Source organism: Oceanospirillum linum (genome assembly GCF_001995095.2).
Lineage (GTDB): Bacteria > Pseudomonadota > Gammaproteobacteria > Pseudomonadales > Halomonadaceae > Oceanospirillum > Oceanospirillum linum.
This window is the reverse complement of sequence record NZ_MTSD02000009.1, coordinates 57,248-114,918: the sequence shown is the minus strand read 5'-3', so window position 1 is coordinate 114,918 and position 57,671 is coordinate 57,248. Positions and strand designations below refer to the sequence as shown.

The 57,671-nt window shown below is 50.4% G+C and carries 48 protein-coding genes (2 of these 48 running past the window's edge); 17 read left to right on the top strand and 31 right to left on the bottom strand.

What is annotated here, in order from left to right:
- The 6 genes from BTA35_RS15415 to BTA35_RS15390 all read right to left on the bottom strand — a co-directional run.
- Positions 1-333 carry the 5' portion of a gamma-butyrobetaine hydroxylase family protein gene (locus tag BTA35_RS15415; protein ID WP_078320706.1) on the bottom strand. It extends 60 nt beyond the left edge of the window, so only the first 333 of its 393 coding nucleotides appear in the window; its start codon is at positions 331-333; the stop codon falls past the left edge of the window.
- Positions 334-446: 113 nt separating this feature from the next.
- Complete coding sequence (hslU, locus tag BTA35_RS15410; RefSeq protein WP_078320705.1) at positions 447-1,772, bottom strand: ATP-dependent protease ATPase subunit HslU; 1,326 nt, start codon at positions 1,770-1,772, stop codon at positions 447-449.
- A 102-nt stretch (positions 1,773-1,874) separates the two neighbouring features.
- The gene (gene hslV, locus BTA35_RS15405) at positions 1,875-2,399 is read right to left on the bottom strand and encodes an ATP-dependent protease subunit HslV (RefSeq protein WP_078320704.1); all 525 of its coding nucleotides are present in this window, start codon (positions 2,397-2,399) and stop codon (positions 1,875-1,877) included.
- 298 nt (positions 2,400-2,697) lie between these two features.
- Positions 2,698-3,279: an SPOR domain-containing protein gene (locus BTA35_RS15400; RefSeq protein ID WP_078320703.1), complete on the bottom strand. Its 582-nt coding sequence runs from the start codon at positions 3,277-3,279 to the stop codon at positions 2,698-2,700.
- A gap of 5 nt (positions 3,280-3,284) precedes the next feature.
- Positions 3,285-5,045: an arginine--tRNA ligase gene (gene argS / locus BTA35_RS15395; protein WP_078320702.1), complete on the bottom strand. Its 1,761-nt coding sequence runs from the start codon at positions 5,043-5,045 to the stop codon at positions 3,285-3,287.
- Positions 5,046-5,219: 174 nt separating this feature from the next.
- Positions 5,220-7,466 carry a primosomal protein N' gene (locus BTA35_RS15390; RefSeq protein ID WP_078320701.1) on the bottom strand — a complete coding sequence of 749 codons (2,247 nt, stop codon included), beginning with the start codon at positions 7,464-7,466 and terminating at the stop codon, positions 5,220-5,222.
- Between the two features lie 215 nt (positions 7,467-7,681).
- On the opposite strand from BTA35_RS15390, the gene rpmE reads away from it, so the two are divergent.
- Both rpmE and BTA35_RS15380 read left to right on the top strand, forming a co-directional pair.
- Positions 7,682-7,897: a 50S ribosomal protein L31 gene (gene rpmE, locus BTA35_RS15385; RefSeq protein ID WP_078320700.1), complete on the top strand. Its 216-nt coding sequence runs from the start codon at positions 7,682-7,684 to the stop codon at positions 7,895-7,897.
- A gap of 423 nt (positions 7,898-8,320) precedes the next feature.
- Complete coding sequence (locus tag BTA35_RS15380; protein WP_078320699.1) at positions 8,321-9,565, top strand: malic enzyme-like NAD(P)-binding protein; 1,245 nt, start codon at positions 8,321-8,323, stop codon at positions 9,563-9,565.
- 146 nt (positions 9,566-9,711) lie between these two features.
- Here BTA35_RS15380 and BTA35_RS15375 read toward each other — a convergent pair whose 3' ends face one another.
- The 3 genes from BTA35_RS15375 to BTA35_RS15365 form a co-directional block, all read right to left on the bottom strand.
- The gene (locus BTA35_RS15375) at positions 9,712-10,614 is read right to left on the bottom strand and encodes a hypothetical protein (RefSeq protein ID WP_078320698.1); all 903 of its coding nucleotides are present in this window, start codon (positions 10,612-10,614) and stop codon (positions 9,712-9,714) included.
- Positions 10,615-11,072: 458 nt separating this feature from the next.
- A complete protein-coding gene (locus tag BTA35_RS15370) occupies positions 11,073-11,795 on the bottom strand; it encodes a PDZ domain-containing protein (RefSeq protein WP_078320697.1) in 723 nt (240 codons plus the stop codon).
- A 322-nt stretch (positions 11,796-12,117) separates the two neighbouring features.
- Positions 12,118-14,661, bottom strand: coding sequence for a penicillin-binding protein 1A (locus tag BTA35_RS15365; RefSeq protein ID WP_078320696.1), 2,544 nt, complete (start codon positions 14,659-14,661; stop codon positions 12,118-12,120).
- 265 nt (positions 14,662-14,926) lie between these two features.
- Between BTA35_RS15365 and pilM the strand changes: the two genes are divergently transcribed.
- The 10 genes from pilM to BTA35_RS15315 all read left to right on the top strand — a co-directional run bounded on the left by pilM (position 14,927) and on the right by BTA35_RS15315 (position 30,092).
- Complete coding sequence (gene pilM, locus BTA35_RS15360) at positions 14,927-16,003, top strand: type IV pilus assembly protein PilM (protein ID WP_160055276.1); 1,077 nt, start codon at positions 14,927-14,929, stop codon at positions 16,001-16,003.
- On the top strand, positions 15,990-17,219 hold the full coding sequence (gene pilO, locus BTA35_RS15355; protein ID WP_078320694.1) for a type 4a pilus biogenesis protein PilO: 1,230 nt from the start codon (positions 15,990-15,992) through the stop codon (positions 17,217-17,219). Before pilM ends, pilO begins: the two co-directional genes overlap by 14 nt.
- Entirely contained in the window at positions 17,212-17,763 is a 552-nt protein-coding gene (locus tag BTA35_RS15350) for a pilus assembly protein PilP (RefSeq protein WP_078320693.1), read from the top strand. The genes pilO and BTA35_RS15350 overlap by 8 nt, the downstream gene beginning before the upstream one ends.
- Complete coding sequence (locus BTA35_RS15345; RefSeq protein WP_078320692.1) at positions 17,756-19,441, top strand: type IV pilus secretin PilQ; 1,686 nt, start codon at positions 17,756-17,758, stop codon at positions 19,439-19,441. Before BTA35_RS15350 ends, BTA35_RS15345 begins: the two co-directional genes overlap by 8 nt.
- A gap of 25 nt (positions 19,442-19,466) precedes the next feature.
- A complete protein-coding gene (gene aroK, locus BTA35_RS15340; RefSeq protein ID WP_078320691.1) occupies positions 19,467-19,988 on the top strand; it encodes a shikimate kinase AroK in 522 nt (173 codons plus the stop codon).
- Between the two features lie 11 nt (positions 19,989-19,999).
- Positions 20,000-21,094 carry a 3-dehydroquinate synthase gene (aroB, locus tag BTA35_RS15335; RefSeq protein ID WP_078320726.1) on the top strand — a complete coding sequence of 365 codons (1,095 nt, stop codon included), beginning with the start codon at positions 20,000-20,002 and terminating at the stop codon, positions 21,092-21,094.
- A 157-nt stretch (positions 21,095-21,251) separates the two neighbouring features.
- Positions 21,252-22,928 carry an AAA family ATPase gene (locus BTA35_RS15330; RefSeq protein WP_160055273.1) on the top strand — a complete coding sequence of 559 codons (1,677 nt, stop codon included), beginning with the start codon at positions 21,252-21,254 and terminating at the stop codon, positions 22,926-22,928.
- Between the two features lie 318 nt (positions 22,929-23,246).
- Positions 23,247-27,701 carry a glutamate synthase large subunit gene (gltB, locus tag BTA35_RS15325; protein WP_078320689.1) on the top strand — a complete coding sequence of 1,485 codons (4,455 nt, stop codon included), beginning with the start codon at positions 23,247-23,249 and terminating at the stop codon, positions 27,699-27,701.
- A 64-nt stretch (positions 27,702-27,765) separates the two neighbouring features.
- Positions 27,766-29,187 carry an FAD-dependent oxidoreductase gene (locus tag BTA35_RS15320; RefSeq protein ID WP_078320688.1) on the top strand — a complete coding sequence of 474 codons (1,422 nt, stop codon included), beginning with the start codon at positions 27,766-27,768 and terminating at the stop codon, positions 29,185-29,187.
- Between the two features lie 242 nt (positions 29,188-29,429).
- Entirely contained in the window at positions 29,430-30,092 is a 663-nt protein-coding gene (locus BTA35_RS15315) for a TetR/AcrR family transcriptional regulator (RefSeq protein WP_078320687.1), read from the top strand.
- A gap of 102 nt (positions 30,093-30,194) precedes the next feature.
- Here the strand turns inward: BTA35_RS15315 and BTA35_RS15310 are convergent, their stop codons facing one another.
- The 4 genes from BTA35_RS15310 to nfo all read right to left on the bottom strand — a co-directional run bounded on the left by BTA35_RS15310 (position 30,195) and on the right by nfo (position 33,458).
- Positions 30,195-30,899: a tRNA-uridine aminocarboxypropyltransferase gene (locus tag BTA35_RS15310; RefSeq protein ID WP_078320686.1), complete on the bottom strand. Its 705-nt coding sequence runs from the start codon at positions 30,897-30,899 to the stop codon at positions 30,195-30,197.
- Positions 30,900-31,024: 125 nt separating this feature from the next.
- Positions 31,025-31,753, bottom strand: coding sequence for an SIR2 family NAD-dependent protein deacylase (locus BTA35_RS15305; protein ID WP_078320725.1), 729 nt, complete (start codon positions 31,751-31,753; stop codon positions 31,025-31,027).
- 141 nt (positions 31,754-31,894) lie between these two features.
- Positions 31,895-32,569 (bottom strand): class I SAM-dependent methyltransferase, encoded by a 675-nt coding sequence (locus BTA35_RS15300; protein WP_238377613.1) that lies wholly within the window; start codon positions 32,567-32,569, stop codon positions 31,895-31,897.
- A gap of 31 nt (positions 32,570-32,600) precedes the next feature.
- Positions 32,601-33,458: a deoxyribonuclease IV gene (nfo, locus tag BTA35_RS15295; protein WP_078320685.1), complete on the bottom strand. Its 858-nt coding sequence runs from the start codon at positions 33,456-33,458 to the stop codon at positions 32,601-32,603.
- Between the two features lie 361 nt (positions 33,459-33,819).
- Between nfo and BTA35_RS15290 the strand changes: the two genes are divergently transcribed.
- Entirely contained in the window at positions 33,820-34,674 is an 855-nt protein-coding gene (locus BTA35_RS15290; protein ID WP_078320684.1) for a sulfurtransferase, read from the top strand.
- 99 nt (positions 34,675-34,773) lie between these two features.
- Here BTA35_RS15290 and BTA35_RS15285 read toward each other — a convergent pair whose 3' ends face one another.
- The 4 genes from BTA35_RS15285 to BTA35_RS15270 all read right to left on the bottom strand — a co-directional run bounded on the left by BTA35_RS15285 (position 34,774) and on the right by BTA35_RS15270 (position 38,751).
- Positions 34,774-36,078 carry a TRAP transporter large permease gene (locus BTA35_RS15285; protein ID WP_078320683.1) on the bottom strand — a complete coding sequence of 435 codons (1,305 nt, stop codon included), beginning with the start codon at positions 36,076-36,078 and terminating at the stop codon, positions 34,774-34,776.
- The gene (locus tag BTA35_RS15280; RefSeq protein WP_078320682.1) at positions 36,068-36,559 is read right to left on the bottom strand and encodes a TRAP transporter small permease; all 492 of its coding nucleotides are present in this window, start codon (positions 36,557-36,559) and stop codon (positions 36,068-36,070) included. The genes BTA35_RS15285 and BTA35_RS15280 overlap by 11 nt, the downstream gene beginning before the upstream one ends.
- Positions 36,560-36,685: 126 nt before the next feature.
- Positions 36,686-37,693 carry a DctP family TRAP transporter solute-binding subunit gene (locus BTA35_RS15275; protein ID WP_078320681.1) on the bottom strand — a complete coding sequence of 336 codons (1,008 nt, stop codon included), beginning with the start codon at positions 37,691-37,693 and terminating at the stop codon, positions 36,686-36,688.
- Positions 37,694-37,983: 290 nt separating this feature from the next.
- Positions 37,984-38,751 (bottom strand): ParA family protein, encoded by a 768-nt coding sequence (locus BTA35_RS15270; protein ID WP_078320680.1) that lies wholly within the window; start codon positions 38,749-38,751, stop codon positions 37,984-37,986.
- A gap of 441 nt (positions 38,752-39,192) precedes the next feature.
- Here BTA35_RS15270 and BTA35_RS15265 point away from each other — a divergent pair, with 441 nt between their 5' ends.
- On the top strand, positions 39,193-41,106 hold the full coding sequence (locus BTA35_RS15265) for a beta-ketoacyl synthase (protein WP_078320679.1): 1,914 nt from the start codon (positions 39,193-39,195) through the stop codon (positions 41,104-41,106).
- Positions 41,107-41,205: 99 nt separating this feature from the next.
- Here the strand turns inward: BTA35_RS15265 and BTA35_RS15260 are convergent, their stop codons facing one another.
- The 4 genes from BTA35_RS15260 to BTA35_RS15245 form a co-directional block, all read right to left on the bottom strand.
- On the bottom strand, positions 41,206-42,276 hold the full coding sequence (locus BTA35_RS15260; protein WP_160055270.1) for an LPP20 family lipoprotein: 1,071 nt from the start codon (positions 42,274-42,276) through the stop codon (positions 41,206-41,208).
- Positions 42,277-42,312: 36 nt separating this feature from the next.
- Positions 42,313-42,912, bottom strand: coding sequence for a penicillin-binding protein activator LpoB (locus BTA35_RS15255; RefSeq protein WP_103989748.1), 600 nt, complete (start codon positions 42,910-42,912; stop codon positions 42,313-42,315).
- A gap of 116 nt (positions 42,913-43,028) precedes the next feature.
- On the bottom strand, positions 43,029-44,777 hold the full coding sequence (locus BTA35_RS15250; protein ID WP_078320677.1) for a COG3014 family protein: 1,749 nt from the start codon (positions 44,775-44,777) through the stop codon (positions 43,029-43,031).
- Between the two features lie 90 nt (positions 44,778-44,867).
- On the bottom strand, positions 44,868-45,848 hold the full coding sequence (locus BTA35_RS15245; RefSeq protein WP_078320676.1) for an alpha/beta hydrolase: 981 nt from the start codon (positions 45,846-45,848) through the stop codon (positions 44,868-44,870).
- 463 nt (positions 45,849-46,311) lie between these two features.
- Between BTA35_RS15245 and BTA35_RS15240 the strand changes: the two genes are divergently transcribed.
- Positions 46,312-48,483 carry a malate synthase G gene (locus BTA35_RS15240; protein ID WP_078320675.1) on the top strand — a complete coding sequence of 724 codons (2,172 nt, stop codon included), beginning with the start codon at positions 46,312-46,314 and terminating at the stop codon, positions 48,481-48,483.
- A gap of 257 nt (positions 48,484-48,740) precedes the next feature.
- Here the strand turns inward: BTA35_RS15240 and BTA35_RS15235 are convergent, their stop codons facing one another.
- Positions 48,741-49,274, bottom strand: coding sequence for a methylated-DNA--[protein]-cysteine S-methyltransferase (locus BTA35_RS15235; protein ID WP_078320674.1), 534 nt, complete (start codon positions 49,272-49,274; stop codon positions 48,741-48,743).
- 33 nt (positions 49,275-49,307) lie between these two features.
- Positions 49,308-50,099 (bottom strand): GGDEF domain-containing protein, encoded by a 792-nt coding sequence (locus BTA35_RS15230; protein WP_078320673.1) that lies wholly within the window; start codon positions 50,097-50,099, stop codon positions 49,308-49,310.
- A gap of 400 nt (positions 50,100-50,499) precedes the next feature.
- On the opposite strand from BTA35_RS15230, the gene BTA35_RS15225 reads away from it, so the two are divergent.
- On the top strand, positions 50,500-51,189 hold the full coding sequence (locus BTA35_RS15225; protein WP_078320672.1) for a 2OG-Fe(II) oxygenase: 690 nt from the start codon (positions 50,500-50,502) through the stop codon (positions 51,187-51,189).
- 99 nt (positions 51,190-51,288) lie between these two features.
- On the opposite strand, the gene BTA35_RS15220 is transcribed toward BTA35_RS15225, so the two are convergent.
- The 4 genes from BTA35_RS15220 to BTA35_RS15205 form a co-directional block, all read right to left on the bottom strand.
- Positions 51,289-51,699: a group II truncated hemoglobin gene (locus tag BTA35_RS15220; protein WP_078320671.1), complete on the bottom strand. Its 411-nt coding sequence runs from the start codon at positions 51,697-51,699 to the stop codon at positions 51,289-51,291.
- 119 nt (positions 51,700-51,818) lie between these two features.
- Positions 51,819-52,112, bottom strand: coding sequence for a GIY-YIG nuclease family protein (locus BTA35_RS15215; protein WP_078320670.1), 294 nt, complete (start codon positions 52,110-52,112; stop codon positions 51,819-51,821).
- A complete protein-coding gene (locus BTA35_RS15210; protein WP_103989747.1) occupies positions 52,105-52,467 on the bottom strand; it encodes a translation initiation factor Sui1 in 363 nt (120 codons plus the stop codon). Before BTA35_RS15210 ends, BTA35_RS15215 begins: the two co-directional genes overlap by 8 nt.
- Positions 52,468-52,528: 61 nt before the next feature.
- Entirely contained in the window at positions 52,529-53,389 is an 861-nt protein-coding gene (locus BTA35_RS15205) for a LysR family transcriptional regulator (protein ID WP_078320669.1), read from the bottom strand.
- Positions 53,390-53,652: 263 nt separating this feature from the next.
- Here BTA35_RS15205 and BTA35_RS15200 point away from each other — a divergent pair, with 263 nt between their 5' ends.
- The gene (locus BTA35_RS15200) at positions 53,653-54,306 is read left to right on the top strand and encodes a glutathione S-transferase family protein (protein ID WP_078320668.1); all 654 of its coding nucleotides are present in this window, start codon (positions 53,653-53,655) and stop codon (positions 54,304-54,306) included.
- 70 nt (positions 54,307-54,376) lie between these two features.
- Here BTA35_RS15200 and BTA35_RS17965 read toward each other — a convergent pair whose 3' ends face one another.
- The 4 genes from BTA35_RS17965 to BTA35_RS15185 all read right to left on the bottom strand — a co-directional run.
- Entirely contained in the window at positions 54,377-54,520 is a 144-nt protein-coding gene (locus BTA35_RS17965; RefSeq protein WP_160055267.1) for a hypothetical protein, read from the bottom strand.
- A 132-nt stretch (positions 54,521-54,652) separates the two neighbouring features.
- Complete coding sequence (gene fba, locus BTA35_RS15195) at positions 54,653-55,717, bottom strand: class II fructose-bisphosphate aldolase (RefSeq protein ID WP_078320667.1); 1,065 nt, start codon at positions 55,715-55,717, stop codon at positions 54,653-54,655.
- Between the two features lie 211 nt (positions 55,718-55,928).
- The gene (locus BTA35_RS15190; protein ID WP_078320666.1) at positions 55,929-57,137 is read right to left on the bottom strand and encodes a phosphoglycerate kinase; all 1,209 of its coding nucleotides are present in this window, start codon (positions 57,135-57,137) and stop codon (positions 55,929-55,931) included.
- Between the two features lie 134 nt (positions 57,138-57,271).
- Positions 57,272-57,671, bottom strand: the 3' end of a protein-coding gene (locus BTA35_RS15185; RefSeq protein WP_238377612.1) for a type I glyceraldehyde-3-phosphate dehydrogenase. The gene runs 620 nt beyond the window's last position; only the last 400 of its 1,020 coding nucleotides appear in the window; the start codon falls outside the window, past its right edge; the stop codon is at positions 57,272-57,274.

Sequence of the window (57,671 nt, the reverse complement as noted above, 5' to 3'; positions counted from 1 at the left end):
TCGCAGATAATCTTTCCAGAACGCCTCTTTATGCAAGCCCAGCTCATAGAGGTACTCCCAGGCATAAAGGCCGGAATCATGACCATCATCAAAGCAGACTTTGATGGCGTAACTGCCGGATGGCTGAATATCCAGAATACGCACATCTTTTTTACCTGTCTGCAGGGTTTCCTGACCTGCACCATGTCCGCGCACTTCGGCTGATGGCGAGTAAACCCGCAAAAGCTCAGCCTCCAGCTCAAGTTTAGTACCATCGGCATAACTGAGCTCAAGAACGTTTGTCGATTTGCGATAGTTAATGTTGCTAGGTACAGATGTCGCTTTACTACTCATCGTTATATCCTCAATCGGTTAGCCTATGATTGATCAGATCAAAACGAAAAATCTCAGACTACAAACAAAAAAGCCGGCTGAAAACAACCGGCTTAACCATCAGGGTTCGGGGCTTACAGAATAAAACGACTCAAGTCTTCATCCGTTGCCAGGTCGTTCAGCTGTTTGTTCACATAGTCCTTATCGATAACAACTTTTTCCTGAATATCAGCAGCTTCATAAGAGATGCTTTCCAGCAGACGCTCCATCACAGTGTGTAAGCGGCGGGCACCAATATTCTCCGTTCCTTCATTCACCTGGTAAGCGATCTCGGCGATACGGCTGATCCCATCTTCGGTAAATTCAATCTCAAGGCCTTCCGTTTTCATCAGTTCCTGATATTGAACAGTCAGTGCCGCGCTGGGTTCAGTCAGAATGCGTTTAAAATCATCCGGCGTCAGGGCGCTTAACTCAACCCGGATCGGCAAACGGCCCTGTAACTCAGGGATCAGATCAGAGGGCTTACTCAGATGGAATGCGCCGGATGCGATAAACAGGATATGGTCTGTCTTCACCATACCGTGTTTAGTAGAAACTGTACTGCCCTCAATCATCGGCAGCAGGTCACGCTGAACCCCCTCCCGGGATACATCTGCACCACCTGACTCGCCACGCTTGGCAACTTTATCAATCTCATCAATAAAAACGATACCGTTCTGTTCAACTGCATCAATAACCTGAGACTTGAGTTCATCTTCATTGACCAGTTTGGCAGCTTCCTCATCTGTCGCCTGCCGCAAGGCATCTTTCACCTTTAGTTTGCGGGTTTTAGTGCGCTCATTAGACAGATTAGAGAACATACTCTGAAGCTGGCTGGTCATCTCCTCCATACCCGGAGGTGCCATGATCTCAACACCCACCTGAGGCGCGGCAACATCGATCTCGATCTCTTTGTCGTCCAGATCACCTTCCCGTAGCTTCTTGCGGAACACCTGACGAGTCGAACTATCCCGTGCAGGCTCCTCTTCACCAAACCCAGCACGTGCAGGTGGCAGCAAGGCGTCAAGAATACGCTCTTCGGCAGCCTCTTCAGCGCGAAAACGAACACGCTTAACCTCTTGCTCCCGCAACATCTTCATCGCCATATCCGTCAGGTCACGGATGATGGTTTCCACATCGCGTCCGACATAACCGACTTCTGTAAACTTGGTCGCTTCAACCTTGATAAAAGGTGCATTCGCCAGCTTAGCCAGACGACGGGCGATCTCGGTTTTACCAACACCGGTAGGACCGATCATCAGAATATTTTTTGGCGTCACTTCACCACGCAGCTCAGGGTCCAGCTGCATACGACGCCAGCGGTTACGCAGGGCGATTGCCACAGCACGCTTGGCATCAGCCTGACCAACGATAAAACGGTCAAGTTCGGAAACAATTTCACGAGGTGTCATCTGAGACATAACAGCTACTCTTTTAAATTTTGAAGTTCAGTTTCTGATGCCCTGTTGCCGATATCACTGGCTACCATCAGGGCGAGTTCATCACAATATTCTGTCAACAACCTACCAGGACAGCTCTTCGATCGTTGGTGAGTGATTGGTAAAGACACAGATATCACCCGCCATTTGCAGGCTCTTCTCGACAATCTCCTGAGCACTCAGCTCAGTATTTTCGTGTAACGCGCGGCCAGCGGCCAATGCAAAGTTGCCGCCAGAGCCAATAGAAACCACACCATGCTCAGGCTCAACCACATCACCGGTGCCGGAGATAATCAGCGTCGCTGTATGATCAGCCACAATCAACATCGCCTCCAGGCGTCGCAAAGCGCGGTCGGTGCGCCAGTCTTTCGCCATCTCAACCGCAGCACGGGTCAGCTGTCCGGAGTGTTTCTCCAGCTGTGCTTCAAAGCGCTCGAAAAGAGTGAACGCATCCGCCGTGCCTCCGGCAAATCCCGCCAGCACCTGGTTACGGTACAGACGACGTACTTTGCGCGCATTACCTTTCATTACGGTATTACCCAGAGAAACCTGACCGTCACCGCCCAGTACTACCTGATTATCACGTCGCACAGCTACAATCGTTGTCATCTGTTACTCCAAATTGAGTTGAAAAGGCTTAACACCTCATCAAAAAATACTCGCTGGCCTGCCTTTCCTAACAAAAGGAGATATCGCAAAAAAAAACAGACCCGCCTGAAAACTATTGAAAAGGTGCACCACCTTAATGAACCATTTTAGATGGTGGTAACGCGGAATAATTTCAAGTTTAAAACCAGGCCAACTGAGAATAAAGTAAGGCGATATCAATGAAAAAAGCTGTCAATCCACTCAGACAGAGCAATTAACAGCCTTATTTTATGCCGCAGTTTTTATAAGATAATTATAACTACTGGGGTGGTAAGCGAATCAATAGTGACTGAATATTCTGACGCGCCATTGCATCCTGCGCCATATTCAATTTACGGCGATCTTTGAAAGGCCCTATCCGAACCCGATGCCAGGTACCACTATCGGTGGTAATACTGGATATCATCGCCTGATAACCATCTGATTTCAGCTTCGTACTCAATCGCTCAGCATCCGAAATGGCACGGAACGAGCCAACCTGCAAAATATATTCAGGGAGGTTTTCTGCATCCCGGGGTGTGGATTTATATTCTTCTACGGTATCAGTAACGACCTCTTGCTGAGGCAGCAGGTTGTAAAAGTCAAAGCGCTTTCGCTCTTCACTCTGAGGCGCATCCTCTTCAGCGGCACTCTCCGCGGAGGCCGCCGGAACAGCTGCCATGCGAGGAGCAGGAGTAACCGGATCTTCATCCAGCCACTCCGACAATCCAAAACCCAGCACCACGCCAAAAATCAACCAGCTCCATGGCGGTAGCTCACGGCGAGCCGGGGCAGCTTCCTCTTCCTGTCGAGGAGAAGCACCACCCCTTCTTGACGATTTTTGAGCAAAATCCCGGCTCATAATACTTACATCTCCTCAGGTGCACTCACACCCAACAGCCCCAACCCATTAGCCAACACCTGACCAACCGCCTCACTGAGCGCCAGACGGGCATTACGGATTTCAGCATCGTCTTCCAGCACTTTCAGGGCGTTGTACCAGGTATGAAAATCAGATGCTAAATCCTTCAGGAACTGAGCCATAACATGGGGTTCATAATTTAATGCACAGTTTTCCAGAACCTCCGGATAACGGGCCAGCGCAACCATAAGATCTTTCTCATAATCACTATCCAGTTTTTCCAGTGCAGCCAGACCGGCAGACTGATCAAAACTCCAGCCATGCTCCGCCAGTTTACGCATAACACTGCAAACCCGCGCATGGGCATACTGAATATAATAAACCGGATTGTCCTTGGACTGGGATTTTGCCAGATCCAGATCAAAGTCCATATGCTGGTCAGATTTGCGGCTCACATAGAAGAAACGGGCCGCATCATTGCCCACTTCACCCCGTAGCTCCCGTAAGGTGACAAAAGAACCGGAACGTGTCGACATCTGAACCCGCTCAGAACCCCGGTAAAGAATAGCAAACTGCACCAGACGAAAATCCAGCTTCTCCAGCGGATAACCCAGCGCCTGACATACCGCCTTCAGACGAGGCAGATAACCATGATGATCAGCACCAAAGACGTACAGCAGTTTGTCAAAGCCACGCTCAAACTTATTGTGCATGTAGGCGATATCTGAGGCGAAATAAGTGGTCATGCCATTATCACGCACCACACAACGGTCTTTGTCATCTCCAAACGCAGTAGAGCGGAACCACTGAGCACCGTTCTCTTCATAGATATGGCCTGCGTCGGTCAGCTTTTTCAGTGCAGTTTCAACATCGCCACCACGGGTCAGGGAGCGCTCAGAGAACCATTCCTGATAGCGAACACCAAACTCACCCAGATCCTGCTCGATATCACCGCGGATATCTTCCAGAGCAATATCAAACACTTGTTCGTAGGTTTCAGTCCCCAGCAGTGCTTTCGCCTGGGCGATCAGGCCATCGATATGCAGCTCTTTATCACCACCCTGAGGCTCGTCCGCAGGGACTCCGGCAAACACGTCAGCCGCATCGCGGATCAGGCTGTCAGCAAACTGGTCCTGTACCTTCTTGGCGATATCCAGAATGTAACCGCCTTTATAGCCGTTGCTTGGGAAATCAAAAGCAATACCCTTCATTTCCAGATAGCGAAGCCATACACTGGTCGCCAGAATATCCATCTGACGACCGGCATCATTGACATAATATTCACGATGAACATCAAAACCCGCTGCGGCCAGAAAATCAGAAACCGTTGCACCATATGCTGCACCACGGCCATGACCAACGTGAAGAGGGCCGGTCGGGTTCGCCGAAACAAATTCCACCTGAATCTTCTGATTGCCACCTGCATTGCTCAAACCAAAGCTTTCTTTCTGGGAAAGAACATCAGCAACAACCGCTGTGATCGTCGCGGCACTGGCAAAAAAGTTAATAAAGCCAGGGCCTGCAATATCAACCTGAGTCACATTGCTGCTTTCCGGCAACGCATCAACCAGTTTCTGAGCCAGGTCCCGGGGTGCGCAGCCTGCTGGTTTTGCCAGCATCAGTGCAATATTCGTCGCAAAATCACCATGGGCCTTATCTTTGGTGTTTTCCACCATGATTCGGGGTGACAGATCCGCAGGCAGGATCTCCTGCTGCTTCAGAGAGTCGATGGCACCAGCAATTAATTCAGCAATATGTTCTTTCATTTCAATCCGGATCTGCTAAGCAAGAAGTTTACCGCCCGAAGCCAACTTAAAGACTTCGACCCACTCATAATCAATAACCCGACATTATCATCTTTATTCCCGCGTCTGTTAACCATAAAACGATGCTTTTCGGTAATAAGTGCCGGCTATTTTTTCACAATCACCCTCAGGTTGTTAAATCAGCTCCTGGGGGTCTACATCAAGTGACCAACGTACCTTGCGCTGCAGCGGGTGACGATTTATCAGCTCCAGCAGACATGAGATACCCTGATGCAAAGGTCCGCGCCGATCACAAATCAGCCAGATCTGCATATGATAGCGGCCAAAACGCCGCTCCATCGGGGATGGCACAGGCCCTGTTACCTCCAGCCCTTCAATCTGAGACGTTACCGGCGCGGCAGCCTGCACAACATCCGTCAGAAAGCCGGATACCAGATCACTCTGGTTAGCCTCCGCCCGAATAATCGCCATAAAAGAATAGGGCGGCAGCAAGGTGTCTTTTCGTTCCTCAAGCAAACAGCGGGAAAATTCACTGTAATCGTGCTGAGCCAATAGCTTTAACAATGGATCATCCGGGCGATGGGTCTGCACAACAACCTTACCCTTACGTCGCTCACGACCTGCACGACCGGCGACCTGTGTCAGCAACTGACCCATGCGCTCCAGTCCCCGAAAATCAGAGCTGTAAAATCCTCCATCGGCATCCAACACCACGACCAGTGAAACCCCCGGAAAATGATGCCCCTTCGCCAACATTTGAGTCCCCACCAACACACAGGGTTCCTCTGTATTTACCCTGGCCAGCAACTTCTCCATCATGCCTTTTTTACTGACCGTATCCCGATCCACACGAAAAACCGGCCAGTCTTTAAATGCCTGTTCAAGGGTTTCTTCCATCCGCTCGGTGCCTGACCCCACAGGTTTTAGTTCAGAGTTAAAACACTTAGGGCATTGATGGGGAATAGCACTAACACTATCACAATGGTGGCAATGCAGACGTGGCGGCTCCCGGTGCAGGGTCATGCGGGCATCACAGAAGGGACAATCGGAAACCCAGCCACAGTCATGACACATCAATGCCGGAGCAAACCCCCGGCGATTGATAAAAGCCAGCACCTGACCTCCCTGCTCGAGGTGAGTGCGCATCACCTGCAATAGGCCGCCATCAATGCCGTTGGTCAGCTTCTTATTTTGAATATCATGCAGATAGATATCCGGCAGCTGTACACTGCTCCCCACCCTCTGAGTCAGCTTCAGCCATTGAAAACGCTTTTCTGTCGCATTGTGCAGCGTTTCCAGGGAGGGAGTCGCCGAGCCAAGAACAACCGGACAGCTCAACATTTTACCCCGGACAATCGCCAGATCCCGTGCAGAGTAGCGGATGCCATCGCCTTGCTTATAGGAAGCATCATGCTCCTCATCCACGACAATTAACCCGAGGTCTTTAAAAGGAGTGACCGCCGCTGAACGGGTCCCGATCAACACACCTGCGCGACCATCTCTTGCCAACAGCCAGGCATCCAGACGCTCTTTATCATTCAGGCCGGAGTGAAGCGTCATTACAGGAACAGAGAAGCGCTTCTTAAATCGGTTAACAGTCTGGGGAGCAAGGCCGATCTCAGGTACCAGAACCAGCACCTGGCGCCCCTGCTTTAATACAGCTTCTATTACCTGCAGATAAACTTCAGTTTTACCACTGCCCGTCACCCCCTCCAGAAGGAAAACCTCCGATTGACCAAGCTGTCCTGTAACCTCACTAACCACATGCTTCTGGTCATCATTTAACTGAAGCGGTATTTCAGCCAATACTGAAGGTGTTTCGTGGTCACGACCTTCCAAATGGCGGGATTGCAGGTAACGCTCAGCCAAGCCTTTGTCTTCAAGGGCTGCCATCTGAGTGGATGTAAAGCCGAGGGATCGCAGCATTGTGGCCGCCACCGGCTGCTGGTGCTTTTGCAGTGCCCGCAATAGCTCTGCCTGCTTAGGCGCGCGGTGCATCTTTTCCGGCTCCAGAGCCCGGCCACTCTGAGTTGCCATCCAGTAGGTTTCTTCCTGAATATGAGCCGCCGCCCCCTGCCTTAAAGGCGCGGGCAACATCATACTGATCACTTCACCCACCGGGCCATGACAATATCGTGCCAGCCATTTGGCTAAAGCCAGCTGATGATCATCCAGCAACGAAGCATCATCTATCACCTCCGTCAGAGGTTTGAGTTTTTCCAGAGGAATATCAGGACTAACCTGGCGGGCCATGACGACACCTACCAGGGTTCTATTGCGATAAGGCACTCGCACCCGAGCGCCCAGAGGCAAATAAGTATTCTGTAAATTCGGCGGTAAAATATAGTCAAAACAGCGCGTTAACGGCACAGGTAACGCAACGCGAATGACCGGTGGCTCATCATCAAATAATGAGTGCATGCTTACCTCTTGCCTCAGAAAAAAACTCTGCTATTATGCCTCACCTTCTTATAAGGCTCATCCTATTAAGATGTTTCTGTCGCAGACAGTTGCATCGCTATGGTCGTGGTCAACACGGTATAGCAGAAATGCCTGCAAAGAATAACCGGTTAACAGCCCCTGAACGGTGCCTGGCAAGACCAGGTGGCGGTTCAAACTTATTGAGGTTTTCGAAAATGAAACAAGGTATTCACCCAGAGTACAACGAAGTAACTGCAACCTGCAGCTGTGGTCACACTTTCCAACTGCGTTCTACGCTGGCTAAGCCACTGCACCTGGACGTTTGCTCTCAGTGTCACCCTTTCTACACCGGTAAGCAGAAGCAAGCTTCTACTGGTGGTCGTGTAGATCGCTTCAAGCAGCGTTTCTCAAGCCGTATCAAGAAGAGCTAAGCCTTCTTATCCGGACCAAAAAGCAGCTACGGCTGCTTTTTTTGTGCCTGGCATTTTATGCCTGCTAAGAACCCGAAGCACACACCAGAACCACTGCCCCACCCCTTCTTCTCCAGAAAAAACACATATCAAATCGGCAATAACGGTACTGACCGGATAGTTCCTGTAGTCCGATTTCTACCAAACGGGCCCTTCAGGATGCAAAAGTGGCAAAAATAGCCCTTTATTCTACCTACAAGTTGGCACTCAGAAATAACAGTAGTCAAATTACAACATTATGATTTCGATAGTGTTTTTCCTCATAAAACTGCATTCTTTTTGTAAAAAAAGTTCTTTGACTTTTGTTTAATATCCGCCTTGTTCGGCTGGTTTTTTTTCTATATGCTCTGAAAGTGCTAAACCCTAACAACCGGAACTTTTCTAATGTCAGACGAAATGAAAAAAGCAGCGCTGGATTACCATGCTAACCCTACTCCAGGCAAATTAAGTGTGGAAATCAGCAAGCCTGCTGAGACCGCGCGTCACCTATCTCTTGCTTATAGCCCTGGTGTTGCAGAGCCTGTACGCGAGATCGCAAAAGACCCGGAAAACGCATACCGTTACACGGGCAAAGGCAACCTGGTTGCTGTAATTTCTGATGGTTCTGCGATTCTGGGCCTGGGTAACCTTGGCCCTCTGGCCAGTAAGCCTGTTATGGAAGGCAAAAGCCTTCTGTTTAAACGTTTTGCAAACATCAACTCCGTTGATATCGAAATCAACGCCGAAAGCCCACAAGCTTTCATTGATACCGTTGCCCGTATTGCTGACACCTGGGGTGGTATCAACCTGGAAGATATCAAAGCGCCTGAGTGCTTTGAAATTGAACGCACCCTGATCGAACAGTGCGATATTCCGGTCTTCCACGATGATCAGCACGGTACAGCTATCGTAACAGCAGCGGGTATGCTGAACGCCCTGGAAGTTCAGGGCAAATCTATTGAAGAAGCTAAAGTCGTTTGTCTGGGTGCCGGCGCAGCTGCCGTTGCCTGCATGAAGCTTCTGATCAGCTGTGGCGCTAAAATCGAAAACATCTACATGCTGGATCGCAAAGGCGTTATCCACACTGGCCGTGATGATCTGAACCAGTACAAAGCGATGTTCGCTAACGATACAGACAAGCGTACTCTGGACGACGCCATTGACGGAGCAGATGTATTTGTCGGCTTGTCAGGCCCTAACCTGCTGGGCGCTGAGCAACTGGCGAAGATGGCTCCTAAGCCGATCGTATTTGCCTGCTCTAACCCTGATCCGGAAATCAGCCCTGAGCTGGCCAATGCAACCCGTGATGATCTGATCATGGCCACTGGTCGTTCTGATTACCCGAACCAGGTGAATAACGTACTGGGCTTCCCGTTCATTTTCCGTGGTGCCCTGGACGTTCGCGCCAGCCGTATCAACGAAGAGATGAAAGTTGCTGCAGTTCATGCTCTTAAAGATCTGGCGAAACAACCTGTGACTCAGGAAGTAATCGACGCTTACGACGGCATCAAGCTGGAATTTGGCCCTGCCTACATCATTCCAAAGCCAACAGACTCCCGTCTGCTGGGTGCAGTATCATCAGCAGTCGCTAAAGCAGCTGTTGACTCCGGTGTTGCACGCCTGCCTTACCCAGAGCACTACCCTCTGTAAGACAGCTTATAAAATAAAGCACCTGATATTCAGGTGCTTTTAAGCTTGAAAATGTCCTATCGACATTTGTTCCGGCACAAAAAAACGGCACCTCACAAGGGTGCCGTTTTTCGTTGTGAGATATACCATTATAATTTAAAAATAATTCAATACGTTTCAGCGTATCCCAGAACATGCCCACCTTCATCAGCAGCTAATAAACACTGAATATTTCCCACAGCTATTTCAGTATAATAATTTATTTCTTTTGGATTATTTATTTCAGGGTTTACCTGATAAGAAGAAACCCCGTAATATGGAATCTTAGGCTCAAAAACGATGTAAGTCCTGATAGACTTTTTTAATTTCTTCGCGACATCTACTGAAACATCATTAAGAATAATTATTGGATCAAACACCCCTTTACCTACATATATCGAACGCCCTCTCACATTCAGAGAGTCCTCATACAACACCCTAACCTTTTTATCAACCTTATCTACCACAACCTCTTTACCATATGCATTAGATGCGACATATGAACCAGAAACCTTTGAATCAATATCCAACATAGCAATCGGATAGGTACTCCTAACTGAACGGTGTGACTTACCACTATCAGCTAAAAACCTAAAAACAAGCCTTTCAAAACCATTACCCCAATTAACTGAGAAAAACTCTTTTGTCATTTCGTTTGAATGTATATGAACCTCTTTCTTATCAGCATCATATTTTATAAGACTTTCATCTCTCTCAAGCTCAACAATCACAGTATCACTAATACTTTCAGACAATAAATCAAGCTTTTTTTCATACTCTGCCGTCGTTTCATACTCTCCTTTCTTCTTAGGAAACTTAGATAAATACGACCAATAATCATCAATTGATATCGCATCGACAGTTCCACCAGAATAATTAGAGCACTGCATAGATTTTCGCTCACCCTCCAGGCTACCTAATCTATCAGGAGAATCTAAACTGGATGTTTTTTTAGCCCCATTTTCTTTCACACTAGCAGGAACACAGCCCAATAAAAAAACAAAAGGAATAACAAACAAAAACGCTCTCATATCAAATCTCTAAAACCAATAAAATAAAAATAATATTTATATCAATAGACTAAAATTCAGCACTTACTTAAGAAACACGTAGCCCACCTAAGCTCTTCACTCTCCCTGTATCAGAAATGGCTTTTTACTATCCATTAAGCTCTGAAAACTTTCCTTAGCCTCATTCAAACAACTAGGGCAACTTACAGTTGCTACCCCTCGTCTCACTGGAACTTGATTAGAAGCTAATTGGCTCCTCTTCATACACCTACAACAGCTCATCGATAAACCTAGAAAATGCTGATCTCTTACCCTGAAATCCAAAATTTCAATCGAATTACTCATTCATTCATCCTTAAATATTGATTTGATCTAATATTAACAAAACGCCAAGACTACCAAAAAATAGATATTAAAGAGGGCTTAGTTATACCTATAAAACCAACACTCATACGAAACCTATAAAAGACTAATCATCGCTATTTATTTGATCTCGTTAGCACAATCTTTTCATCTGGTTTACTACAGGTCACAAGAAAGGCACCATCCCTAGTAGGTATCCTAAGAATACGAGCTTGATCTCCAATCTTTGAGACTCTAACTGTACCGAATTTATCTTTGAGAGCTTCTTGCTGGGCTAGACAAGAGTTATAAGGCATATATTCGGATACCGACTTCACCGTACCACTAGCAGTGGCAGACTCTAGGCGCTTAACCATATCGGCAAGAGAGAAACTATAAGGGTCAAAACTTTTAGTGGGACTAGCGGTAGGTTTGCTTACCTGAGCAGAAGGCTTAGGGTCGCTAATTTTTAGATAGATAAAAGTAAGAATTACCGTAACTAAAAATGTATAAAAACAAAAAAGGGTGATTTGAAGAAACGACAGACCTGACTTCTTATTAGCGGGTTCAGAATCACCAAGAACCTCTGTTGCGCTTGTGCTATATGGTATTTCATTATCAGCTTGCACAATTTTAAGATGACAGCCAAGTCGATTGCCCTCAATATCAATATAAAGAAAGCGACCATCCCTGCTCACACCTAGGTTAAACCCCCCTGAACCTTGTGCTATTTCTAAAACAACCTCCTCAACAGACTCAAAAACCCTATTATTGACTGTCAAAATTACATCGCCAACAACAACACCAGCTGCTAATGCAGGTGATTGCTCAGTAAAACCTACTACTTCGAATGTACTCATATTCTTCCCTGCTAAGACTACTCTCTTCAAGCCACAGACAATCACTTGCAGAGTTCGATATATTCACGACACCTAACTTATTGCATGGATTTAAGCTACCACACATGTTGCAAATAGACAGCTAGGGGAAACACCTATCAGCGGATTCCTTAAGCTATCAAGGAACAGAAAAAGGTACGAAAATCTGTTGAATCTGGTACAGCCATTATTAACCCACTGAAATAAACCCTTTATTTTCAGCAGGTTAACATCGAACTATACATTAACCCTCCCCTCACAAGGGTGCCGTTTTTCGTTGTCGCTAATGTTTAGCCTGACCTCTTTAGAAAAGAGCCTCCGGTGCCGGTGCATCGTCTACAGAAGGCGCAGGGCCGTCGCCGCTCTGGATAATCTCTACAGGTGTTTCCGATGTATTCGTCACTTCCTCTTCCGGTACATTCTCTACCCGGAACACTTCAAAAATCGCATTTTTCTGCCCAGGGCGAGCACGCTTGCCGGTTTCAGAGTCGATACGTACCGTCACCAACCCCGGAGGTTGTGCCATGCTACGCTCAGGCTTACCGGACAGATATTCCTGCATAAAGCTGACCCAAATCGGTAGTGCCGCTTTACTGCCATACTCACCGATATTTGAAGGCTGATCAAAACCGACCCAGGTAGCGGCCACAACGTCCTGGTTAAAACCTGCAAACCAGGCATCCTTCAGGTCGTTGGTGGTTCCGGTTTTACCCGCGATATCTGAACGTCCCAACGCACGCGCCCGTCGGCCGGTCCCCTGCTGGATAACATCCTTCAACATGGTCTGCATAATGTAAACACTGCGTTTATCCGCAATGGCAGGTGCTACAGGATAGACGCGATCCCCGATCTGAACCTTATCGGCGTCCTGAGGGCAATCGCGGCAAACTCTGGCAGGCTCAGCCTGATACAGCACCTCGCCATCGCTGTTTTCGATGCGCTCAATGAAGTAAGGGTTTACCTTATATCCACCATTGGCTACGGTCGCATAGACCATTGCCATTTCGTAAGGGGATAAGGTGGCACTACCCAGTGCCAGCGATAAATCACGAGGCAGTTGATCCGGATTCAGGCCGAAACGTGTTGCAAACCGAATGGCCGTATTGATACCAATCGAACGCAAAATACGAATCGATACCAGGTTACGGGATTTATAAAGGGCATGCCTCAGGCGGGTAGGCCCATAGAACTTACCACTGGAGTTACTGGGTCGCCATGTGGATTCCAGCTCTTTATCGTTAAAAACAACAGGGGCATCGTTAATGATGCTGGCAGCCGTCATGCCACTTTCCAAAGCAGCCATATAGATGATCGGCTTAAAAATAGACCCGGCCTGACGCGCGCCCTGATAGGCCCGGTTAAACTTGTTCTGGTAGAAGTTAAAGCCACCAACCAATGCCAGTAAGCTACCATCTTCCGGTGACATCGAAACAAAAGCACCCTGTACATTGGGAACCTGTGACAGCTGCCAACGGCGTTGAACCAACTCGTCTGCATCCGGCTCATTATCTTCAGGTTCAATATAGATCAAGTCTCCCCGCCGCAGAATATCGCTGCTTGCCTTAAGAGCCGGGCCTTTCCAGTAGGGATTATGGTGGGGCTTAGCCCAGGTAATAAGATCCCAGGGCACATCGATATAGGAGTCGTCTTCGGTAACCACCTGCAGAGTCTTTTCTTCTGCTGAAGAAACAATCACAGGTTTCAGGTCTCCATAGGTCGGGGTTGAGCGCAGTACTTTTTGCCAGTTGCTGGTGTCCTCGCTAACAACCAGTTCGCCGCTACCTTCGCTCTCTTGCGGCTCAATACCCAGATCAAGCTCACCTTCCCGGGATAGTTCATCTGCTTCAGTATCCAGGGCCGCAGGTATATCCCGCTGCACAACGCCCCGCCAGCCGTGACGTTTATCATAATCCAGCAGCCCCTGAACCAGGGCAACATTCGCCGCTGACTGCGCCTCGGAGTCCAGCGTTGTGTAAACCCTGTAGCCCGCTGTGTAGATATCATCACCCAGTTGTTCCGCAACCTCAGCACGCACCATCTCCGCCACATAGGGGGCCTGCACTTCAGGCTTAAGGCCGTGGTATCGGGCAGAAATAGGCTCCCGGATAGCCGCTTCATAGGTCTGTTCATCAATCATGCCGAGAGAGTGCATACGATGGACAATCCAGTTACGACGTAGCAGTGCCCGGCGGGGGTTAACAATTGGGTTATAACGGGAGGGTGCTTTGGGCAATCCGGCAATCATCGCTAACTGAGCGAGACTCAGCTCATGCAGCTCTTTGCCGTAATAAACCTCTGCCGCAGCATCGATGCCGTATGCACGGTTTCCCAGATAAATTTTATTAACATAGAGCTCCATGATCTCCTCTTTGGAGAGGATCTTCTCCATCTGCAGAGAGATCATGATCTCTTTAAATTTCCGGGTAAATGTCTGATCCAGGGTCAGCAGATAGTTTCGGGCTACCTGCATCGTAATGGTGCTGCCTCCGGACTGGATACTGCCGGATTGGGCCAATTGCAGTACAGCCCGGCCAAGACCTTTGATATCGATACCGGAGTGATTGTAAAAATTAGTATCTTCAGCCGCCAGAATCGCCTGAATAAAGTACTGGGGAATTTGCTCATACTGAACCGGGGTGCGACGCTTTTCCCCAAATTCAGCCACCAGTTTTTCGTCACGGGTATAAATACGTAACGGTGTTTGCAGCTGGATATTTCTCAATTGCTCAATATCCGGCAACTGAGGCCCAAGATAAAGCGCGACACTGAATGCAACTGCGGTGCCGAATGCGAACAAGCCAAACAACAGATAGATCAACCACTTAAAAAACACTTTTGTTGCATTCATGGGTAAATCGTTTCCCCTTATCAAGGTTTACATATTAGCCAGGCTGCGCTTTTTACAGCAAAACCACCATTATAGGCCGGTAAAGTCATAGGATGCCAATGGCACTGCAGGTTTAAGATTGATTTACCCACTCATTAATTAGCCACTATAGTTATAACCATGGTTTTATATCTTTTTTGGGACAGCACGTTAATGTAAAAAATTATTCCCCCTTCGCAGATTGTTAAGAAGGGCGACAAAACCAAAAGCGACAAGGATGACGCCTTTGCTCAGTTTATTACGCAAAAAAAAGCAAAATACGTTAGGACTGGATCTCAGTGGCTCTTCAGTCAAGCTGCTGGAACTCAGCTGTCACAACGGCCAGCTTCAGGTTGAAAGCTATGCCATAGCACCTCTGCCCAACCGTGCTGTTGTTGAACGTAAAATCCAGAACCCGGAACAGGTCAGCCAAACTCTTTTACAGGCGATTCCCACCAGCTGTTCAGATGCCTGCCAAACGGTTGCAGCGGTACCTGATGCCGCCGTTATAACCCGAACGATTTCCATGGATACAGGCCTTTCTGCGGACGAAATGGAAAGTGAGATCATACTCGAAGCCGATCAGTTTATTCCGTTCCCCATTGATGACGTTGCCATCGACTTCGAGGTTATCGGCCCAACAAAAAATCACCCCGACAAACAGGATGTCCTACTGGTGGCCTGCCGAATTGAAACGGTGGATATTCTGCAGAAAACGCTTAGACAGGGTGGACTGATACCCACAGTGGTCGATGTCGAAAGCTACGCACTTGAGCGCGTTGTATCCAGGCTGCTTCCCCGACTGAACATCACAACAGCAGATCCTGTGATTGCCGTTGTGGATATCGGTGCAACCATTATGAATTTAACCATACTGCACCAGAAACAAACCCTCTATAGTCGGGACCAGCTTTTTGGTGGACAGAGGCTGACTGACGAAATTGCACAGCGCTTTCAGCTCTGCCCTGATGATGCAGAACTTGCCAAGAAAACAGGCAAGCTACCGGATGACTTCCACCAGAACACGCTCCCTGCTTTTCTGCACACAACAGTGCAACAGATCAGTCGTGCATTACAACTCTTTTACTCATCCGGTACCTATAAACATGTCGACTATATTCTGCTGGCAGGAGGTTGCGCTGCCACCAAAGGACTTTCAGGCAGGGTCGAGTCATCTTTGGCAATCCCTACATTCATTGCCAACCCCTTAGCACTGGCTACGATCAATAGCGCCATCGATCAGAAAGCCCTGAACAGGGATGCTCCGGCACTTCTGATCGCATTCGGCCTGGCGATGAGGTACCTGGAAAATGCCCCAGATTAACCTTTTACCATGGCGGGAAGTCTTGCGCCAAAAACATCAAAAACAGTTCAGCCAGCAGACCTTGCTGGTTATCTTCTGCACGCTGTTTGCAATCTTGGCTTTGGGCCAATTTATTGAGCACAGAATCGATCATCAGAATAAACAAAACCGCTTTATACAGGCGGAGACCCAGAAACTGGATACCCAGGCTCAGGAGGCAATCAACCTGCGAGAAAAGCGCAACCGACTGATTCAACAGGTCAGGGCTACACAGAATTTACAGCGTCATCGTGGCGACCTTGTGCGGATATTAAACCGTATTTCGCAGGCCACAGAAGCACAGCTCTATCTGACTCACCTCAGACGGGAGGGTGGAACCTTAACACTGGAGGGTGAAGCCACAGATAATCAGCAGATCTCTTCCCTGATACGCCACCTTGCTCAATCAGAGGTACTGGAAAACCCGACCCTTAAAAATGTCGGCAGCAGCGCCCTGAACAAAGGCTTTCATCGCTTCACAATACAGGTTCAGCACTGGAAGCCGGGATCTGCCATTCAACATGAGAAGCAGAGGGGGGCAGCGATGACTACCAGTATGCCGGAGAGAAAATACCCGCTCAAAAAATTACTGGAAAAGCTCTCACAAACAGACCTGACGGAGATCGACTTCAGCAGCGCCGGCTCCTGGCCTAAAGCAGGAAAAGTGCTCGCCTGGATTCTGACGGCAATCATCACAGCACTTCCGGGATACCTGCTTTACCTTTCACCAAAATTTGAGCGACTCGATCAGGCGGGTAAGCACCGGGAGCAGCTGCTGAACGTTTATGAAACCCAGGCATCCCTGGTGGCATACCTTGCTGTTTATAAGCGCCAGCTACAGAATCTTCAGCAACGGGATCACACTCAGACTTCTCAGATACCAACGGCAAAATCGATCCCTCAGTTTATGGAGCAGATTGGCACACAGGCGCAATTACATGATGTTGATCTTCACACATTTAAGCTGGGGGAAGAAAGGGAACATAAAATATACCATGCTCAACCTATCACCCTGACGGTAAAGGGGAGCTACCATAATCTGGCCCAGTTTCTGGCTGCAATCGCTCAGTTGGATCGTCTGACAACACTGCACGATTTCAGACTCCAGCCAAGCGATAACCAGCTCAGCCTTAGCATTGAGATCAGGGTCTATCACCGTGAACAGGATAATCAACAGCAAGGGGAACGGCATGATTAAAGCGCTGATCGCTTTTCTGTTTTCCGGAGTGACCTTACTGACGCTTTTGACTGGCTGCAGAAGTCATGATGATCATTCAGCTTTGCTTACCTTACTGCAGGAGATTCGTAACCGACCGCCAGGCAGTATTGCACCGCTTCCGGAAACACTGACACCACCATCAGTACGCTACACAGGTAGCCTACAGCCCAGCCCCTTCAAGCTGCGTAAAGAGCAACAGACATCGGCACCACCTACCGGACCCGATCTTTTTATCCCTGATAGCACCAGGCCCAAGGGAGTACTGGAACAACACCCTCTGCAGGAACTATCTTTTGTCGGCACGCTTCAGCTTTCAGATGACCACACCCCTAAGGCTTTTATTGATGATGGCCATGGAGAAGTACATAAAGTCATCGCAGGTCAATATATGGGACAGAATTTTGGTCGGGTGGTGAAAATTTCAGAAGATACCGTCTATATTGAAGAAACCGTTCAGGATGAACAGGGCACCTGGGTAACACGCCCCAGGCAGCTTAAACTGGTGATGGAAGCAGATGAATAATTTGTCTCAATACGTATCGAACCTTCCGGTCAATCTTTACAGCATGCTGCAAATCGCAGTACGGGGAACTCTGTTTCTGTTTATCCTGAAGATGCCATCCGTACTTGCCGCTCCCTCCGCGCTGAAATCACTGGATCTGCAGATGACCGAGAGCCAACAGACAGAGCTTCGCCTGCAGTTGAGCCAACCCTTAACGCGGGTTGAGAGTTACCAGATCAGTTCCCCTCCCCGTCTCATCGTTGATCTGTTTGATACTGAGAATCACCTGCCGCAAAAGAAGCTGCATTTTAACCGGGCACTGGTGCAGAGTGTGACAGGAGTACAGGCAGGCACCCGTACCCGGCTGATCATAAACCTAAACCAGACGGCTTTTTTTCAAACCCGTACCGAGGGTAACCGCGTCAGCCTTATTATCGGTCAGCCAGTTACAGCCAAACAGGTTAAAAAGAGAGCATCAGACTCCGACAAAACACTGTCGCTTAATTTTCAAAACATCAATATACGCTCCGCCCTACAGATCATCGCAGAGGAAACCGGCCTGAACCTGGTTACTAGTGATAAGGTTCAGGGCACCGTCACTCTACGTCTGAAGCAGGTTCCCTGGGATCAGGCGCTAAAACTGGTCATGGAGAGTAAAGGGCTGGCCAGCCGAAAAGATGGCAACGTACTGATAGTCGCCCCCGCAGAGGAGTTAGCAGAGCGGGAACGAAAAGAGCTGGCATCACTTCAGGAACACCGTGACCTGGCCGATCTTAGCTCTGAGCTTATTCAGATCAACTATGCAAAGTCTTCAGATATCGCAGCCATCCTGAACGGCCATAATGGAGGCCCCGGCCTGCTGTCAAAACGCGGCAAAGCCCTGGCAGACGCACGTACCAACACCCTGCTACTGCAGGAGATACCGGACGCAATTAAAAACATCAGAAATGTGATCAGAACACTGGATATTCCAGTCCCACAGGTACTGATCGAAGCCCGCATTGTCGTTGCCCGCAGCAACCTCAGCAGTGACCTTGGCATACGTTGGTCCGGAGTCAGCAGCCAGGGGCAGAGAGGGATCGGCTCCGGAGATCTCGCGGTAGACCTGACAGCACGCTCAGGTGGTTATGCCAATATCAACCCCGGAGCTGGCACGTTTGCTCTTGGCTATGCCGACTCCAGCATTTTGGTGGATATGGAGCTGGCTGCCCTGGCCAGCGAAGGGAAAGGTGAAATCATCTCACAACCCAAAGTGATTACAGCCAACAAGCGCAAAGCCCTGATTAAATCCGGTAAACAAATCCCTTATCGCGAAGAATCCTCTTCAGGTGGCACCAAAGTCTCCTTTAAAGATGCCGTATTAGCCCTGGAAGTAACACCACAAATTACGCCGGACAAACATATCATCATGGATCTGCAGATCACTCAGGACGCTCTGGGCAATCAGGAGTATGATGGCGCACCAGCAATCGATACCAATGCTATTGAAACACAGGTATTGGTTAACAATGGCGAAACTATTGTCTTAGGTGGCATTTACACTTCGGAAAGCTTCGACCAGAATTTCAAAGTTCCGCTACTGGGTGATATTCCACTGCTCGGCGCGCTATTCCGGCGTTCCGAAAAGTCCCAGGAAAAAGTAGAATTACTGATATTTATTACGCCCAGGTTGATTGAAGACAGCCTCAGCCTGAACTGAACCGATTCATTCAGCAATTAACGCGATGCACTATAACCATAATATTGTTCTCGTTGGCCCTATGGGGGCTGGCAAAAGTACGATTGGCCGATTACTGGCCACCGAACTGGGTTTACCTTTTTTTGACTCCGACCGGGAAATAGAAACCCGTAGCGGAGCCAACATTCCCTGGATCTTCGATGTTGAAGGTGAAGAAGGGTTCCGCCGGCGCGAAACCCAAACCATCATAGAGCTGCTGCAGGAAGAGGGCCCGATAGTTCTGGCTACGGGTGGCGGGGCGATTATGCGCCCGGAAAACCGTGCGGCTATAAGCCAAAGCAGCACCGTTATCTATCTGCATACCACCATTGAACAGCAGCTGCAACGTACTGCAAAAGACAAAAATCGCCCGCTGCTTCAAAATGACAACCCCAGAATGGTACTGGAAAACCTGTTTGCAATTCGCGACCCGCTCTACCGGGAAACGGCAGACCTGATCATTAAAACCGATCGCCAGGCACCTAAAAGCGTTGTTCGCCTGATAACTAAAAAACTGAAAAAATTGTGAGCCAGCACACCATGCAAACTCTGAATGTTGATCTCGGTGCCCGTAGTTACCCAATCCATATTGGCAGCGGTCTGATAGCAGATATATCCCTGATAGCGCCCCACATCAAAGGCCGTCAGGTCATGATTGTCAGCAACACCACTGTTGCGCCTCTATACCTGGATCAGCTAAAAACGACACTAGGCGATCAGTATCAGGTTGCAGAAGTCATTCTGCCTGATGGCGAAGCCTACAAGACTTTGGATAGCGTTAATCTGATCTTTAACGCTCTGCTGGAGAACCGCTTCAACCGCACCTGTACTCTGATCGCCCTGGGCGGCGGGGTTATTGGCGACATGACGGGGTTTGCAGCTGCCAGCTATCAGCGTGGTGTCAACTTTATTCAAATACCCACAACCCTACTGTCGCAGGTTGATTCCTCCGTTGGCGGTAAAACCGGCGTCAACCACCCTCTGGGTAAGAATATGATCGGAGCCTTCTGGCAACCCCAGCTTGTTCTGGCAGATACCGATACGCTGCAAACCCTACCGGATAGGGAGCTGGCGGCCGGTATTGCGGAAGTGATCAAATACGGCCTGATACGTGATGCTGACTTTTTCAGTTGGTTGGAAAGCAATGTACAACCCCTGAAACAGAAAAATAGCATTGCGCTTTCTGAAGCCATCTATCGCTCCTGCCAAAATAAAGCTGAAGTTGTTACTCTGGATGAACTGGAGGGAGGCGTTCGGGCGACTCTTAACTTAGGTCACACCTTTGGCCATGCAATTGAAACAGAACAAGGTTATGGTCAATGGCTCCATGGGGAAGCTGTCGCCACCGGGATGTTTATGGCTGCGGATCTGTCCGGCCGCGAAGGCTGGCTAAGCCAGGGCGATGTAGCCCGTATTAAAGCTCTGCTGGAGAAATTTGACCTGCCCATTGCACCGCCGGAATCAATGACAGCTGAAACCTTTATTAAACATATGCTGGTGGACAAAAAGGTATTAGACGGGAATCTTAGACTGGTACTCATGACGGCGTTCGGTAAATCCGTTGTCACTGAGCAGTTCTCTGCAGTTAATTTGCAGCAAACTCTCGCTGCTGGAAAAAAACTCGGTTTTTTTTAATATTTTAGTCTTCCCGTGGCTTTTATAACCGCCTATTATCAAGGGTTCAGGGTTGTTTTTATAAGTTAATTTGATGCTTATTATCTGAACCTTTGCACCGGAAAAGTAGGATTAAAAACCTATGTTTGGAAAAAACAGTAACAATAAGGATTCCGATATGCCTGGGGATAATTTCTCCTTTACGAACATCACCGCTTCGCTCACCGATGGCGTCGTTGAAGAATCTTTGTTTTTTCCCTCCCAACAACACTCGCAAGTCATCGAGCTTATAGGCCATTTAAGCCGTTACAGCAGCTTGCTGCTGACGATTACCGGGCCTCAGGGTTCAGGTAAGAGCCTGATTAAACGCAAAGTGCTCGAAGGCATGGACTCCGGTGTTCAGATTTGCGATTTCGATCACGCTCAGGTGAACCAACCTCAGACTTTTATGCAGGCTCTCAACTCCAGCCTGCAGCTAGGGCTGGAGAATGACAGCGACCTGAACCAGTACCTGACGCGCCTGAAGCAACACTTCAGCTTACTTCACAAAGAGGGTAACAGCTGTCTGATTGTCGTCGATGACGCTCACCAGCTCAGCCCGGAAACCCTGGAGTTAATGGTCATCCTGCTCTCTGATGATGATGACCAGAAGCGCCCACATATACTTCTTCTCGGAGAAGACCCACTGATTGAAATCCTGCAGGGCTCCCGCCTGAAGGAGCGCTTCAACGCCATTGGTCATCACCTGGCACTGCAGCCCTTCAGTAATGAAGAATCCTGGGGTTATCTCGATTATCGTCTGAGTGCCGCGGGCCTGACCGGCCAACTCAGCGAGTCAATAAAAGCAGATATTATTCGCGCGGGTGGCGGGGTTCCAGGACAGATCAATAACATGGCAAACCTGGCTCTCAGTGACCCGGATGCCCTGAAGAAAGTAGCCAGCATCACCCCTAAAGTAAAACCTAAAGCTGAGAAAAAAACGGCACCGGTCAAAGCTGAGAAAAAAGAGCAGCCACCGAAATCTACATCAACCAAGCGAGCAGCCGTTCCAGTCTGGCATGTCACCGCTCTGGCTATTGTTGCTGGCTTGCTGGGTGCGGCTTATATCTATCAGGATGAACTGATGGGCATCGAGCAAGAGCCCGTTGCTGCTGAAGGCACCCCGCTGACAGACCTTAATCGCTTGTCGCGCCCAGCAGAAGAGACTCTGGCTGAAGCAGAAGAAGCCGCTGCTAAAATCGAGCAGGAAGAAGCTATAACCATTATTAAACCGGTTTTTCCTGAAGACGAGGAAGACGCCAGCGATGAGCAAAGCAAACGCGACGCCGACGCCGAACTACTGGGCCTTGAAACAACACCTGTCGAAAAGCCCGTAAAACAACAGGCGGCACCGGAAACAACTATCATTGCGCAGGCCCCTGAGTCTGAAAAAGCACCAGATCCGGTTGAGAAAGCACAAAAACCGGCTGAAACAGCACCGAAACCGGTTGTAGAAAAAGCGCCGGAACCCCAAAAAACACCTGAAACGAAGCCCGTAAAAAGCAACGCAAAAAGCCCTTATAAGCAAGAAAAAGAGCTTATGGCGCTTAAGAAAAGTCAGTATACCCTCCAGCTTCTGGGTAGCCATATTGAAGCCAACGCGATCCGCTTTATCGATGGGCTGAAGAACAAATCCAAGGTTCGCTACTTTGAAACCATCTATCAGGGCAAACCTTGGTTCGTAGTAATTTATGGTGAATTCGACAACAGGGATAGTGCTATTGCCAGTATTCCCAAACTGCCCAGCGAGTTCCAGAACCGCAAGCCCTGGGCAAGGAGCATGGCCAGCGTGCAGTCCGATATCCTAAAGAAATAACCCTTTAAAACGCCCTCTTTTCAATCAAACGACACCGCCCGGGGAAATTACCGGGCGGGGCCAATTACAGTCATTAACACTTCATTTTTTCGAATTTAGCCGCAGTTAGCCATCATATTTCCGTAGTTAGCCACCATATCTAACCCTTAAACAAAACTTACATTTGAGATTCTGCCTTCAGCTGTGTAGAATCTCTCTCCCTTTGCCTCAAAGAAACCTGTCTAACGGAAGACGCATATCGATTAATAATTAAAGACAACACAAGAAGTTTCTGGGGCAGACAACTACGATTTTTTTGTACTAGCGAGAGTTAGCTTTATGAGAACTGGTCTGTATCACCCTGACGAATTTAGGGATAACTGTGGTTTCGGCCTGATCGCACACATGAATGGCGATGCAAGCCATGACTTGTTACAGACAGCGATCGAAGCACTAACCTGTATGACCCACCGCGGTGGTATTGCCGCCGACGGCAAAACAGGTGATGGCTGTGGTTTGCTGCTGAAAAAACCCGATTCCTTCCTACGCACCATCGCAAAAGAACAGTTTGATACCGAGCTTTCCGAGCACTTTGGTGTAGGTATGGTCTTTCTGTCACAGGATCAGGCTAAGGCTGAAAACGCCCGTTCTGTTCTAACTAACGAAATTACCACCCAAGGTCTGAGCGTCGTCGGCTGGCGTCAGGTTCCTATCGATACTTCTGTATGTGGCCCTATGGCACTTGACTGCCTGCCACAGTTTGAACAGGTCTTCGTTGACGCTCCCGAGATGAACCCGCAGCAGCTGGCTGTTAAGCTGTTTATGGCCCGCCGCAAGGCTGAGATGGCGCTTAAAGATGACAGTGAGTTCTACGTTGCCAGTTTGTCATCACAAGTTATTTCCTATAAAGGTCTGGTCATGCCAGCAGACCTGCCTAAGTTCTATAAAGATCTTAGCGATGAGCGTCTGGAAACAGCTATCTGCGTTTTCCACCAGCGCTTCTCCACCAACACTGCACCCAAGTGGCCTTTGGCACAACCGTTCCGCTATCTGGCTCACAACGGTGAAATCAATACCATTGAAGCCAACCGAAGCTGGGCCAACGCACGTAAGAAAAACTTCCACAACGATGTGCTTAGTCTGGATGAGCTGGATCAGGTCGTAAATACCACAGGCTCTGATTCCTCCAGCATGGATAACATGCTTGAAGTGCTGCTGACCGGTGGTATGGACCTGTTTAAAGCCGTACGTCTGATGATTCCGCCTGCGTGGCAAAACAACGACACCATGGATGCCGATCTGCGTGCATTCTACGAATACAGCTCTATGCATATGGAGCCCTGGGATGGTCCCGCGGGTCTGGTACTGACTGATGGCCGTCATGCGGTTTGTATGCTCGACCGTAACGGCCTGCGTCCTGCACGCTGGGTTATCACCAAGAATGGCTATATCACCCTAGCCTCTGAGATCGGCGTTTACGATTACCAGCCGGAAGATGTTGTCGCTAAAGGCCGCGTTGCCCCGGGCCATATGCTGGTGGTTGATACTGAAACCGGCGAAGTGATGCACCGTGAAGATATCGACAACCGCCTGAAGTCGGCACATCCGTATAAACAGTGGATGCGGGAAAAGGCGACATTCCTGGAGTCTACCCTGGGCGAAATTCAGGGCCCGAACTTTGAGCCGGTTACTCAGGAAGAGTTGCAGGCACATATGAAGATGTACCAGGTCAGCTTTGAAGAGCGTGATCAGGTACTGCGCCCACTGGCAGAGCAAGGCCAGGAAGCTGTTGGCTCCATGGGTGATGATACTCCGATGGCGGTTCTGTCCCGTAAGCATCGCCTGACATCGGATTACTTCCGTCAGAAATTTGCCCAGGTGACAAACCCACCTATCGATCCGCTACGTGAAGCGATCGTTATGTCACTGGAGACCTGTCTAGGCACTGAGCTGAACGTATTTGAGGACAGCGTCGATCACGCTAACCGTATCGTTCTGACCACCCCAGTCCTGTCACCACGTAAATTTAAAGCTCTGCAGCAGCTAGATGATAAGGGCTTCCCATCCCACACCATCCGTCTGCAGTACAACCCGGAAACGACAGGGCTAAAACAAGCCATTCAAAACGCCTGCGAACAGGCTGAAGCGGCTATTCATTCCGGAAAAGTCGTACTGGTTCTGTCTGATCGTGAGATCGAAAAAGGCCTGTTACCGATAGATGCACTGATGGCAACCGGGGCTGTACACAAATACCTTGGCTCCAAAGGTCTGCGTTGTAATTCTAATCTGATCGTAGAAACCGGCCTGGCCCGGGATTCTCATCAGATGTCCGTATTCTTTGGTTTTGGTGCGACTGCGGTTTACCCATACCTGAGTTACAACGTACTGGCAGATCTGCAGCGCACGGGTGAACTTCAGGGCGACCCTGCCGAGATCCGTGAAAACTACCGTCGCGGTATCCAGAAAGGTCTGTTAAAGATCCTATCCAAAATGGGTATCTCCACTATCGCCTCTTACCGTGGCGCACAGCTGTTTGAAGCGGTAGGCCTGTCCGATGAAGTTTGCGACCTCTGCTTTAAAGGTGTTGCATCCCGCATTCAGGGTGCCGACTTTGCACACTTCCAGATGCAGCAGGAACTGCTGGCATCTCTGGCATGGAACCCGCGCAAGAAAATCGGCCAGGGCGGTCTGCTGAAATATGTTCATGGCGGTGAATATCACGCCTATAACCCGGATGTGGTGAAAGCGGTTCAGGAAGCGGTTCAGACCGGAAGTTATGAAGCGTTCAAGCGCTTCGCCAAGCTGGTTAACGAACGCCCGGCGGCAACGATCCGTGATCTGCTGAAAGTAAATAAAGCCTCCAGCCCGATACCCCTGACAGAAGTCGAGCCGGCAGAATCGATTCTGCGTCGCTTTGATTCTGCAGCGATGTCTCTGGGTGCGCTATCCCCTGAAGCTCACGAAGCGCTGGCTCAGGCGATGAATGAACTGGGTGGTCGCTCCAACTCTGGTGAAGGCGGTGAAGATGCGGCTCGTTTCGGCACGCTGAAAAACTCCAAGATCAAACAGATCGCCTCCGGCCGTTTCGGTGTGACACCGCACTATCTGGTAAACGCTGAAGTGTTGCAGATTAAAGTCGCTCAGGGTGCCAAACCCGGTGAAGGCGGCCAGCTACCCGGCGGTAAAGTCAATGCCCTGATTGCACGCCTGCGTCACTCAGTACCCGGTGTGACCCTGATCTCACCACCACCGCACCACGATATCTACTCCATTGAGGATCTGGCACAGCTGATCTTCGATCTGAAACAGGTAAACCCGGATGCACTGGTTTCGGTGAAACTGGTTTCTGAGCCGGGTATCGGCACTATCGCCACCGGTGTGGCCAAAGCCTATGCGGATCTGATTACGGTATCCGGTTACGATGGTGGTACTGCAGCCAGTCCGCTAACCTCTATCCGCCATGCGGGTTCTCCCTGGGAACTGGGTCTGCCGGAAGTGCATCAGGCACTGCGTATCAACAATCTGCGTGACAAGGTTCGCCTGCAGACTGATGGCGGCCTGAAAACCGGCCTGGATGTTATCAAAGGGGCGATTCTGGGCGCAGAGAGCTTCGGCTTCGGCACCATTCCTATGGTGGCACTGGGTTGTAAATACCTCCGCATCTGCCACCTGAATAACTGCGCTACCGGTGTTGCTACTCAGAACGAACAGCTACGTGAAGAATACTTCATCGGCACCGTTGAAATGGTCAAGAACTACTTCCGCTTCGTGGCTGAAGAAGTACGCGAAATCATGGCTGAAATGGGTGTTCGCAAGTTTGAAGACCTGATCGGCCGCACTGACCTGCTGACGGCGATCAGTGATGAGGAAGCACCGGCTAAGATTCAGAACCTGGATCTGACCAACCTGCTCAATAATGACTTTGTGCCAAAAGACGCACCTCAGACCTGTCAGGTTGCCCGCAATGAGCCATTTGATAAAGGCTCTCTGGCAGAGCGTATGGTTACCGAAACCCTGTCGTCCATTGAAAGTGGTCAGGGTGGTGAGTTTGAATTTAAAGTCACCAACTGTGATCGCTCTATCGGCGCTCGCCTCTCCGGTGAAATCGCCAAACGCTGGGCCGAAAAAGGCATGCCAAACCCATTAACACTGAAGCTTAGCGGTGTAGCTGGCCAGAGTTTTGGTGCCTGGAACGCCAAAGGTTTGAATCTGTATATCGAAGGCGATGCCAACGATTACGTCGGTAAAGGCATGAACGGCGGCAGCATTACACTGACGCCACCAAAAGGCAGTCCGTTCGAGTCACAGAAAACATCTATTATCGGTAACACCTGTCTGTACGGTGCAACCGGAGGTAAGTTGTTTGCTGCCGGTCAGGCCGGTGAACGTTTTGCCGTTCGTAACTCCGGCGCTCACGCCGTTATCGAAGGTGCCGGCGATCACTGCTGTGAATATATGACCGGTGGCCTGGTAACGGTTTTGGGTGATACCGGCTATAACTTCGGTGCAGGTATGACTGGCGGTTTTGCCTACGTTCTGGATATGGATCGTACCTTTGTCGATAAATACAACCACGAGCTGGTCGATATCCACCGTATCAGCTCCGAGCCGATGGAAGCCTACCGCAACCATCTGCGCAGCATTATCGCTGAATTCGTTGAAGCCACGGGTAGTCAATGGGGTCAGGAAATTCTGAATAACTTCCTTGATTACTATCGTCATTTCTGGCTGGTTAAACCAAAAGCAGCAAGCCTTGGCAGTCTGCTGGACAGCACCCGTCAGCGCCCTGAGTAATCAGGGCCTGATTTTCAACGACGCAGATTTTGTGAATTTAGGTTTTTAATGAGGTGAGGCTGCTATGGCTGAACAACTGAACAACGATTTCCAGTTTATCGACGTGGGCCGTCAGGACCCGAAAAAAACGGCTGCTAATGTACGAAAAAAGCAGTTCAAAGAGATTTATGCGCCGTTTAAACCTGTGGATGCATCCTCTCAGGCCCACCGCTGCCTGTCATGTGGCAATCCGTACTGCGAATGGAAGTGTCCGGTACACAACTACATCCCGAACTGGCTGAAGCTGGCAACGGAAGGCAACATTATGGAAGCTGTAGAGTTGTGTCACAGCACCAATTCATTGCCGGAAGTGTGTGGCCGGGTTTGCCCTCAGGATCGCCTGTGTGAAGGCTCCTGTACTCTGGGCGAGGGTGGCTTTGGTGCCGTTACCATCGGCTCCGTTGAGAAATACATTACCGATACCGCCTTTGCCATGGGCTGGCGTCCGGACATGTCGAACGTGGTTTGGACCAATAAAAAAGTAGCCATCATAGGCGCAGGCCCCGCAGGCCTGGCCTGTGCGGATATTCTGGTACGCAATGGCGTTAAACCTGTTGTATTCGATAAGAACCCAGAGATCGGCGGCCTACTGACTTTCGGTATCCCTGAGTTCAAGCTGGAGAAACATGTGATGGTTCGCCGTCGTGAAGTCTTCTCCGATATGGGTGTTGAGTTCCGCTTGAATACAGAAGTGGGTAGCGATATCACCATCGACAAGCTTATGTCTGACTACGATGCTGTCTTTATGGGAATGGGTGCTTACACCTATATGAACGGTGGCCTGCCGGGTGAAGATCTGCCAGGTGTTCATGCGGCCCTGGATTTCTTAATATCCAATGTTAATCATTGCCTGGGCTACGAGAAATCCCCTGAAGATTACATCAGTATGGAAGGCAAACGCGTTATCGTTCTGGGCGGTGGTGACACGGCAATGGACTGTAACCGTACTTCGATTCGTCAGGAAGCTAAATCGGTAACCTGTGCCTATCGTCGGGATGAGGCCAATATGCCGGGCTCCAAGCGTGAAGTGCAGAACGCAAAAGAGGAAGGCGTTAAATTCCTGTTTAACCGCCAACCGGTTGCCATTGTTGGTGAAGATAAAGTTGAAGGTATCAAGATGGTCAGCACCCGCATGGGTGAACCGGATGCCAATGGCCGTCGCCGCCCTGAAGTGGTTCCCGGCTCAGAAGAGATCGTGCCGGCTGATGTTATCCTGGTAGCCTTTGGCTTCCGCCCAAGCCCTGCTGACTGGTTCGAAGGCAACAATATCGAAACCGATGACAGCGGACGTGTTATCGCCAAAGAAGATGCCCGGTTCCCATACCAGATCACCAACCCTAAGATTTTTGCCGGTGGTGATATGGTGCGTGGTTCAGATTTGGTAGTAACCGCCATTGATGAGGGCCGTAAAGCTGCTGAGGGCATCCTGGACTTTCTGGACGTTTAAAACGCAGTAAAATAGCGGAAGCTTCCTTTGCAAGCTTCTGATAAAAACCGCACTTGAACGCAGCTGGCGTCTTGTGCGGTTTTTTTATTCCCGACTGACCAATCTGCATCATTTATCCTACATATTGATTAATCGATTAAATCAATCAAACCTTTCGATAATAACTGATTTTTCTCTCTTTGCTTCATCCGCCAAATACTCTACCCTAGCTTTTAATCAACCGATTAAAAGATGCCATCCCCATGAATGCAGAATTTAAACCCGTACCAGCTAAGAAGCGTGGCCGCCCGACCAGTAAAAGCGCACGAAACGTTCGTGAAAACCTGATTATCGCGGCCAGATCCTGTTTTATTGAGAAAAACTACCAACAGGTCACTACCCGTGAAATTGCCGCCCGCGCGCAGTCCACCATGGCGATGATTCATTATTACTTCGGTAATAAAGAAGGCCTGTTTCAGGCGATGTTTATCGAGACGTTTGAGCCTTTGCATCAGCTGGTTCTTGATGGAGTTGAAAATCCACCTGAGAGCTTCTCAGACTTCTTTCAGCGCTATTACGCCCTGATGTCTGAATATCCGGGATTTATTGTCGTCATTCTGAAGTGCCTGCTGTTTGAAGATGGCCCTCTGGAGGATGACTTTATTCAACAACGCTTTCGGGAAAAGTGCCGCCCGATGGAGATCATGCTACGAAAAATGCAGGAGCGTGGTGTCCTTAATCCAACGCTCGACCCTAAAATGCTGCATATCAGCATGCTGAGCCTGATGAACCAGCCTTTCCTGATGGCCCCCAATCTTGAGGTCACCATGGGTATAACGCCTGACAAGGCCTTTTGGATGGAGCTTGCTGAGCATCAGTGCAATCTTTTAGAAAACGGCTGCCTGAACCGCCAGACAACAGCCTGATATTACGCACCAGCCAGACGCCCGGCACTATCAAATTTGTACAAACAAATGATTGAGCCGGGTGGCGATTTTTGCCTGACCCTCTACCTGCAATAAAACAGGTCAGCGGTTTAGCCGTGCTTCCACCTCTTCCCGTAAACCCCGGGATTCCGCGTAGCGGCGGTTAAAAGCAGCAAAGTAGTTCTCCACGGCATCTGCCGCGTCACTTTCCCCTGCCTGTTTTAACAACTCTATACCGACTTCCACAGTACACAGGTGCTGATCACTGGCGGGTTTACGCAGGGCGTAACGGGTCAGGCGGTCGGTTTTTAACGGCAGAACCGGCAAGTTATCCAGGTACGGACTCTTGCGGAAAATCCGCCGCGCCTGCCGCCAGGTGCCATCCAGAATAATAAATACCGGAATCTTCTCCGGTGACTTTGTCCGTTCCGGTTCGAAAGACACCACCCGATGGGCGTAATCATCCATATCATCCGGGAAGATAATAAAGGGCTGGTACTGTTCATCATCTAACAACGCCAAAAGCTTAGGGTCCGGATTGGTACGGTACCAGTAAAACACCTGAGTTTGTGGCAGGCAGTCCGCCAGCAAACGTCCGGTATTGGTCGGCTTGTAGATCTCCTCCGGATGCATCATCAGCCAGACCTGAGCACGGCAGCTAATATTTTCCGGGCGCAGATCACAAATGCAGAACGCCTTCGCCATCAAGCAACCGCTACAGCGGTTTACCCGGGAACCCCGGGCAGCAAAGGGTTTGCGCGGTGTATCCGGCGCAGGAGGCATAGGCAGAGAAAACGGCTTGGACATTCAGTAATTTTCCGGGGGATGAGTGTTTAAAGAATAGGTGTTCAGGGGGCAAAACAGGTTTATGCATTCCCTCGCGAATGTGGGAACGAGTTAAAAAACTGTTCCCAGCTATGCCGCAAAAGCCTTCAGTTGTGCTGCAGGCCGGGAATACCGGACAGGTCTTCAATGCCATTTTCCAATAAATAATCCACCAACACAGGCATGGCGACACCGGCGGCATCACGCAGATAAAATGCCGGAGTATCTGCAGATGCTTTCGGATCCACCACAATGCGGGCAACATGATAAGGCGCAGCACTGGCCAGAAATGAAGCGGGTTGCACCTGCAACGAGGTGCCCACCACAATCACCAGATCCGCCGTTTGCGTGATCTCATGGGCAATGGGATACATAGGCACATCTTCGCCAAACCAGACGATATGCGGACGCAGCTGGCTGCCTTTATCACACAGATCACCGGGGTAGATATCGCTCTGTCCCAGATTAATCACCAGACGATCATCCAATGTACTGCGGGCTTTGCCAATCTCACCGTGCAGGTGTAAGACTTCTGATGATCCGCCACGCTCGTGCAGATCATCGATATTCTGAGTAATCACCGTCACTTTAAAGCCGTCTTCCAGATGGGCAATCGCTTTATGGGCAGCATTAGGCGCTGCCTTGCGGATCTGCTGGCGACGTTCATTATAAAAGCGCAACACCAGTTCAGGGTCCCGCTGCCAGGCTTCAGGTGTAGCGACATCATGAACGTTATGATTTTCCCACAGGCCATCGCCATCGCGGAAAGTCTGAATACCGCTCTCCGCACTAACGCCTGCACCACTTAGCACCACAATGTGTTGTTGCTTGCCCATATTATCCTGCGCTCTCATTGTTCCTGTTATACCCGCCACCACCGGAGCACCCTTTACCGGTGTTTTAGCGGTCTGATGTCGGTTCAAAGACCCACCGATAAACCTGCTGACCGCTACCCAGATACTTACGCTCAAACGGCGTCAGTATCGGATCAGGCTCAATAGCCACAACCTGAGCAGCTGCGGTATCCAGCATTGAGGTTTTAACACCGCCCAGATCTTCATCCAGTGTTTCACTGGTAGGTAGACGTAGCAGACTAATGGCCTGAGCCATCTCCTGCACATAGATCTGCCAGTTACTGCGACACTCGAAGCGCCCCCCAGCTCTGCGATATAAGGCAGCATAGGGCCCCCTTGCCAGCGCAGTTTAAATTGACTCTTTTTAGGGTAAGGGTTTGGGTAAAGTAAGTAATGGCGTACAGGCTTCCAGCCTGCATCCACCGCTGAACGCCAAAAGTCCAATAGGTTGGCACGTACTAAGAGTGCATTATCCGGCAGCTCCCCTAACTTCCGGCTCAGACGATCCTCTGACTGATCAACACCGATCACAGCATGATCCGGAAACATCTGTGCTAACTGGCGTGTACTCTCACCAACACCGCAACAACTATCCAGAATCAAAGGTTTTTTCTGCCCCCGCAACCAATTACTGGCCTTATTAAAAGCATCAAGATTATGCTGTTGATAAGGTTTTTTGAATGGCTCCCGGCAGTGCTTAAAGACCCGATCAACCAACTCATCATGGGGGCCATCCTGAGTCGTGTGAATCTCCCGGGAGTTACCAAAACTTTTATTGCCGTGGGGTCTGTGCTTCATGATGCACACCCCCTTGTATTGAGTGCCTGTCTCATGCGGGTGTTTCTCCCTGCTCAAAGCATCGCAGCATCTGGATTTCATCCGCCCAGATCTCAGGTTCTATTGTTTCCAATACCAGAGGAATGCCGTCAAAGCGATTATCCTGCATCAACCAGCAAAATCCTTCCAAACCGATTTCACCTTTGCCTAAGCTGTGATGACGGTCAAGGCGACTGTTTAATCCGCCTTTGGAATCATTAAGGTGCATACCGTACAGATAGTCAAAGCCAACCGTCCGCTCAAAATCAGTAAAGGTGTTATCACAGGCTTCTGCAGTCCGTATGTCATAGCCTGCCGCAAACATATGACAGGTATCCAGACAAACGCCAACACGTGTTTTATTCTCAACCTGATCGATGATGGTTGCCAGCTGATCAAAATGCCAGCCAAGATTGCTGCCCTGGCCAGCGGTACACTCGATCACCGCAATGACACCCTCTGTCTGCGCCAGCGCCCAATCGATAGATTCAGCAATACGCTTCAGGCATGCGGCTTCATCAATTTTTCTCAGATGGCTACCTGGATGGAAATTCAGATAGGTCAGCCCCAGCTGCTCACAACGCTGTAGCTCGTCCAGAAAAGCATCCCTGGATTTCTGCAGAGGTTCTGCTTCAGGGTGGCCCAAATTAATCAGATAACTGTCGTGGGGCAGAATCTGTTCCGGCTTAAAACCGTGTTTTTCACAGCTGTGTTTAAACTTGCGGATCGTCAGATCATCCAGTGGCTTGGCCTGCCAGCGGCGCCGATTCTTAGTGAACAGAGCAAAAGCATTAGCACCGATCTCTTTGGCATTTAAAGGTGCGTTAAACACGCCGCCACTGGCGCTGACATGGGCACCGATATACTTCATTACATCACTCCTGAATCATTCGGGACCCGGGAATCCGGTACAAAATCAGGTTCATGCCCGACAACCCCAACACCACAGGACAGCCTGTGGGTAAAAGGCACTATTGTACCCGAAAGCCATGTTCCTGTCCGTTCCGGCACTGGCCGGAGAGCGTTAATCCTAAAGGCATTAGTTCTTTTATGGATTAGAGTGTTTGGTTATTTAAAATCAAAACTTGAATGCATAAATCCTTTAAAAACAAAAATATATACTCACTCTACCTACTAGTAGCCTCATATATTTAACCAAGAGTTAATCGTATCCGGTAGGCGGAATAGAGGCAGCAAGGTATGCTAGAGTAAATTTTTCAGGAGACTAGGATATGTCTGCAACCCCCCCTCCTCTGATTAATGCTCAACAGCTCTGTCAGCAGCTGCAGTCTTCCGATACCCCCGTGGTACTGGATTGCCGTTTTTTTCTGCAGCAACCGGCAGCAGGTCAGGAAGCTTATATGACCGAGCATATTGTTCGTGCTCAATACGCTGATCTGGATCAGCATCTTTCAGGAGCAGTCCGGGCGGGAGTAACAGGTCGACATCCCCTGCCTTCCAAAGAAGCTTTTACCCGCCAATTACAGCAATGGGGCATCACCCACGAGCGCCCTGTTGTCGTTTATGACCAGAATAATGCGGCAATGGCTGCGGCACGTGCCTGGTGGCTGCTGCGTTATGCTGGCATCGAACAGGTGCAGGTATTGGATGGAGGGCTGGATGCCTGGCTGGCTGAAGGGCTGGCTACGGAAACGGGTGAACAGTGCAGTGACAATGCTCTGGCTGAAGAACCGAAGCTGAATTGGCAGGATGAAAAACTGATCAACGCCCAACAACTACTGCTGAAAAAGCCGGTGCTACTGGATGCCCGCGGTATTGAGCGCTTTGCCGGTGAGGTCGAGCCGATTGACCCGGTGGCGGGCCATATTCCGGGGGCTCAGTGCCTTCCCTTCACAGAGTTGGTGGATGAACAGGGCATGTTCCTGCCACAGGAGCAGCTGAAAGAGAAGCTCAGTGCGCTGGATACCGAGGCCGCCACTGCCGTGTATTGCGGTTCCGGTGTGACAGCCTGTCACCTGATATTGGCCGCAACCGTTGCCGGGCTGCCGGAGCCGCGTCTCTACGCAGGCTCCTGGAGCGAATGGATTACCGATAGTATCCGCCCGATTGAGACGGGTCGGGAGTAACTGGGCCAAGCATGTGTCAGAAGTCGCGCGAAGGCGCGCCTTCCGACACAAGTACTCTGGCTCCCACGTTCTGCGTGGGAGTCCATCATCTCACCAGAACTACCACTGCCCCACCACATAACCCAGCTTCTCCGGTAGCCAGAGAGCGATCCCCGGTACCAGCATCACCAGCAGTAGACTACAAGCCATAGCAGCAATAAAGATCAGTGCCCAGCCGATGGTATGTTCAAGACGGATACCCGCAATCCGAGTCGTGACCATCAGGTTTACCGCCACCGGTGGTGTGAACTGACCAATAGCAATATTCATCGCCAGTAAAATACCGAACCAAACTGGATTCCACTCAAAGTGCTGCATCAACGGCAACAAAATGGGTATCAGAATCAGATAGATAGATACCGCATCCAGCAACATACCGGCCAATAAAACCAATAACATCACCAATAGCAGCAAGACCCAACCACTATCTGACAGGGAAAGAAGCGCTTCTGCCAGGTGTTGGAAGGTTCCCAGGGTGGTTCCCGCCCAGGCAAAAATACCCGCCAGCGCAATAATAAACATCACCACACCTGAGGTTACAGCTGCCTCGGTAATCAGCTCGTACAGAGTTTTAAAACTCAGATTGCGATAGACCAGCGTACCCACCAAGATACCATATGCGACGGCAACAACCGCAGCCTCCGTCGGTGTGAATAAACCGGACCGCAGCCCCCCTAAGATAATCACAGGAGCAAACAGTGCAGGAATGGCAGCTTTAAAGCTTTCCCACAAAGGGGGCCGCTCTGATGCTTCCGGATCCTCCCAGCCATGTTTACGGGCCAACCATAACGCCGGAACCAGTAGTGACAGACCAGCCAGCACACCGGGGAAAAGCCCGGCAGCAAACAGCGCTCGCAGATCAACACCAGGCACCACAATGGAATAAAGAATCAAGGCGATGGAAGGTGGAATCAGAATTGCGGTAGATGAAGAGGCGGCAATCAAGGTCGCCGAAAAAGGTTGTGGATAACCTGCTTTGCGCATACTTGGCAACATCACCATGGCAACAGCGGCAGCATCAGCCGGCCCTGAGCCACTCATACCACCCATAATCAAACACACAAGGACCGCAACAACCGCCAGACCACCATGGCGCGGGCCAATAATCGCCTGAGCAAAACGCACCAGACTGGCAGCAACCCCTGCACGCTCGAAGATCAGGCCGGTAAGAATAAACAGAGGAATCGCAATCAGTGGATATTTAGCAACACTGTTATAGGTATTGGTGCCCAGTGTCGCCAGCATATCAGGCGACAGACCGGTCACAATACCGACCACACCACCTAACCCCAGGGCGATAGCTACCGGCACCCCTAACAATAAGGCCAGCAGAAAGCTGACAATCATCAGAATATCAGGACTCATGGATCACCTCTCCATCCTGCTTACCCTGCAGGCGATCAACAAGATTCTGAGTCATACGTACCATAATGGCTAACGCCATCACCGGCAGCCAAATCACATAAATCCAATTAGGGAGCCCTAAACCAGGCGACAGGGATTCCCACTGATACTCTTCCAACGCGAACATGCCGCCATACCAGAGCGTAATGCCCATCACGATAATGCCTGCCATCCATTGCAGGAGATACACCAGTTTCAACATAGGTTTTGGAAGATGGTGTTCAACCAATTCAATACGGATATGCTGATTATGCCGGGCCGCAACCGCAGCTCCAGCAAAGGTCAGCAACACCAGAAAAAATACCGAAAACTCTTCGGTGAAAGCAAAAGAAGCATCCGTGGCATAACGCACAATGACATTACCCAAACTGATCAGACAGATAGCGATCAGCGCCAGACTGGCCAGCCAGGCCTCCGGACGGAATTTTGGACGACGGGACATAACAGCTCCGCAGGAACAAACAGACACTCATTGAAAGACCATAGGCCGGTTACACCAGCCTACCGCCATCAGAAACAGTAAAGGCGACCGTCTTTCAGACTGCCGCCAGATCAAACCAACGCGACATCAGTTACGGTTAGCAACCGCTTCCTGAGCCTGTTTAACCAGTGCTTCACCGATACGCGGTGTCCATTTTTTATACACCGACTCCGTCGCCTTAACAAAAGCAGCATGCTGTTCTGGTGTCAGATCTGTTACGGTTATGCCGCGTTCTTTAATTCTCGCCAACGTTGACTTTAGTTCACTACGGGATTTTTCTTTTTCCCATTTACCTGCGTCAATAGCCGCTTGTTTTAGCAGTTTTTGGTCTTCTGGTGAGAACTGACGCCACACCCGAGTACTCACACCAAAGACTAAAGGATCCGCCATATAACCCCAGCGGGTTAGGTGAGCCTGACCAACCTGATCAATACGGGCGACATCAAAAACAGAGATCGGGTTTTCCTGCCCATCAACGGCACCGGTGGTTAATGCAGGTTTTGCATCCGCCCAGCTCATCTGAGTCGGGTTAGCACCGAGAGCGGTAAAGGTATCCTGGAATAAAGGAGAACCCACAACGCGGATTTTCAAACCTTTAAGGTCTGCAGGCTTATCAATTTTCTTTTTAGAATTAGACAGCTGGCGGAAACCGTTTTCACCCCAGGCCAGTGGCGTAACGCCGCGTTTTTCGATGCCCTTAAAGACCGCCTTACCGGCTTCGCCTTCAGTAATCGCATCAATCGCCGCATGATCAGGCATTAAAAACGGTAGCGAGAACAGGTTCAGTTCTGGCACCTGTGGCGACCAGTTAATCGTAGACCCCACTGCCATATCAATCAGGCCAGAGCGCATCGCAGAAAACTCTTTCGTTTGGTCACCAGAGACCAGCTGAGAGTTACTGTAGATTTTCATATTAATACGGCCTTCCGAGCGTTCTCTAACCAGCTCGACCCATTTATCAGCGGCCTGTCCCCAAGGGAAGGCAGAAGGCAGTACGGTTGAAACGGTATATTCTTTTTTGTATTCCGCCTGAGCGAAAGGGCTGATCAGCAGACAGGTCGCCAGTGCAGCCATAAGGGTTCGACGTTTAAACATTGTTCAGGTCCAGATTGTTAGCTTGCAGGATAGATTCGCATTTAGGTTGTCAGCTGCTTAAGGGTATTGAGCTGCCAGTTAGCATGCGGCCTGTCGGTTGGTCAGTAAGACCTTGTGGGTCGTAATGCCACCGAACATTATTTATGGGTAGTAGAAAAGCCGCAGGCCTGATTATAGCGGGGGCGGAAAGGCTTCGTAAAAAGAAATATTTAAACAGCTGATAATTTAAAGAAAGCCGCCCCCTGTAAAGAGGGCGTTTACGCCCTTCATAATCTACAAAAGTCTAACCTCTACTCTGACAACAACTGAAACAAATCCACAAACTGACCGGTGAGCTTATGGCGCGGAACATGGTAGATCAAAGGTTTGCTTAACTGGTGGGACTCCCGCATTTTTACCGATGACATAAGATAGACCGGCAACACAGGGTGCCCTGCATCGACCAGCTCATTCACCAGTTGCTGTGGTAGCTTCGCCTGGGGTTGCATCTGATTAACCACAATTCCCTCAACCTGAAGTTCCGGATTATGATCCATACGCATCTCATCGATATTACTCAGTAATTGCCCCAGTGCCTGCCGGGAGAAGGCATCGCAATCGAAGGGAATCAAACAGCGTCCGGCCCCGATAAGCGCCGACCGGGAAAAGAAATTCAGAGCTGGAGGCGTATCAATAAAAATCTGATCATAAACTCCGGCCTGTTCCTGCAACATCTCTTTGAGCTTATAGATCTTGTAGCGTGATTCCAGCTTAGCCTCCAGGCTTTCCAGCTCACCATGGGCCGGCAGCAGATACAGGTTCTCCCACGGAGTCTGCCGGATCAACTGCTCCACCGGCTTACGCTGGGAGGAGATCGTCAGACACTGCTCAAAGAAATCAAACAATGTATCATGCATCTCCTGCACACTTTCGCCCGTGAGGTAATGACTGGAATTCCCCTGGGGGTCGAGATCAATCACCAGTGTTTTCAAGCCCTGTTGAGCACTGATTGCCGCAAGATTACAGGTGATACTGGATTTACCGACACCGCCTTTCTGGTTAAAAACTACCCTGATCATCATCGCTCCCTCAGTACTGATACCTTTATCATCCCGGCACAGGCTTTATCCCGCACCGCAGCATAAAACCTGAGTGTATTCATTTTATCGAATGGGGTCGAGCCCGATAGTGCCACCAGGGCTACTTGTATCGCGCAATTAAAAAGCGGTTAAAATACCGTTATGATTTCAAACAGAGAAGGCGTAAAAACCTGCATAAAATCCACATTTGACGGGCATTCAGCCATAGCCGCGCTGTTTGGTAAGTGATAACATTCTCCGCTTAATTTTTCAGGTCAGTGTTTTGTTTAAAACGCTGCCCTTCAGAGTTTAGCTTCCAGGTTGTGCATCACCTCTTGGCCATCCCCAACGAGCTAAGCTGCAGGCTGACTTTCAGGTCATTCGTGCTATCCAGTATCGTTGCGACTCCATAAGTTGCGACACCGTTATGAGGAGTGGGGCTTGTCACAGTTACCGGTAATTATTGGTTTTGGCGGCGTTAATGCTGCTGGTCGGAGCTCAGGTTTTCAGAGTTTTCGCCGCACCGTTTTAAACAATCTTGATAGTGAGCAACAGGCACAGACGTTGGTTAGCCTCGCCTGCATGATGGGGCTACTGACAGAAAAAGAGGGTCAGTGGATCACCTCTGAAGGGGAAAGTCTGGATCTGAACACAGCCGCAAGCAAGGTTCGCCCCCAGGTTCTGAACAATACGCTGATCAGAAAAACACATCCCGACCTGTTTGATGTTGATGCCATACCCGCTAATGCCCGGATCACCATCAAACCGGATCAGGAAGCGATTAGTTTTACCCTGCGCCCCCGCCAGATGCCGGAAACAACACCCGATAACTGGCAAGTGACAGCACTGGATAATGGCCATTACCAGATCACCATTACCGGTGACTTTGACGCCCTGATTCCTGATGGACGTGAAGCCGGTGTAAAAGCCTCAGCTCAGATCCCCACAGGCTTTAACCCAGGTAAATATTACCGATCTGTGCACCATCCCCGCGGTCTGCAGATGGCGGTATTTGCGGCTTCAGATATGCTGGGCAGTACTGGCCTGGACTGGGATGCTGTTAAAGATACCCTGCGCCCGGATCAAATGGCGGTCTATGCCGGTAACTCCATTGGTCAGCTGGATCAGTACGGTTGGGGTGGCCTGCTGCAAAGCTTTGTTAATGGCAAGCGGGCAACATCCAAACAGATGCCTTTGGGCTACGGCCAGATGCCTGCGGACTTTATCAACGCCTATGTACTGGGCAGCGTCGGCGCGACCGCCGGTCATCTCGGTGCCTGCGCCAGCTTTCTGTACAACCTGCAGGCAGCCGTAACCGATATTCGTTTGGGCCGCCGTCGCTTAGCGGTTGTCGGTACCAGTGATGCACCGGTAACCCCCGAAGTCATTGAAGGCTTCCGTGTAATGGGCGCTCTGGCGGATGATGCCAGTCTGATGGCGCTGGATGCACTGGAAAAACTCACCGATGCGGATTACCAGAAAGCCTGTCGCCCTTTTGCAGAAAACTGCGGTTTTACCATGGCAGAAGGTGCTCAGTACCTGATGCTGACGGATGATACCCTGGCTCTGGAGCTGGGTGCGCAGATCTTTGGTTCTGTACCGGAAGTGTTTGTAAATGCTGATGGTTTTAAAAAATCCATCAGTGCCCCGGGAATTGGCAACTATGTCACCCTGGCAAAATCTGCCGCGCTGGTACGCTCCGTGCTGGGGGAAGAGTCTTTGCGCCAGCGCAGCTATGTCCATGCCCACGGAACCAGTACTCCGAAAAACAGAGTGACGGAATCCCATGTGCTGAATCAGGTCGCTAAAGCCTTCGATATCACAAGCTGGCCTGTTGCTGCAATTAAGTGCTATGTCGGTCACTCCCAGGGCACGGCAGCCGGGGATCAAACCATTAGTGCACTCGGCACCTGGGCTCACCAGATGATCCCGGGTATCGCCACCACAGACAAAATTGCCGATGATGTTCATCAGAGTCATCTGGAGTTTTCTCAGCAGGCAATTGACCTGACGGAGCGCCCGATGGATACCGCCTTTATCAACGCTAAAGGCTTTGGCGGCAACAACGCCACCGGTGTTATCTTCTCACCGGAGGTAACACTCCAGATGCTGACTAAAAAGCACGGTCAAACCGCCATCAGCGCATGGGAAGCTAAGGTACAGCAACAGAAAGCCCGTGCAGAAGAGTACCAGGAAAATGTCGATGCTGGCCGCTTCAGTGTGGTGTATCACTTTGGTGACCGGGAGGTGCTGGAAGGCCCGGAACTGCAGATTACCGACCGGAAATTGCATATCCCGGGTTACGCTCAGGATGTCAGTCTTGAGCTGGACAATCCGTTTGCGGATATGAGCTGATCTTAAGCCTGTAACAGCAACCAATAACGACGAAAAAGCTCGCCTTTCAGTGATGAAAGGCGAGCTTTTTTATGACCGACCCCGGACCTTTATCGCAAATCAATAATCCGCAACAAAAAGCGCGTCAATCACTTCACGGGACAAGATTGTACCCAGCTGCTTAACTGCCAGATGCTGTGCTCTGTCTTCCATGCCGGAAACCCCTTTCGCCTCACGGTCAAAAGAACCCATAATTCGGTTTTCGCTATCACGAATCTGAACGGCAGAACGGGCAAAAACATAATGAGTACGTCTGACCTCCTGACTGCTGACGGTCAAAGAGTAGGTTAGACGCAGATCTGCTTCTGCAGCATCAGATGTATTCAGGCGCAGGCCCAGTTTTGTCATCTCCTCCGCCAGAGAGGCATCCAGCTTCCGGGCTGCGGCATTAACCGGCGAAAGCTGAATCTGCAAAGAACTCACCAGGCGATTCAGCTCATGGCGCAGATCGACCAGGGATTCATCCGGTGCAAAACGGCTGAAGCCGGACTCCGCAACAAACATCAGCTGACGCACCAGCTTATCCCGCTGGGCAAACCGCAGTAAAATCGGCATCGCTGCACGAACCTGGTCGAGCCGACTAACAAGCTGCCCTTCCTGGGTTTCCGTTACAGGCAGCGTTTTCCCTTCCAGCTCCAGATCAATGGCCGCCAGCTGTTCTGCTAATCTTGCTTCCGCTGAGTGACGATTCAGCTCCGCCAGCGCATAGTGCGTTTTAGTTACCGGATTAACCCAGCTATCGCTCCAGCCAAGACCCGGCAGCTCAACCTCGGGGATACGGCTACGTACTTTATCGTTAACTTCTTCAATAAAGCTGGTGTTTTGCCCGTCGGTCATCTGCAACTGTGTCTGGCTGCTAAAATCACCACTGACCATAACCTGCATCTGGCGAATCAGATCCGCACGGGCACGCTCTTTAGCATTCTCAGCTGCGGCAGACTCACTACCGGTATTATCAGCACTTCCCACACCATAAACATAGCCTGCTCGTTGCGGAAGCTGGTCGATCCATTCAGGTGCGCCTCCCGCCTGTTGCTTCGGGGCGGATGAACAACCGGTTAACACCGCAGTAACCAGTAGCCATGAGATCAAACCATTTCTTTTTCCGATATTCCGGGTTGTATAGGCCAAGTTCACTCTCCTGTTTATTGACTTATGGCGCTGCGGTTAGCGACTCATTTTCTTTTTGATTTTCTTCTGACCATTCCACACTTCACGGTTACTGGTCATATCGATCAGCTTCATATCCACCTGATAACTGGTCACACGAGTATCCCCAAGCTGGTCAACAAAGCTGTTAATACTGCCGGAAAGTGCAAAGTTAGCGCCGGTCTCCTGCCCCATCTGAGCTTGGGTATCGGATGAAGCATTGAGTTCCTGATCCCGACGTTCGTCCCGGATCTGATCACGCTCATCGCCGCTGACAACAAAATCAACATCACCGGAACGCAGCAACTCACGCTTAATATCATTAACAAAGGTTTCTGAAGGAATATGTTCGCTGGTTTTATTACGGATCGTATGAATCACAACCGTCGGACGACGAACATCATCAGTACTCATCTTATAGCGAGTCAGCCATGGAAAGGTCAGCATATCCTGCATCATCTCCTCTGCCACCAAGCGGGAGTCCTCATCATTCCAGCGATCCGTCAGGGCGATCTCCTGATTCACATCAACCCGTTCAACAGAGGGGCCGCCACAACCCGCCAGCAGAAGTGCGCTTCCCATCAGAGCAGCAGCACCCAGTTTAGCCATCATACGCATATCATTTCTCCTTGAAGCTTAATCAGTGGCTTTCGAGCGATATCGAAACACCTTGTAGGAAACTGCCTGTAGCCTGCCAATGTAAATAGCACCAAGCCACTTTAAACCCTATTCCGCTAATCAGGCTTTCCAGTCAATGGCAAAAAAGTTCTCAGTGTCAGAATTTCAAGTTCACCGGCCTTCAGATCCACGGTGTACTCCTGTCTTATATTTTGTCCGTCCGCTGACCGGCTATTCAGGACGACGGTATGCCCCCCCGGCTCAAGTTGAAGCCGCTGCACCCGGATATGATGGGGCAAAGACAGCCAGCTCCGGGTATCCGCATTCGTCGTACTGGCAGCGAGCAGCTTACCCCCAAGCGCGCCCAAAGCGCCCATATCTTTCACCGCCTCCTGCATCACTTTATTACGCAGAACTTCCCGCGCCATCGCACTGTTCAGTTCGGCCTGGGCTTCCAGCGCCTGTTGCAGTAAACCCAGCATCGCCACGGAGTCTGCTTTTATCATTGGGCGGGTGATCGCGCCTTTTTCCGACGAAACATTTACTTCTGCAGCCTGCAGAGGCGCATAAGGAATCGGGTAATAAGGCACCGCGATACGGACACCACCATTGCCCAGGACATAATCCAGGCCGGTATCCTCAACCAGGGACCAAACCGGCTGCAGTGTCGTGGCCCGACTGTTAAATAAAACGCCTTCGCTGTTCAGAATGGAGCCATCGGAAAAATCACGTACCACATTATAAAGCCCTTTATCCGCATAAAGCAGATAAAACCAGGCAGCTTGCTCACGCTGCTCCTGACGACTGCCCACAGGGATAGGGCGCACCACCAGCTGGCGACTGTCGCTATTGATCATCAGGTGCATATTTAGCACTTTACGCTGAGGCGACAAATCCACATGCTGCAGAATCAACAGCTCAGCTTTTTCCGGCTGATAGTGATATGCACCGGTAGCCGATGAGTTATCAGACTCCGCTGACGGCAGGCTTTTGCTTTTTACCAGCTGACGCCACTGCTCTTCATAGCCACCGGCTTTTTGCATCACCCGGACCACATCACTCCAGGCTTGAACCGTCATCGCCGTATCCAGACCATACTGTTTGGTATAGCCATCTTCATAAAGCGTGGCGGAACGCTGATAGCTGATACGGGCATTATCTAACTCACCATACTGCTCATAAAGCGCCCCCATCACATAATGGGCAAATGCCTGATCACGAAAGATAAGTTCATCCGGGTCAACCGGATCGCCATTAAGCTGGCGAAATACTTTAGCAATTTTGCTGAATAGCTTTTCCTGGGCAGAAGCCGCCTGACTGTAGTCACCGGTTATAAAGACATTTTCATCCAACAGAATCTGAATACGACGATTCTCAACCCGGGCACTGTCCAGTAGTTGCTCCTGTTGGCTGCCTCTGTTTTGTTGCTGTGCCAGCATCAGGTAATTGAGCATTTTGATGTAATGCAGATAGACACGTTCATACAGCTGCCCCCGGTATGAGGCATTACCCGGGTGTGTCATTGCCACCGCCAGCCAGTCGCGGAGATCGGACCGGTAAAGCGATTCAGAGATTCGATAAGCTTGCTCAAGAAGTGAATTACTCTCCTGATAACGACCATCCAGGTGAGCGATCATACCCCGCTCAAGAAAGTAAAGCAGACGATCACTTCCTGAAGGAGACAGCACCGCCTGAGCGGTATCATCAGCCGCAGCATAGTTCTCCCTGCGCACCTCATCCAGTACCTCCTGAACACTGTCACCATAGGTACTGCAGCCAGCCAGTATGCTATAAAAAATAACCAGTACGGCAAGCCTTGCCCCAGAAACCAAAGCGAAATAGTGCTTAATTAGCCGACGAAACACCTGACATCCTCTATCATAACAGCACCATAACCCTGCCCACATCAGAGACTGACCGGAGCGATTATTCAGCAGAAACCTTGTCACCTGACGTTATTTATGTCGCAAAAAAGAACGTAAACCCGCCATCCACTGCAAGCGATATACCTCACTTTCATTTACCAGGTGGTGACGTGCGCCGGGATAGCGACAAACTTCAGCATTAGGGAATTTTTCCAATAAGGTATCGAGATTATTCTGCCAGTCCACCGTACGATCTTCCTCTCCCTGCAAAATCAGACAATTTGCTGATACCGGGTCAGCGGCTTCAATCGCCGGAATCCAGCGGGATAGCGCCCGGACCCAATCCACCGCCAGATAGTTGTACTGCAGCGGCTCTTCTTTAAGAAAACGCAGAAAATTTTCATCATGGCTATTTTCAGAGAAACGGCGCTTCAGTCGATTGATGAAAGGCGACAGCAGATAAAAGCTGATCAGCCCCTGAGTCCAGTTCCAGGGCTTCACCAGAGGTGCCAACAACACAACTTTATCAAGCGTAAACTCTTCTTTAAAAGGGCTGCGTAGCAACCAATCAATAATCACAGCCCCACCCGTACTCTGACCGATCAGGTTCAGTGGCTTGGCCCGCTGCTGCACAGTGAGCTGCATCACCTGCCAAAGCGCCCGACTATACTCATCAAAGGAGATAATCGAAGCTCTTGGGCCCGATGATAAACCATGCCCGGGAAGATCGACCGCCACAACCTCATAGCCCTCTGCCAATAGAAACTGAATCAGATGGGTGTAGAGGCCAATATGGTCATAATAACCATGCAACAGATAAAAGCAGCCATTGGAGACCGCTCCTGGTTCCCGTGACGGAAGAAATGTCTGATAGACCACCTCATAGGTATCAGACCGGACACAGCCCCAGAGATGTTCCGATGACGGCAAACGGCTCAGACCATAGAAATCACTATAGGTACGCTTGATTCTGTGGAGCATGGGGTTATCCGACTCCACCTCTGCCAGCAATATTTTACGCAGCATAGCGGCATGAAAAGGGTCTGCATTTTGTATGTTTTTTGCAGTCATGGCTGAGCGTTTTTCCCTACATCGGCCTGTAATTCAATAGAATCGGGGTTGGCATCCTACCTCAGAAACACTTATTTATAAAAACGTCCCGTTTAAGAAGCCCATACCTGACTCAGGCAACGGCACGACCCGATCCCTTCAACTTTGTGACCTGCCCGTCGCAATGGTCTTATTCATTAGGCGTACATCTAGGGACAAATGCCAGTGCTTTCAGGTATCTTTACGGGGCACTGTACCGCTCTGGCAGTACAGCCCCTTTCTGAAAGACGGCACATCGGACAGAAGGGACTCCCTAACAGACAACCGAGAAAAAGTCTGACAGGAACGACAACGAAGCTCTGATCACTCCCACGGCACATGGGATCGTATCAACTTCCTGCTGGCAGCAGCACCCAGATCGGGTGTCGCTTCGGGCATAGCTTTAAACTTTTTTAGGCACAATTTTTAGACAGAGGCACTTTCCATGACTGAACGCGTTCAGATCGGCAACTTAAGTGTTGCAAAAACACTCTACGATTTTATCAGCAATGATGCGGCACCCGGCACAGGTGTTGACGTTGCACACTTCTGGACACAGTTCGATGCCATCGTCCATGATCTGGCGCCCCGCAACCGTGAACTGTTGGCAAAACGTGAACAGATTCAGGCACAGATCGATCAGTGGCACCGTGACCGCAAAGGCCAGGCCTTCGACCTAGGCGCCTACAAAGACTTTCTGAGTGAGATCGGCTACCTGCTGCCTGAAGGTGATGACTTTACAATCAACACCGCCAATGTAGACCCGGAAATGGCAACCATGGCCGGCCCTCAGTTGGTGGTTCCGGTTATGAATGCCCGTTTTGCATTGAACGCCGCCAATGCCCGTTGGGGTAGCCTGTATGATGCACTCTATGGCACCGATGCGATCTCTGAAGAAAACGGCGCAGAGAAAGGCAGTAGCTATAATCCTGTTCGCGGCGCAAAAGTGATCGAGTTTGCCCGCAACTTCCTGAATGAAGCAGCGCCTTTAGCTTCCGGCGACCGCACCCAGGCGACACTATACGCCGTTAAAGAGGGCGCACTGGTTGTTACCCTGAAAGATGGCACGGAAACCGGCCTTGCTAACCCTGACCAGTTTGTTGGCTACAACGGCAATACCCAAGCCCCGGATTCTGTACTGCTAGTGAACAACGGCATGCACTTTGAGATCCAGGTCGACCGTACCCACCTGATCGGCAAAGATGACGCAGCCGGCGTTAAAGATGTGGTGATGGAATCTGCCCTGACCACCATTATGGACTGTGAAGACTCCGTAGCCGCTGTAGATGCGGATGATAAAGTGGTGATCTACCGCAACTGGCTCGGTCTAATGAAAGGCGACTTGACCGAAGAAGTCACCAAAGGTGGCAAAACCTTTACCCGTCGCATTAACGGTGACCGCGAGTACACCGGTAAAGATGGTTCACCGATGGCACTGAAAGGTCGCAGCCTGATGTTCGTACGTAACGTCGGCCATCTGATGACCAACAACGCCATCCTGGACAAAGACGGCAACGAAGTCCCTGAAGGCATCATTGACGGTATCTGTACCTCGCTGATCTCCCTGCATGACCTGAAAGGTCAGGGCCAGTTCAGCAACACCACCACAGGCTCCATGTATATCGTTAAGCCTAAGATGCACGGCCCGGAAGAAGTGGCCTTTGCTAACGAACTGTTTGGCCGCATTGAAGACGCACTGGGTCTTGCCCGCTTCACCCTGAAAATGGGCATCATGGATGAAGAGCGTCGCACCACGGTAAACCTGAAAGAGTGTATCCGCGCGGCGAAAGACCGCACCGTATTTATCAACACCGGCTTCCTCGACCGTACCGGCGATGAGATCCACACCTCTATGGAAGCAGGCCCAATGATCCGCAAAGGTGAAATGAAAGCCGCTCCCTGGATTGGTGCCTATGAAAACTGGAACGTGGACGTTGGCCTGGAATGCGGCCTAAGTGGTAAAGCTCAGATCGGTAAAGGTATGTGGGCCATGCCGGATCTGATGGCCGACATGCTGAAAGCAAAAATCGGCCACCCTATGTCCGGTGCTAACACCGCATGGGTTCCGTCTCCGACGGCAGCCACCCTGCACGCCCTGCACTACCACAAGGTTGATGTTTTTGCCCGTCAGGGTGAGATCAAGGTCCGTGGCCGTGCTAATCTGGATGACATTCTGACCATTCCGGTTGAGCCAAATCCAAGCTGGTCAGCACAAGAGATTCAGCAAGAGCTGGACAACAACGCACAGGGTATTCTCGGCTACGTAGTACGCTGGGTTGATCAGGGTGTCGGTTGTTCCAAGGTTCCTGATATCAACGATGTAGGCTTGATGGAAGACCGCGCAACCCTGCGTATCTCCAGCCAACATATCGCCAACTGGCTGCATCACGGTATCTGCTCTGAAGAACAGGTGATGGAAACCATGAAGCGCATGGCCGGTGTTGTCGATCGTCAGAACGCCAACGACCCAACCTACACGCCAATGGCACCTAACTTCGACGGCATCGCCTTCGAAGCCGCCTGCAAACTGGTGTTTGAAGGCACCAAACAGCCAAGTGGTTACACCGAACCCCTGCTGCATGAATGCCGCCTGAAGCTAAAAGCACAACAGGCCTAAACGCCGGTTAAACGCTTAAAGCTGACAAAGCCCCGATCCTGAAAAGGTCGGGGCTTTTTGGTTTATAGGCTTCCGGAATCAAAGACGTCAGAACACAACAAGTAGGCCGGATAAGCGCTATACACAGCATCTGAAATCACACGGATATTGATTGGCGCGTCATCCGGCATTTCCCATGATCACACCAGATGCCATAAAACCCCAATGTCGTATGACGCGCCCACGGCGCTTATACGACCTACGGTCGAGGTGAGTAATCAGCAGGTAGGCCTTGATTCCCTTTTGGTTTTCTTTCCCTCATCGCCAGCCTCCATCACCAACAACTGTCGCTTGCGGGCAATTCCCCACCGATACCCTGACAAGTCACCATTCTTACGTACCACCCGATGACAGGGAATCAACAAGGCCACCTGATTAGCACCGCAGGCACTGGCCACCGCTCGCACAGCCGTAGGCATGCCTAATCTTTCTGCCAGCTGGCTGTAGCTGATCGTTTCACCAAAAGGAATATCCTGCAGAGCCTGCCAGACCTGTTGCTGAAAGGCGGTTCCAGCCAGATTAAGCGGCAATTCAGGGAAAGGGGATTGGTTCACCAGCGCAGAACAGATCTGCTCAAGATATGGCATCAGATGATCGGATCGCTGCCAGTGGCGATCAGGAAAAGCCGCCTCTGCTTCGGCCATCAGAACTTCTGGCGAGTCGCCAATATAGAGCAGCGACAAACCAGTATTAGCCTGTTGCTCCGCCAGCATAAGAGAACCTAATGGAGATAGTGCGAACTGATAATACATAAGTACTCCTGACAGGGTTGCCGGAGCAGCAAATTATATCGCGGACTGAACCTGACAACGGCCGTTAGCTTTAGCTTTATAAAGATAAGTATCGGCAGCAATGATACCTTCCTGCAAGCTGCCATTCTGATTAATCCTGACGATGCCGGCACTTAAGCTGGTGTTAATCTTACGCCCCAGCACAATAAGGGGTTGGCCGGTCAGCATGCCATTAAGGAATTGTAGCTGTTCAATCAGCTCTTTTTCTTTCAATCCGGATAGCAGAGCAAACTCCTCGCCCCCCATTCGAGCCAGCAGCGCTTCAGGTTCAAAATGATCCGATAACATTCGGGCAATATGGATCAGAACATGATCGCCAATATCGTGACCAAAGCGATCATTGACCTGTTTGAAAAAGTCCAGGTCGATAATCACTAATGTCTGGGGCTCATCCCGCAAACGGCGGACGCCCTCTTCGAAGAAAGCACGACGATTGGATAAACCGGTTAGTGTGTCCGTGTTCGCTTGCAAACGCAGATCATGCTCCAGAGAGCGACGCCGGTGCACTTCTCGCTCAAGGGTCTCGTGTTCCTCAGCCAATGTCTTAAACAGACGATAATGAGGGAGACTGATCATGGCTGAAATAAGTAAAGGAGCCATTACAGGCAGGGAAACCGCAACCGGAATATTGAAGCACCCGGGAGCCCAAAGCAGATAGAAACTATAGCACAGCGCGGCAGAAAGCAGCGTTGGCCAAAGCGTTGCCCGCAATAAATAGCCCATCAGACTGTACTGGGCAATACGTCTGGCCTTTTCGATCAGATGCGTGCGATTGCTATCTGGCATTATGCCACCCTGTGCTTATTTTTCTTGGTGCAGCATTATTCATGAATATCAGGCCAGATGCACCCCTGGATCGCCATAATTCGATATAAAGTGACATTAGTCCGGTATCTTTTAAGAAAATCAGAGATTCCCACTAACACCGGGAGGAAATTCTTTCGTCCACAATCTTTTATCCGGCGAGTCAGCACCTGTTTGCCCCCCAAAACCGGAGATTAGCCCGCCTATCACCGCATAATAAGCGCATTTTAAGGACGAAGTCAGAAGCACGTACTACGTGTTCAAAATAATCGCAAAACGCCCTGAGAAAGCCTGCTTCCCAGTCTTAAAAATATAGGGTATAAGCCTTTACTCCGGTCAGTCAGGAAACACCCTGCAACTGCTCTTATGCCAGAGGTCTGCCATGAACCCTATTCTCAATACTGTATTACAATCGGACAGCTGCTCTGCCAGTCTGGTAAGCCAGAAAGATATCGATCAGATTTGTACAGACCTATACCAGAGTGGCTGGACCGTGGTTGAGAATTTCCTCAGTGCAGCTTTTGTCGACCTCATGCGGCAGGATCTTATGGCACTGGATCGGCAGGAAAAGTTCCATAAGGCGGGCATTGGACGTGAACTGGATTTTGTCCGCCGGGAGGACATCCGGTCAGACCGCATCTGCTGGCTGGAGAATATCAACGAGACTCAGAATCTTTTTATGCAGATGCTGGATCAGCTAATGACCGCTGTTAATCGGCGTTTGTTTCTGGGGATGAACCACTACGAAGCCATGTATGCTATTTATGAGCCCGGCCAGTTTTATAAAAAACATGTGGACAGCTTTAAGGGCCAGCGTAACCGGATTATGACCCTGGTATTCTACCTCAACCCCGACTGGACTCAGGATCAGGGGGGAGAGTTGCTACTTTACCCCGAGGTCAGTGAAGGTGGCCTAGAAAACAACGAACCTATTATAACCTTGCCCCCCAAGGCCGGCACGGTGGCGGCCTTTTTAAGCGAAGATTTTCCCCATGAAGTGCTGACAACTCACGATATCCGTTACAGCATTGCAGTCTGGTTCCGCATTAGGGAAGGAGAGATTCCGCTGTAACACCTAACCTGTAGGCCGCTCTTCAGGGCGTCAGCGGCGCTGTCAAATACAGGCGCCGACGGGCTGAAGCCCGACCCACAAAAACATAAAGAGACAAGGTTAACGGTTACGACAGCGATTAGCAGGAAACATCAGAGCTTCCAGCAGGTAATCTTTAAAATCCTGCGGGTAGTCTTTATCTTTCAGTGCTTCTGCCATACAACCCAACCATGCATCCCGCTCCTCTATGCCGATATCCAGATGGGCATGGGCCTTTGGAATGGCGATGGAACCGTATTTTTCCCGATACAGTTTAGGGCCTCCCAGCCAACCACAAAGAAAGCGGTAAAGCTTATCGCTGGAGATCGCCAGATCTTCCTTGTGCATACTGAGAATATGCTGCGCTTCAGGCAGGGTAGACATTGCCTGGTAAAAATCATCCGCTAACTGTTTCAACCCTGCTTCACCACCTGCGGTCAGAAATGATTTATCCCCTTCGCCGTAGGCACGATTATCTTCCGGTGTACTCATGGTGCGGTACTCTTAATTGATGAGTGCAGCTCTGATTAAGGAGTCTCCATCTTTTAATTAGAGTCTGCTGATAAAAAGTCAGGGCATTATAAGCAGAGACCTCTATGGTCGATACTTTTTTACGCCCCCTGCGCTATTTTGCCGCTGTCAGTATCAAAGGGAATATGCCCCTGCCCGATCCAGTAAAGCTTGCGGTGTCGTGGTAATTGCTTAAAAGCATATTCGGCTTTCAGAGCCAAACTGCGGCTACCCAGTTTCTGCTGATGGCGAAGCCGATAGGTTTTTCGGCCACGCATAAAACGCGCACCTTTCCCGGACTCATGTTCAGCTACACGACGCGTAACGTCCGTGGTGATACCGGTATAAAGGCGCTCACCATCCGTTTCTATGACATAGAGAAACCAATCAGCCACCGGCTTTTTTCACCTTAAAGCCTTTATCCGTTAACAGCGTCAGCAGCAGATCCCGCTGATCACCCTGAATTTCAATCACATGATCTTTTACCGCACCGCCCACACCGCAGCGGGTTTTCAGCTCTTTTGCCAACTTTTTCAGTTCCGCAGGCGTCACCGGTACACCTTCAATCAGGGTTACGCCTTTGCCTTTTCGACCTTTGGTTTCCCGCTTAAGACGGACAATACCATCACCTTCAGGCACGACATCGTCAGCCTGCTTACAGCGACAACGATCGACTGGCTGCTCACAATCCGGGCAGAGGCGACCGGTTTCCGTTGAATAGACAAGACTTCGTAACTTATCAAATGACATTATTTTATCCACAGGCTGAAAGAATCACAGGACGCAAGTGTACTGAGGCATCGCCGCAAGCTCAATCCGGGTGGCTTAGCCCCGTAGCAAACCCCTGACTGATTTTTTGCACCAGCGCGGTCGGCATCTTTGGGTGTGCGTTGGCGGACATCACCAGTGCGACAGACACCGAGGTCAGCTCTGGTAACAGGGTTCCCGCTTCAACCAGAGTGAGATCCTCCGGTGCGCTGGAGCGGATCATCGCACTGATCATGCCGTTTTGGCGTACCATCTCACAGAGCAACAGGGTACTGTTCGCCACCGCTAAGACCTGATAATCCCGCCCCAGTTTATCCAGCCCATCAAGGGCCGTGCTATGGAATTTGCAGTCCGGTTCCGCCAGTGCCAACGGCAGGCAATCATAATCATCCGGGGAGCGCCCCGCGGGCAGCACCCAAACCCCCTGATCCTGGTACAACAGATAACCTTCATCGGACTCGGCGTGTCGGGTCATCACCGACAGATCCAGCTCTCCCGCATCTAACTGGGGGCGCAGACGGTTGCTGGAGCCACCAAACACCTGCACCTCAAGGCCTGGCAGATGCTGATGAATCAGACGGATCAGTCTTGGCATCACCGTGACCAGATAATCATCCGGGCAGCCGATTCTCAGGGGACGACGCGCAGGCTCCTGCTGTAACGTCTGCAAGGCTTCATCGTGCAGATTCAGAATACGGCGGGCGTAACTGACCAGCGCTTTACCATCCGCTGTTAATTCAAGCGCTCTGCCTTCACGGTCAAACAGGGTTTTGCCCAGACTCTGCTCCAGACGCTTCATCTGCTGACTCACCGCCGCCTGAGTACGGAAGATCTGACGGGCCGCCCGGGTAAAACTGCCGGTATCCACCACCGCAATAAAGCTTCGAAGCAGTTCGGTATCCATAAGGTGTGCGCCTGTTCTGAACGATTGGGACGATAAAAAAGTCCGGCCTGAAACCATCGGACTTAAAACCAAAAATAAAGCGGGAATAGTGGCAAAAAAACACTGGCACAGCCAGCAGGATAAGAAAGCCTTATAGCTGAGTTAAATTTTATTCGTTTGTTGCCCAGCAAGGGGTACGGCAAACTCAGCGGCAAGACTTAAACGTACTGCCACGCAGCACACTGACCATAATGCACTAACCCAACACTGAAACGGAGGTTCCCATGACTCAGCCTGTACTGGTGATCGGCAACAAAAACTACTCATCCTGGTCCCTGCGCCCCTGGCTGCTGCTGAAGCAGTTCGGTATCGGGTTTGATGAGATCCACATTCCACTCTTTACCGATCAGATGCCTCAGTTGATGACAGAGCACACCCCCTGCAACAAGGTACCCGTGATTAAAGATGGTGATCTGGCCGTGTGGGATTCTCTGGCGGTCTGTGAATATATCAACCTACGCTTTCTGGACGGGAAAGGCTGGCCGGAGGATCTGCAGCTGATCTCCCTGGGTCGCTCAGCCGTGGCAGAAATGCATTCAGGCTTCCCGGATCTGCGCCATGAACTGCCGATGAATGTGCGCCGCAGCTACACCGGCTTTAAAGCCAGCGAAAAAGCACAGCAGGATATCGACCGTATTATCGCCCTCTGGCAGCAGCTGCTGGAAAGTTCCGGTGGACCTTGGTTACTGGGTGATTTCTCCATCGCCGATGCTTTTTATGCACCGGTTGCCAGCCGCTTCAACACCTACGACATCGAGCTGCCTGAAGCTTTGCAGCGCTATGTAAAACAGATTCTGGAACTTGAGGCGTATCAGGAATGGCTGGCAGACGCCAAAGCAGAGACGGAAGTGATTGTCGAGGAAGAGGTGGAGCTTTGATGAGCTGTCTTTGATGGGCCGCCTCAAATCGTAAGCTTTTAAGCTCTAGCACGCCCATGAAGAAAGCGGCTCAGCGTAGCCGCTTTTTGCGTTCCCGTTTGCGTTTCTGACCGGCTTTATGCCATTGCTGCATCTTCTGCAGATAAAAAGGCAGCACCATCAGCGCCAGCACAACGGCAATTCCGTTGATATGGTTGTGGATAAATTCTTCCATCAGCTTTTTACCCTCTGTTTCAGGTATCTCCTGTTTCTTAAGGTAAATTCTGCCGGAATAAAAAAACCCGTACCAGCAAAAACCGGTACGGGTTTGGAATTACAGCGCTTAAGGCCTATAACACTTGAAGGTTTATTTTACCTTAGGGTCCAGCTCACCGGTCAGGTAGCGCTGGTACATTACTTCCAGTGAATCCGCGTTGATCTTGCTGGCATTACCGGCAGTACCAAAGGCTTCGTAACGGTCCACACACACCTGAACCATCGCATCCATAGACGCTTTGAAGTATTTACGTGGGTCGAACTCCGATGGGTTTTCTGCCAGGAAGCGACGGATCGCACCGGTAGAGGCCAGACGCAGGTCAGTATCGATGTTTACTTTACGCACGCCGTGCTTAATACCTTCAACGATCTCTTCAACCGGCACACCATAAGTTTCTGGGATTTCGCCACCAAACTCGTTGATCACTGCCAGCCACTCCTGAGGTACAGAAGAAGAGCCGTGCATCACCAGATGAGTATCCGGAATACGCTCGTGGATCTCTTTAATACGGTCGATACGCAGTACGTCGCCGGTAGGCTTCTTGGTGAACTTGTAAGCGCCATGGGACGTACCGATCGCAATCGCCAGAGCATCAACACCGGTTTTCTTAACGAAGTCTGCAGCTTCTTCAGGGTCTGTCAGCATCTGGTCCATATCCAGAGTACCTTCTGCACCTACGCCATCTTCTTCACCGGCCTGACCGGTTTCCAGAGAACCCAGACAGCCCAGCTCGCCTTCTACAGAAACACCACAGGCGTGGGCCATTTCTACTGTGCGACGGGTAACATCAACGTTGTACTCGTAAGATGCCGGTGTTTTACCATCGTCCATCAGAGAGCCGTCCATCATGACCGAACTGAAGCCCAGCTGGATAGAACGCTGACAAACGTCGGGACTGGTGCCGTGGTCCTGATGCATACAAACAGGAATGTGTGGAAACTCTTCAACCGCCGCCAGAATCAGGTGACGCAGGAAAGGAGCACCCGCGTACTTACGTGCGCCAGCAGAAGCCTGAACGATAACCGGAGAATCAGTTTTATCCGCAGCGATCATAATCGCACGCATCTGCTCCAGGTTGTTGACGTTAAAGGCTGGTACGCCGTAACCGTGTTCGGCAGCGTGATCCAGCATCTGGCGCATACTAATTAAAGCCATGATTGTTTCCTTTTAAAATCGTCAAAGAATCAATAAAGAATAGCAAAGCGATACCCGAAAAATGCGCTCAATTTAGCACAGCACAGTTCCGGCGCATGAATGGCGCTAGTGTATCGCGAAAAAGCCGGTCTGGCTCGGTTCTCACCCTGAAAAAGCTCAGAATGATCAAAACCCAGCCACCGGCTTCTGTGTTATTTATCAGGGATGCGGGTTAATCGCAGCAACCATTGCCGCAGCAGGTATCCACATCACCGGCCTGCAGTTTTGCAGCCAGCTCCAATGCCGCTACCGCGGGCAATGTTTTACCTTCCACATACTCCAGGAAAGCACCGCCGCCGGTGGAGATATAAGAAACTTTATCTTCAATATCATATTTATCGATGGCCGCCAGGGTGTCACCACCGCCTGCGATGGAGAAGCCGTCACTTTCTGCAATCGCCAGAGACAGGGCTTTGGTGCCTTCACCGAACTGATCAATTTCGAATACGCCAACAGGGCCATTCCAAAGAATCGTCTTAGCGTCTTTCAGCTGAGCTGCCAGCATAGAGGCCGTTTCAGGGCCGATATCCAGAATCATCTCATCATCGGCGACTTCGTTTACTTTCTTAACTACGGCTTCAGCAGATTCGCTGAACTCTTTGGCTACGATCACATCAACCGGAACCGGAATCGAGGCTTTTGCCATCAGTCCCTTCGCGACAGGAATCAGATCCGCCTCATACAGCGACTTACCCACGTTATAGCCAGCAGCCGCAATAAAGGTGTTGGCGATACCGCCACCCACAATCAGCTGATCGCACTTGCCGGACAAAGCATTCAGCACTTCCAGTTTAGAGGATACTTTAGAGCCACCAACAATGGCAGCCATTGGCTTAGCCGGGCTCGCCAGAGCTTGCTCCAGAGCATCCAGCTCAGCTGCCAGCAAGGGTCCCGCGCAGGCGATGGGGGCAAAACGGGCAACGCCATGGGTCGATGCCTGAGCCCGGTGTGCCGTACCAAAAGCATCCATCACAAAGATATCGCACAGGGCACCATAGGCCCGGGCCAGATCATCTTCATCTTTCTTTTCGCCCTTGTTAAAGCGAACATTTTCCAGAATAACCAGCTCACCTTCAGCCACATCTACGCCATTCAGATAATCTTTTTCCAGACGTACATCACGGCCCAGTGCTTCAGACAGATACTCCGCAACCGGAGCCATGGAGAACTCATCGGCATACTCCCCTTCAGTCGGACGCCCCAGATGAGACATAACCAGTACTTTAGCACCCGCTCGCAGCGCCCGCTCAATAGTAGGCAGTGACGCACGAATACGGGCGTCGGAAGCAACTTTGCCATCTTTAACCGGTACGTTCAGATCTTCACGGATCAATACGCGTTTTCCGGTCAGTTTCAGATCGGTCATTTTTAATACGGTCATGAGTTTGTCCTGCCGTTCAGTGTCATTTCAGAAATCGTGGTCTTTGCATTCCACCGGCACTTTTCAATGTGCCCATGGTTTTCCGGTGTTTCTCACCGGGAATCTTTTAAAAGCGACCCGCGTTATAAAGTGCTTCAGTTGCTTTTCAGCCAACTCAGGGCAGTATCCAGCATCCGGTTGGCGTAGCCCCATTCGTTATCAAACCAGCACAGAATTTTTACCATACGCTTGCCGGAAACCCGGGTTTGAGTGCCATCGACAATGCCGGAGCGCGGATCATGGTTGAAGTCTACCGAGGCATGGGGCTCTTCGGTATAACCCAATAGCCCAAACAGCTGCTTTTGGGCCGCATCTGACAACACCCGGTTGACGGTTTCTGCATCCGTATCGGCCTGCACACAGAGGGTCAGATCCATCGCAGAAACGTTCATGGTGGGCACCCGCAGGTGCAAAGATTCAAATTTACCGGATAGATGGGGCAGCAGACGGTCAATACCCTTGGGCAACCCGGTATCAACGGGCACAATGGAACTC

What these genes read in the sequence shown, in the direction of transcription:
- hslU (WP_078320705.1), bottom strand. Translation starts at nt 1,772, where the DNA reads ATGTCTCAGATGACACCTCGTGAAATTGTTTCCGAACTTGACCGTTTT.
- hslV (WP_078320704.1), bottom strand. Translation starts at nt 2,399, where the DNA reads ATGACAACGATTGTAGCTGTGCGACGTGATAATCAGGTAGTACTGGGC.
- BTA35_RS15400 (WP_078320703.1), bottom strand. Translation starts at nt 3,279, where the DNA reads ATGAGCCGGGATTTTGCTCAAAAATCGTCAAGAAGGGGTGGTGCTTCT.
- argS (WP_078320702.1), bottom strand. Translation starts at nt 5,045, where the DNA reads ATGAAAGAACATATTGCTGAATTAATTGCTGGTGCCATCGACTCTCTG.
- BTA35_RS15390 (WP_078320701.1), bottom strand. Translation starts at nt 7,466, where the DNA reads ATGCACTCATTATTTGATGATGAGCCACCGGTCATTCGCGTTGCGTTA.
- rpmE (WP_078320700.1), top strand. Translation starts at nt 7,682, where the DNA reads ATGAAACAAGGTATTCACCCAGAGTACAACGAAGTAACTGCAACCTGC.
- BTA35_RS15380 (WP_078320699.1), top strand. Translation starts at nt 8,321, where the DNA reads ATGTCAGACGAAATGAAAAAAGCAGCGCTGGATTACCATGCTAACCCT.
- BTA35_RS15375 (WP_078320698.1), bottom strand. Translation starts at nt 10,614, where the DNA reads ATGAGAGCGTTTTTGTTTGTTATTCCTTTTGTTTTTTTATTGGGCTGT.
- BTA35_RS15370 (WP_078320697.1), bottom strand. Translation starts at nt 11,795, where the DNA reads ATGAGTACATTCGAAGTAGTAGGTTTTACTGAGCAATCACCTGCATTA.
- BTA35_RS15365 (WP_078320696.1), bottom strand. Translation starts at nt 14,661, where the DNA reads ATGAATGCAACAAAAGTGTTTTTTAAGTGGTTGATCTATCTGTTGTTT.
- pilO (WP_078320694.1), top strand. Translation starts at nt 15,990, where the DNA reads ATGCCCCAGATTAACCTTTTACCATGGCGGGAAGTCTTGCGCCAAAAA.
- BTA35_RS15350 (WP_078320693.1), top strand. Translation starts at nt 17,212, where the DNA reads ATGATTAAAGCGCTGATCGCTTTTCTGTTTTCCGGAGTGACCTTACTG.
- BTA35_RS15345 (WP_078320692.1), top strand. Translation starts at nt 17,756, where the DNA reads ATGAATAATTTGTCTCAATACGTATCGAACCTTCCGGTCAATCTTTAC.
- aroK (WP_078320691.1), top strand. Translation starts at nt 19,467, where the DNA reads ATGCACTATAACCATAATATTGTTCTCGTTGGCCCTATGGGGGCTGGC.
- aroB (WP_078320726.1), top strand. Translation starts at nt 20,000, where the DNA reads ATGCAAACTCTGAATGTTGATCTCGGTGCCCGTAGTTACCCAATCCAT.
- BTA35_RS15330 (WP_160055273.1), top strand. Translation starts at nt 21,252, where the DNA reads ATGCCTGGGGATAATTTCTCCTTTACGAACATCACCGCTTCGCTCACC.
- gltB (WP_078320689.1), top strand. Translation starts at nt 23,247, where the DNA reads ATGAGAACTGGTCTGTATCACCCTGACGAATTTAGGGATAACTGTGGT.
- BTA35_RS15320 (WP_078320688.1), top strand. Translation starts at nt 27,766, where the DNA reads ATGGCTGAACAACTGAACAACGATTTCCAGTTTATCGACGTGGGCCGT.
- BTA35_RS15315 (WP_078320687.1), top strand. Translation starts at nt 29,430, where the DNA reads ATGAATGCAGAATTTAAACCCGTACCAGCTAAGAAGCGTGGCCGCCCG.
- BTA35_RS15310 (WP_078320686.1), bottom strand. Translation starts at nt 30,899, where the DNA reads ATGTCCAAGCCGTTTTCTCTGCCTATGCCTCCTGCGCCGGATACACCG.
- BTA35_RS15305 (WP_078320725.1), bottom strand. Translation starts at nt 31,753, where the DNA reads ATGGGCAAGCAACAACACATTGTGGTGCTAAGTGGTGCAGGCGTTAGT.
- BTA35_RS15300 (WP_238377613.1), bottom strand. Translation starts at nt 32,569, where the DNA reads ATGAAGCACAGACCCCACGGCAATAAAAGTTTTGGTAACTCCCGGGAG.
- nfo (WP_078320685.1), bottom strand. Translation starts at nt 33,458, where the DNA reads ATGAAGTATATCGGTGCCCATGTCAGCGCCAGTGGCGGCGTGTTTAAC.
- BTA35_RS15290 (WP_078320684.1), top strand. Translation starts at nt 33,820, where the DNA reads ATGTCTGCAACCCCCCCTCCTCTGATTAATGCTCAACAGCTCTGTCAG.
- BTA35_RS15285 (WP_078320683.1), bottom strand. Translation starts at nt 36,078, where the DNA reads ATGAGTCCTGATATTCTGATGATTGTCAGCTTTCTGCTGGCCTTATTG.
- BTA35_RS15280 (WP_078320682.1), bottom strand. Translation starts at nt 36,559, where the DNA reads ATGTCCCGTCGTCCAAAATTCCGTCCGGAGGCCTGGCTGGCCAGTCTG.
- BTA35_RS15275 (WP_078320681.1), bottom strand. Translation starts at nt 37,693, where the DNA reads ATGTTTAAACGTCGAACCCTTATGGCTGCACTGGCGACCTGTCTGCTG.
- BTA35_RS15270 (WP_078320680.1), bottom strand. Translation starts at nt 38,751, where the DNA reads ATGATCAGGGTAGTTTTTAACCAGAAAGGCGGTGTCGGTAAATCCAGT.
- BTA35_RS15255 (WP_103989748.1), bottom strand. Translation starts at nt 42,912, where the DNA reads ATGCGTATGATGGCTAAACTGGGTGCTGCTGCTCTGATGGGAAGCGCA.
- BTA35_RS15245 (WP_078320676.1), bottom strand. Translation starts at nt 45,848, where the DNA reads ATGACTGCAAAAAACATACAAAATGCAGACCCTTTTCATGCCGCTATG.
- BTA35_RS15240 (WP_078320675.1), top strand. Translation starts at nt 46,312, where the DNA reads ATGACTGAACGCGTTCAGATCGGCAACTTAAGTGTTGCAAAAACACTC.
- BTA35_RS15235 (WP_078320674.1), bottom strand. Translation starts at nt 49,274, where the DNA reads ATGTATTATCAGTTCGCACTATCTCCATTAGGTTCTCTTATGCTGGCG.
- BTA35_RS15230 (WP_078320673.1), bottom strand. Translation starts at nt 50,099, where the DNA reads ATGCCAGATAGCAATCGCACGCATCTGATCGAAAAGGCCAGACGTATT.
- BTA35_RS15225 (WP_078320672.1), top strand. Translation starts at nt 50,500, where the DNA reads ATGAACCCTATTCTCAATACTGTATTACAATCGGACAGCTGCTCTGCC.
- BTA35_RS15220 (WP_078320671.1), bottom strand. Translation starts at nt 51,699, where the DNA reads ATGAGTACACCGGAAGATAATCGTGCCTACGGCGAAGGGGATAAATCA.
- BTA35_RS15210 (WP_103989747.1), bottom strand. Translation starts at nt 52,467, where the DNA reads ATGTCATTTGATAAGTTACGAAGTCTTGTCTATTCAACGGAAACCGGT.
- BTA35_RS15205 (WP_078320669.1), bottom strand. Translation starts at nt 53,389, where the DNA reads ATGGATACCGAACTGCTTCGAAGCTTTATTGCGGTGGTGGATACCGGC.
- BTA35_RS15200 (WP_078320668.1), top strand. Translation starts at nt 53,653, where the DNA reads ATGACTCAGCCTGTACTGGTGATCGGCAACAAAAACTACTCATCCTGG.
- BTA35_RS17965 (WP_160055267.1), bottom strand. Translation starts at nt 54,520, where the DNA reads ATGGAAGAATTTATCCACAACCATATCAACGGAATTGCCGTTGTGCTG.
- fba (WP_078320667.1), bottom strand. Translation starts at nt 55,717, where the DNA reads ATGGCTTTAATTAGTATGCGCCAGATGCTGGATCACGCTGCCGAACAC.
- BTA35_RS15190 (WP_078320666.1), bottom strand. Translation starts at nt 57,137, where the DNA reads ATGACCGTATTAAAAATGACCGATCTGAAACTGACCGGAAAACGCGTA.